The sequence below is a fragment of the Desulfitispora alkaliphila genome, assembly GCF_050433185.1.
GTDB classification, from domain to species: Bacteria; Bacillota; Desulfitisporia; order Desulfitisporales; family Desulfitisporaceae; genus Desulfitispora; species Desulfitispora alkaliphila.
On the sequence record NZ_JBNPXS010000001.1, the window covers coordinates 57,672 to 115,342 of the forward strand.

The following is a 57,671-nucleotide window of genomic DNA, read 5'->3' on the forward strand; positions in this document are numbered from 1 at the left end:
TGAAGGAGTGGATATAAGCCCTTTAGAAAACTATGTGGCAGCGCTGGGGAATGAGCTCCAAATCAAACACACTTTAATCGGTAAAATTATATTTGAGGAAAGGGAGGAAAAGAATCCTTGCTCCCTTTGCGCCAATATGCGTCGAGGGGCTATGTACAATTTTGCCAAGGCACTGGGATGCAACAAGGCTGCCCTTGGCCACCACTTAGATGACGCTGTTGAAACCTTCTTCATGAATATGATTTTCAACGGTAAAATGGGTACTTTTCAACCCAAAACTTATTTAGATCGTAGAGATATTACTTTAATCCGCCCCATGCTAGCATTAGAAGAAGAAACTATAACCAAGGTAGTTGCAAAAAAGGGTATCCCTGTTGTAACAAATCCCTGCCCTGCAAACAAAAAAACTAAGCGCGAGGAAATGAAGCACTTAGTTTCTAGTTTAAGTAAAAGTTACCCAGACATTCGCTACAAATTTTTAACCGCAATCAAAACTGCCGAATTTAGAAACTTCTGGCGTCCAGAAGACTACCGTTAAACGGATATTAATTGCGTCTCTTGTTGCGACGGTGTTGGGGAGCTTTCTTGCTCTTCTTCTGTCTAGGAGGCGCTTCTTCCGTCAGCTTTACAGGGGTAGTATCTAATTCTTTAGTGAGCAACTTCAATGCTGCTGCCAAAAGTGTAACCGAATCGTTTACCTCTAAGAGCTGATCTGCCGCCTCTTTGTATTTGGCAATATCTTTTTCCTGAGCGGTTTTTAATAGATTATCTATTGCCATGCGTTGCTGACCTACCACAGCCTCGTTCACAGTGGGGATTGGCTTTCGCTTCATTCTCCGCTTAGTTACCTGCTCTATGGTCTTTAACTGGTTCAGTTCACGTCTTGTGACAAAAGTGGTGGCCAAACCTGTTTTCCCTGCTCTACCTGTTCGCCCAATTCTATGCACATAGCTCTCAGGGTCTTGGGGAATATCAAAGTTGTATACATGTGTTACTCCAGACACATCTAGCCCTCTAGCGGCTACATCGGTGGCTACTAAAATATCAGTTACACCCTCTTTAAAGTGGCGCAACACAGTATTTCTCCTAGATTGAGTTAAATCTCCGTGAAGTCCCTCTGCAGAGTAGCCTCGCTTGCTTAACGCTTCGTAAAGCTCGTCTACACGCCTTTTGGTTCTTCCGAATACAATAGCCAATTCTGGAGACTGGATATCTAAGAGACGACATAAAACATCGAATTTATCCCGCTCCTGGACCTCAAGATAGTTTTGCTCTATATTTGGAACAGTGACTTCCTTGGGCGTTATTTTAATCAACTTGGGATTCTTCATAAATCTACTAGCCAAATTTTGAATTGGCTTAGGCATGGTAGCTGAAAATAACAACGTCTGTCTATCTTCAGGAACCTCTTTAAGGATATTCTCTATATCCTCTATAAAACCCATATTCAGCATTTCATCAGCTTCATCTAGAACCACATTGGATACTTCTTGCATCTTTATAGTTCTTCTTCGCATGTGATCCATTAAGCGCCCCGGAGTACCCACGATAATTTGAGGGTTTTTCTTAAGAGACTTAATCTGCCTATTTATGTCTTGTCCTCCATAGATGGGTAAAGCTCTAACTCCCACATGACTTCCAATTCTGTTTACCTCTTCTGCAACTTGTACCGCTAGCTCTCTAGTGGGCGTTATTACAAGCCCTCTTTTCCCATTTTCCATACTCAGCTTTTCAATTAAGGGAATTGCAAAAGCTGCTGTTTTACCTGTTCCCGTTTGAGCCTGACCGATAATATTTTCCCCTTCCATAGCTAGGGGGATAGTCTTTTCCTGAATGGGGGTAGCTTCTTCAAAACCCATATCAGCAACAGCTCTAATTACTAGGTGACTTAAACCTAGTTCATAAAATGTTGTCATACTTTCAAAAACTCCTTTCTTAATATGAAATAAGGGCATCTCCGTCAATGGAAATGCCCTTTCTCAATTTATTAACGTCACAAGATTTCCATATCTTTCAATAACTCTTATCATATCATATACAGATATAAAAAGCAAATTTTTCTACTTTTTAAGTTTAGCCAGGGCATCGGCTAGGGCTGTGTTTATAGGTTCCTCTTTTTCTTTTTGTTGTTTTTTTAAGTAGCTGTTTACATCTTTTTTAGAGACTTTTTTGTTCTCGTTGCTTTTCCTCTGGTTAAAAGCTTTAAGCTTTTCCCTAAAGCCGCACTTGCACACGAATATCTGACTTTCACCTTGGCCTCGCAGCTCAAGTTTTTTGCGACACTCAGGACATCTAGCATTTGTAACCTTGGCAATTCCCTTTCTGTGTCCGCACTCTCTGTCCTGACAGATGAGCATTTTACCCTTTTTCCCATTAACTTGGAGCATGTACTTACCGCATTCAGGACATCGGTTGCCGGTGATGTTATCGTGCTTAAATGTCTCTTCACTTTCTTTAATTTCCCTCACCACAGCCTTGGCATAGCTCCTCATTTCATTGACAAATTCAGTTTTACCCAATGATCCTTTGGCGATTGAACTCAATTTATCTTCCCATTGGGCTGTCAATGCAGGGGACTTTAAGTCTTCAGGAACTAAGTCTAGTAATTGCCTTCCCTTAGCTGTTATAAATATATCTTTCCCCTTTTTCTCAATTAAAAAACTATTAAATAACTTTTCTATTATATCGGCTCTAGTAGCTACTGTTCCCAGCCCACCAGCTTCACCTATAGTCTCGATTAATTTTTTACTCTCATTGGCCATATATTTTTTTGGATTTTCCATAGCTGACAGCAGTGTACCTTCATTAAAAGGAGCTGGAGGCTTGGTCTCCCCTTCGGTCTTAGAGAGATTAACTACTTTTAATTGGTCTCCTTGCTTTACTTGGGGCAAAATTTGATCTTCTAGCCCATCCTTTGACTCATCTGCAAAGTCGTTGTCGTAAACTGCTTTCCAGCCCTGCTTGGTAACCACCTTGCCCTTGGCAATAAAAGGTTGTCCGCCTATTTCAGCCCTTACTGTGGTCTGCTGATACTCAAAAGGTGGATACATTACTGCTAAAAAACGCTTCACTACTAAATCGTATATTTTCCGCTCCTTATCACTAAGGGCACTTAAACTGGCAGTCTGTTCTGTGGGAATTATGGCGTGATGATCTGTAACCTTGCTGTCATCCACGAAGGATTTATTGGCTCTGATAGGCTCCTTAAGCAACTTACCCGCTATCTGAGCATATGGTCCCACCTTACAGGCATTGATTCTATCCTTTAAAGTTCCCACTATATCTTGAGTTATATATCTGGCATCTGTACGCGGGTAAGTAAGGACTTTGTGATTTTCGTACAGCCGCTGCATTATACTTAAAGTCTCTTTAGCTGAATAGCCAAACATTTTATTTGCATCTCGCTGCAGCTCTGTTAAGTCATATAGCTTTGGCGCATAACTCTTTTTGTCTACCTTTTCTACTTTCACTACTTCAGCATTTTTGCCCTGAAGGGATTTTAGTACTTGATCCACCTTGTCATTATCAAAAACTTTAGTATCCCCAGTTTTCTTATCTTGCCAGGTTAATTGTAGCTTTTGATCTGCAACTGCCTTTATTCCAAAGTAGGGCTTGGGCTTGAAATTCTTTATTTCCTCTTCCCGCTTGGCTATTATGGCCAAGGTAGGAGTTTGTACCCTTCCACAAGACAGTTGGGCATTATACTTACAAGTCAAAGCTCTTGTAGCGTTCATACCTACAATCCAGTCAGCCTCAGCTCTGGCCACAGCTGAGGCGTATAGATTTTCATATTCCTTTCCATTCTTGAGCCTTTTGAACCCTTCCACAATGGCCTTGTCGGTAACCGACGAAATCCACAGCCTTTTAATAGGCTTTTTTACTTTAGCTTTCTCAATAATCCACCGAGCTACTAACTCTCCTTCTCGTCCTGCATCAGTAGCAATAATTATTTGACTCACGTCATTGCGTAGCATTAACTTTTTTACCGTATTAAATTGCTTTCCCGTCTTACCTATGACTACCAGCTTTAACGGGCTAGGCAGCATGGGCAGCTGCTCTAGCTGCCATGACTTATATTTCTCATCGTAAACTTCCGGATCTGCTAAGGTGACTAAATGGCCCATGGCCCAAGTAACTATGTATTTATCCCCCTCCAGGTAGCTGTTAGTCTTCTTGTCACATTTCAAAACTCTCGCTAAATCCCTGCCCACCGAAGGCTTCTCTGCCAATACTAATGTTTTGCTCATTCCAATTCAACAACCCTTTCATCGATTAGATAATTTCAGCTAGAATTCCCTCTTCATCAATTACATTTGTCAACAACTTGTATGGAATTGGAAATTCTACAATTCCTGCTACCCCTGGTGCTAAAGTAGCCCGCTGAAAAAATACTACTAAAGCTTTTTCTGTTAAGTAAAATTCCTGATCATCATTGATGCGTTGAAATTCTTTAATTGTAGGTATCTCTTCAGCTACTATTTGTCTCTTGATCTCACTGCTTATAATCAACCTGTAGTTGCTCCTATTTCGAAATAAATCTGCAATAGTTCTAGTCTTCCCAGTTTTTAAGCTAAAAGTCAATCCTCTAACTATCGTCCTCGGGTTAGCCTGCATAGCTATAAAAGAAAAATTTTCTAGTCTTATGCTGAGAGCTCTCCTTTTATTTAAGGTAATTTTGTAAGTACCCTCCATCTCAAGTAAATCTTCATTATAGGCTCCGTTTTCCTGCATCAGATGCTGCACTTGCCTTTTTATTGTATTATTTATTTCCTCAGGTACCCCCTTGTACTTAATTGCCTCCCTTAACGGAAATAAATTTTCTACCCTGGGGTATCGTACATTAATAGGGGGTTCTACTATGCTTTCCTCCACTATGTTTGCCCTAAGATCTTTGTAGACCATACTAATTCAACCCCTCATATCTAAATTTTAAATAATTATTACTATACTTTATTCATTAGATTTAGGATTGTCACAATTAATAGCGGGTATAATAGCTATGAGGTGATAGTATGACAAGAAAAATCGCATCAGTTACAGTTCTATTGTTTCTAACTATCCTCCTATCAGGCTGTCCTTTCCAGGGGGCCACAGAAGAGGAACCTATTCAGCAGGAAGCAGAAGCTCCCGATGCAATAGACTACATAGAAGAGTCTGCACTAGAGATAATGGCCCATGCAGATGTAATCTACTTATTAACTGAAGGGGATGAACTCCTTGCCAAGGTCCTACAAAGAGAAATGACCGCCGAAAATGACGGTCAAGGCGACGATGATAACGGTGATGAGCAGGAGTCAGAGGACTCCCCTAGCCCTGAAGAAATATGGATTACTATAGATGAAGCAATCGCATCCATTCATGAACAATGGGATGATCTAAAGCATCAACTTATCGAAGAAAATATTTCCCCAGGGGAACTTAAGCCCTTTGAAGAAACTTTAGATAACTTAACCCTGTTAAGCGCCCAGCGCAAGTATTTTGAAACACTTATTGCCGCAAACCAACTGACAGAATACTTGCCAAGATTTATGCTGCCTTTTGCAGAAGACGTGACAGCAACCGCTTACAAATTAAAATTTCACATCCGCAACGTAATACTCACAGCGGCAAATGGCGATTACTCCGAGGCTCAGAGCAGTGTAGATTTTCTTAAAGATCAAAGTCAAACCTTATTTGACGATTTAGAGGAAGAGGATGCCCAAGAAACAGCTAGAGAGCTAGAGACTTCCATAGACAATTTAGAAACTGCTCTAGATAAGCAGTCCCTAGAGCTAATCAAAGTTAAAGCTACTGTAGCCATGGGCAACGTAGTGAACGCATTAGATGAACTAGAGTAGCATCAGTCTTTCCAGCTCTAATGGCTCTATATATTTACCATCTTTATAGGCACGCATGTTTCCACCAGATATCTCGTCGATAAGAACAATTTGGCCCTTTATCCTTCCAAATTCAAGCTTAATATCGTAAAGTTCAATTCCCTTCTTCGCCAGTTCTTCTTTAATAACACTGGCGATTTTTTGTGTTAAATCCTTAAGCACTTCGTATTCGTCCCGGGATAGAATATTAAGCATTGCCAATGCATCAGCACTGATAGGTGGGTCTTGACGTTCATCATCTTTAAGAGTTACTTCCACAAAAGCATCTAGTGGTTGTCCTTCTTCCGCATACTTTCCATAGCGACGCAAAAAGCTCCCCACAGCTCTGTAGCGACAGATAACCTCTAAACCCTCCCCAAAAAAGGTTGCTGGCCGTACTGTCATTGTTGCATCTTCAATATTGGCATCAATATAGTGAGTTGGGATCCCCTTCTCCTGTAGAGCTTCGAAAAACATCTTTGTTAGCTTTAAGCCTGCTTTACCCGCTCCTTCAATAGTTAAACCCACTGTATTAGCACCTGGATCAAAAACTCCATCTTCTCCTGTTACATCGTCTTTAAACTTTAGCATATAGTTGCCATCTGCTAACTCATAAACATTTTTAGTTTTTCCTTCATAAATTAACTTCATTGTGATGCTCCTTTATATAAAAATTTATTTATTAACTTATATAATTTCTTTTTTAAGGATTTATATCCTTTATTTTTTTACTCTAGTTCTCTAATTAGTAACTTTTTTTTGCAGGAATTTCAGGATTTGTGTCTAATAATATAAGTGTAGGATAGTAGGGAAGTATCTTTTTTGACATAAGCAGACAGGCAGCATACGGTAGGACGGCGAGGTTAATTAAGAAGATTATTCATTTTTTTGAATACACTTTTTTTGTTTTTTAAAACGCCCGAATCTGTTGGGCGTTTTTTTATTTGCAATTGAGGAGGAGTTATTTATGCTGAAAAAGCAACTTGAAAATATAGTAGGCAGCCAATACGTATTTGATTCTTTTGAAGACCTCTACTGCTACACCTACGACGCATCTTTTTGTAAAACTGATCTAACAGAGATGCCTGCAGTTGTAGTTTATCCTGGCAACACTAAAGAGGTCTCTGAAATTATGAAGCTTGCCAATGAAAATAAGATTACTGTGATCCCAAGAGGGGCCGGAACTAATGTTAGCGGCGGCACCACATCAGTGAGCCAGTGCATCATCCTAGTTCTCACGCGTATGGATCAAATTTTAGAGATAGATAAGGAAAATATGACTGCTGTGTTAGAACCAGGAGTCATTACTGGTAAATTCCAACAAGAGGTGCAAAAGAAAGGACTTTTCTACCCGCCGGACCCTGCAAGCCTGGGCTTTTCCACCATAGGAGGTAATGTGGCCGAATGCGCCGGGGGACCTAGGGGCGTTAAGTACGGAGTTACCCGAGATTATATCTTAAGCCTAGAAACAGTGCTTCCCACGGGAGAGATAATTACTACGGGTAGTAGCACTATGAAAAACGTAACCGGTTACAACCTAACTCAGCTCTTTACCGGATCTGAGGGGACCCTTGGGGTTATCACTAAGATAACTGTTAAACTAATTCCTCTCCCTGCAGCAAAGAAAACAATGCTTACTGTCTATGACTCTGTAGAAAAAGCTTCCTTGAGTGTATCAAAAATAATGGCATCAGGTATTATACCTACTACCTTGGAATTTTTGGATAGCGTGTACATCAAGAACATTGAGGAGTATGCCAAAGTGGGCTTCCCCTTAGATGCGGAGGCAGTATTATTAATAGAAGTTGACGGAGAACCAGAAGCTCTGGATAAACAGATTGATACAATTGCAACAATTTGTAACCAAGAAGGTGCAGGTCAAGTGCGAATTGCTCAGACACCAGAAGAAGCGGAAGAACTATGGAATGCTCGCAGAGCAGCCTTTGCTTCTGTGGCCAGAATAAAGCCAACTATTATTGGAGAAGACTGTACGGTTCCCCGAACCAAGATCCCACAAATGGTATCTAAAATAAGGGAAATTGCGACCGCCAACCAAGTACTCATCGCTATTGTGGGACATGCAGGGGATGGAAACCTACACGCCACCTTTTTGTGCGATGAACGAGATGATGAAGAAATGGTTCGAGTAGAAAAAGCTATCCAAGAAGTCTTCATAGCTGCCTTAGATCTAAACGGAGTTCTATCTGGAGAGCACGGTATCGGTAGGTTAAAGGCAAAATTCTTAAAACAACAACTAGGAGAAGATGGGTATGCGCTTATGCAAACCATAAAAAGAGCATTAGACCCAAATAACATTCTAAATCCTGGTGTAATGTTCGGAGAGTGATTAAATGACAACAATAGATTACAGCCAAATAGTGAAGTGCATCCGCTGTGGTGCATGTCAGAGTGTCTGCCCCATCTTCGATGAAAAACTGGCCGAATCCACAGTAGCCCGAGGCAAGGTCCGATTAATCGGTGGCTTAGCCAAGGGCGAAGTAGAACCTAGTGATCGCTTAGAAGAGCTATTATCTTTTTGCCTTTCCTGCAAGGCCTGTGTCAAGAGCTGCCCCAGCGGTGTGGCAACGGATCAACTTGTAGAGACTGCTCGAGCTCATCTGGTCAGTCACAGGGGTTTGAGCCCATTGAAGAAGTTTATTTTCCGCACCTTAATGCGAAACAACTGGCTTTTTGACTTTTCTTTAAAAACTGGTAGTATCTTTCAAGGCGTAGCCTTGCGCACAAGCCCCACAGGGCAGGGAAAACTACCCCGAATTCCCCTGGGATTAGACAAGCGGCGCTTAGTTAAGCCCCTGGCAAAAAAGACCCTGCGCAGTAGCTATCCTGAGATTGTAGGGAAAGAGCACAAGAAAATTGTAGCCTTTTATACTGGGTGCATGATTAATTATATGGCTCCTAATTATGGTAAGGCCGTAATAGAATGTCTTTTGAAAAATGGCTGCAGGGTTATAATCCCCAAAAACCAACAGTGCTGTGGAACTCCAGCCAGGGCTAATGGAGATAAGGAAACAGCAGACCTGTTAGCTCAGGCTAACGAATATGCTTTCAAGGACCTCTCAGTTGATACTATTATAACAGGCTGTGCTTCCTGTGGTTTAACTTTAAAAGAACAAACAAACCTGGCAGCTACAAAAGAGATTGTGGATTTCACTGAGTTTATTGTTCGGCATGACAATTGGAAGCAAGATTTAGGTCTCGTGGATGCCATGGTAACATATCACGACCCCTGTCATCTAAAGCGAGGTCAAGGAGTAGATGCTTCCCCTCGAGAAATACTCAAGGCAATCCCTGGATTAGAGTATCGGGAATTACAAAATGCTGACCGCTGTTGTGGCGCTGCTGGATCATTTAGTTTACGTCATTATGATTTGTCTAAAAAAATCAATGACAAAAAAGCAGCTAATATTGTGGCTACCCAAGCTGATTGGGTGGCAAGTGCATGTGGTTCCTGCTTAATGCATATTGAGGACGGTTTAGCCAGAAACAACAGTAATATAAAAGGGTTCCATATTGCAGAGGTATTGGCCCAGTCCTATAAAAATTATGGCAAAGGGGTGGTTTAATATGTACTCAATGGCTTGGGGCAAGACAGAAGTTAAGTTTAAGCTACCTGAAGAGGCTAGAGTTACAACAATTGAAGCAAATCACAGCCAACCAATAGCAAATTTTGAGGACGCTGTAAGGCACGTGTTGAGAAAACCCACTGGTAGTCCTGCTTTAAGGGACATAGTAGCTCCTGGGGATACGGTAGCTATTGTAACCAGTGACATAACACGCCTATCCTATCGCACCGATGCATATTTGCCTATTATCATAGATGAGCTCAATCAGGCTGGAGTCGAGGATCAAGACATTACCATTGTTATGTCTACTGGAACTCATCGTTCTCAATCTCCAGAGGAGCACAAGCTAGTTGTAGGCGAAGCTGTTTACAAGCGAGTTAAGGTTGTGGACCACTGGTGCAAATCAGAAGACCTGGTCTATGTGGGCGAAACCAGCTACGGTACCGAGGTAACCTCTGACCCATATGTGTATAATGCGGATAAGGTGATTTTGACCGGAGGAATTAGTTATCACCTGTTAGCCGGCTTTGGTGGTGGCCGCAAGGGGATAGCCCCAGGAGTTTGCGGTTACAAGGGCATTCAGCAAAACCACAGTCTGGCTCTAAAGGATGCAGACGATAGTGGTTTAAACCCTAATGTGGGTACCGGTATGGTAAAAGAAAATCCAGTTTCTCTGGATATGGTAGAAGCGGCTAGAATGATTGGAGCTGATTTTCTAGTAAATGTAGTTTTGAACGAAAATAAAGAGTTTATTGGCATCGTTGCGGGAGATATGGAATTTGCCTTTGAAGAGGGCTGTAAGATTGTGGAGAATACATTCGGCATACCCATTAGTAACCAATCGGATTTGGTTATCACTAGCTGCGGCGGCTATCCTAAGGATATTCAATTGTACCAATCGGTAAAAGCATTAGACAATGCGGCCTATGCCGTTAAACCCGGAGGCGTGATTATTCTTTTGAGTCAGTGCTCTGATGGAGTGGGAAGCGATGACTTTGCTAATTGGTTTCAGTATCCCCAATTGGAGAGCATGAAAAAGGCTTTAAATGCCCAGTTTACAATGCCCGGTTTTGTGGCTTTGCGCGCAGCTAGCATTATGAACAGTGCTAAGGTGATTTTGATAAGCGATTTACCTGATAAGGTGGTACAAGGTGTTAACATGCATCCGGCTAAAACTGTAGAAGAAGCTCTTCAGCTAGCCACAGATTTGACCGGTTCACCTGTTTCCATAACACTAATGCCCCATGGAACTTTGACATTTCCTATTTTAACTTAAAGAAACGAGGCGATTTATAAAATGAACTTACCTTTAGCTATCGTTATAGTTTACATCGTTGTCCTTTTTGCAGTATCTTGGTACTCTTCTAAAAAAGCCAAGGAAGGTGGAACCTTGGGATACTTTTTAGCAGGAAGGGGTTTTCCCTTTTATGTAGTTGCAGCCATGATTGCTGGTTTGGCCATCGGCGGTGCTTCCACCGTAGGTGTAGCTGAAAACGCTTACGGTGCAGGCCTTTCTGCTGGAATGTACACAGCAGCCTGGGCCGTAGGAGCCCTGATGGTGGGCTTGATGGTCTCTGTTAAATTCAGAGAAATGAATATCACCACTATCCCAGAAATGCTGGAAAACTACTACGATTTATCAGGACGAATAATAGGCGTGGTAGGGCAGTTGATTATTCAAATCGTGATCACATCTCTACAGTATGTAGCAGGGGGAGCTATTTTGGCAGCACTGCTGCCCGATGTGTTTACTGTAGCTTCTGGTACTCTCTTTAGTGCAGTAGTATTTATTGCTATTACTTTAATTGGCGGTTACTGGGGTGCAGGGTTGACAAATATAGTAAATGTAATAGTCATCTACATTGGAGTTGTTGTAGGTTCTATTATGAGCTTAAATCAGGCGGGTGGCTTCAGTGGTTTGAGCCAGAGTCTGCCCGAGGGAGGACATTGGTTTGACCCTATTTCCGGTATTGGCTTTGCAGTAGTCCTAGCATGGTTTGTTGTTCTCATAACCCAAACATACTCTACTCAAGCTATAGTGCAGATTTCCTTTGCGGCAAAAGACGGTAAAAATGCTAGGCTGGGTTTCATTGTTGGAGCAATAATAATCCTGCCCATTGGCTTTTTATCAGCCATCTTTGGAATTGTGGCAGCGGCACAACACCCCGGCATTGAAGCCACTATGGCCTTACCAACAGTGGTTATGCAGCTAACTCCTTTGGTTGCCGGACTTACCTTAGCAGGGTTGTGGGCTGCTGATGTATCTACTGCTTCAGCTCTACTTTTGGGGAGCTCTAACCTAGTTGTTCAAGATATCTGGAAGAGATTTATCAACCCCAACATGACTCAGAAACAAGAAGCACTAGTTTCTAGAATGACAGTTTTAGTAATCAGTATCTTTACTTATATATTGGCGGCTAATGTAATCGGCATTATTCAAACTCTTTTAATTGGCCTAACCCTCACTACCGCTTATACTATAGTTATTTTATTCAGCATCTTTGCACCAAAAATATGCAAAAGAGGTTGTGCTTTCTGGACTATTTTAGTGGGGATCATCTTCTTAGCTGTGTGGGTATTAGTGCCAGCAGTCCAAATTGTACCTCACCCAGTCTTCCTAGCTTGGCCTATCTGCTTAATCACATTCCTAATTGTGGCTGCAGTGGATAAGAGACCTGCTACAATTTAAAAATTAAAAGAAGCTGTTGCACATGAACTAATAGGTTCATCTGCAACAGCTTCTTTTTTAAAATTCACAAGATTTTACTGTTCGAGGAAAAGGAGTGACATCTCTAATATTGCTTACACCTGTCATGTACATTACTGCTCTCTCAAAACCCAGACCAAAGCCAGCATGTTTTACTCCTCCGTATTTTCTCAAGTCAAGGTACCACCAGAGCTCTTCTTTATCTATGTTGAACTCATCCATCCTGCGCTCAAGTACCTCAAGTCGCTCTTCCCGTTGACTACCTCCTATGATTTCGCCAACTCCTGGCACTAGTAAATCCATTGCCGCAACAGTTTTCTCATCATCATTCATTCTCATGTAGAAAGCCTTAATATCCTTGGGGTAGTTTATTACAAATACAGGTTTCTTGTACACCTTTTCAGTTAAATATCTCTCGTGCTCAGTTTGCAAATCACTTCCCCACTCTACAGGGTACTCAAATTTATCCTTTGCTTTTTGTAAAATCTCAATAGCCTCCGTATAGCTTACTTGAGCAAATTCCGCACTTGCAATGTTTTCTAATTTTTTCTTTAGGCCTCTTTCTACAAACTTATCAAAGAACTCCATCTCTTCTCTTGCATTCTCTAGTACATAGGCAATAATGTACTTCATCATTTCCTCCGCAAGCCTCATGTCATCATTTAAGTCTGCAAAGGCTATTTCCGGCTCTATCATCCAAAACTCCGCTGCATGACGAGATGTATTTGAATTCTCAGCCCTAAAGGTGGGCCCGAAGGTGTATACGTCGCGAAAGGCCAGGGCGAAAACTTCAGCCTCTAGCTGTCCACTAACTGTCAAGTTTGCTTTTTTGCCAAAAAAATCTTCAGAGTAATTAACTTTTCCCTCTTCTGTAAGAGGAGGATTTTTTGGATCCAATGTAGTTACCCTAAACATTTCACCTGCACCTTCTGCGTCACTGGCAGTTATTATTGGCGAATGCACATAAACAAAGCCCTTGTCTTGAAAGAACTTGTGAATAGCATAGGAGATTAGAGATCGAACTCTAAACACTGCTGTAAATAGGTTGGTTCTAGGTCGCAGATGAGCTACTTGCCTTAAAAACTCTTTACTATGTCTCTTAGGCTGAATTGGAAAGTCTTCCGGCGACTCCCCTTCTACAGTAACTTCTTTTGCCTTAATTTCAAAGGGTTGCTTAGCATCTGGAGTGAGTATTAGTACTCCTTTGATACTAATGGCAGTACCTGCTCCAAGCCGGGCAACTTCATCAAAGTCGGATAGTTGATCTTTCTCATAAACTATCTGGATCGTGTTAAAGTGGGTTCCATCATTTAGCGCTATAAAACCAAAAGATTTCTGATCTCTGTTACTCCTTATCCAACCTTGAACCTGTACCTCTTTATTCTCATACCTTTTAGTATCACGTACTAATTGTCTTACTACAGCTTTTTCCATAGCATATCAATTCTCCTTGTCATATTTGGTTAGTTATAAGTTTACTATATTTTACTATAATTATACAAGCTTAGTTGTTCATTGTCAGAAGAAACGCCCCACGACAATATTTGACAACTTTTGCGCGGCTTTAGAGGAAATAGTACGGCTAATAGAGAAAATTTAATAAACACCTCTGAAAGGGAGTATCACAGTTGAGAAAATATATTGCTAAAATCACAATCATAACTGTAATATGCATTTCTATTCTTATAATAGATTGTGCTTTTAGCCCTTTAGATGCCAGTGAACAACCAGAAGCAGTGAACGGCTTGCTAGACTTAAGAGATTGGGATTGGGAGCAAGATGGCATTATAACTTTGGACGGTAAATGGGAGTTTTATTGGCAAGAGCTCTTAACCCCTAAAGACTTTCCTATTAGAGATTTGTCAGTAAATAAATCTTTTATACCGGTGCCCAGAACCTGGAATAACTATGCCGTCAATGCCGAAGCACTGTCTGGAGAAGGATATGCTACTTATCGATTGTTAGTTCATACATCAGATGAGCAGATTATAGGATTAAAAATACCTAGAATCTTTACTTCTTACAACCTCTGGGCTAATGGCAAACTAATAGCTTCTAACGGAGAAGTGGGAAAGGATAGTGACCATTCCACTCCCCAGTATTTACCTAAAGTAAAATATATACATCCTGAAGCCGATACAGTAGAGCTAATTGTACAGGTAGCTAATTTTTATCATCGCAGTGGAGGAATCTTGGAGAGCTTGAGTATGGGATCTGGTGAGCAAATTAATCAGCTGCGCTCCCGCAATCTAGCTAATGAACTCTTTCTCTTTGGCAGCTTATTTATCATAGGAGCCTACCATTTATGTCTTTTCATATTCAGGAGTAAAGATAGATCTTTTCTTTATTTTGGTATTTATACTATTCTTATTGCTTTGCGAACTGTTTTAGTTGGCGAAATATACTTTATTAATCTGTTTCCCAATTTCTCATGGGAATTAGCCCATAAAATTCAGACCTTAGCATACTACATGGGAATACCTCTAATTTTTATGTTTTTGAAATCTATTTATCCTAAAGATATTTCTAAACGGTTTCTTGTTTTTGTCCAAGCTGTTGGCCTAAGCTTTTCTCTTTTAGTTTTGTTGACACCAGCAAAATTTTTCACTCAGTTCAATTCAATCTATCAAATATTTACACTACTAACGATCCCTTACTTTATTTATTTCATTTTTTCTATATGTAGGTGCCATATTAGATGGCACGGTGCCAGATCCAAAACAACAGGAGGAATATTTACAACGGGTTATAGATAAAGTTACTAGTTTGAATTATATGGTAGAGCAACTTATGGACTTATCAAACTTAGAGTCTCGTCAGTTAAAATTCAATATTACGTCCGTCCCTCTAATTGAATTTGTCAAAAGTATAGAAGAAAAATATATTTTAGATTTTAAAACAGCTGATATAGTATTTCATTCTAATTGCAATGGTGAATGGATCGATAAAATAGATTCTCCTGTACCGTTAACAGTGCCTATAGATATAAAGCAATTGGATCGTGTTTTTGCAAACTTACTAAGCAACGCCCTTTCTTATACACCTAAGGGAGGAAAAATTGAACTTAACTTTAATTTGAGCCAGGACAACAAAAATCTCATGGTAGAGGTAGCAGACACAGGTACTGGTATACCTGAAGAAGATCAGACTCATATTTTTGAGCGTTTCTATAAGGTTGCAAAAGCTCGTCAAGCTAGTCACAAAAGCAATGGCTTAGGTTTGGCTATTGCAAAAGAAATCGTGGAATATCACGGTGGTCAGATATGGGTTAAAAGCCAGCTAGGCATAGGCAGCAGTTTTTTCTTCACTCTGCCTGTTCAGATTAATGAAGATATAAGGAGAGGTGAAACCGTTGGCAGGTGAAAAAATATTAATTGTAGACGACGACGCAGATATTAGGGAAATACTTACTCTCTATTTAGAAAAGGAAAACTATAAGGTGGTTTCAGCCGAGGAGGGTCACCAAGCAGTTTCTCTAGCTCTTTTGGCTAACCCTAATTTGATTATTTTGGACATAATGTTACCGGGACTTGACGGAGTTGAGGTCTGTCAGGAAGTGCGAAAAAAGTTAAATACCCCTATCATATTTTTAAGCTGCAAAGCTACACCTATAGAGAAATCTATTGGCTTAGCTGCAGGCGGCGACGACTATATGGGGAAGCCCTTTGAAGCGGTAGAGTTGCTAGCACGGGTTAAAGCTCAATTGCGCAGAAATCGAGTTTTGCACAGTTCTACTAGCTCTAATAAAGTATTAAATTACCCGAACTTATCTATCGATTTAAGCAGCCATCGTGTAATTGCATACGAACAAGAGGTAGTTTTGTCTCCTAGGGAATTTCAGCTCTTAGTTCTATTGGCACAAAACCCAAACAAATTGTTTAGTAGTGAAAACCTGTTTCAGATATTATGGGGCTCAGAAAGCTTTGGTGACCACAGAACTGTAATGGTTCATATAAGCAACATTCGAAAAAAAATTGAACTGGATCCCTCAAAACCTGTATATATTCATACAGTTAAGGGTGCTGGCTATAAGTTTAGCGTTTCACAATTATAGTGCTTAGCCAAGTAGTTAGACTCGCTGGTCTACTAATATGCCAACAGCATCTTGAATCTGCGCTATTATGTCCAACATTCTTTCAGATGGGATTTCCTTAATAAGAGACTGTTCCTGGCGATCAAGTACTTTTACCATCACACGGTTGGTTTCTTCATGTATAGAGTACTCTAATTTTATATCATTGTATTTTAACTTTTTGTTGACAAAATTAATTTTTCCTTCTAGTTGTTTAAAAGGAGTTTCTTGAATGTGGTTTTTGACTTGTTTTATATGATTATTAGCAGCAAGTATTCGATCTTGCCTTAGAGAATTTATAGTAGAACTGCTATAAGAACTTTCTACTCCAGAACATATTCTCATTATGGAACCTCCCTACTCTTATGTTTTTGCCTATTATACTATACATTTTAACTAGCTAAGTTAAAGTTAACTTAAAGTTAATATTAATTTTTGTTGAAATATGTAATAATGTCTAGGGGACGGTTCTTCAATACTTCGAAGGACCGTCCCTTGACAACAGCATACTACTTCCAGCTTCTGTATTCACTTATAGGAAATACTCTTGCCAAGTACACCTGATCTATTCTCACATTGCCGTATTTAGAAGAGTTTTTACCACCTACATTAAAGTACTCTTCATTATAGTCTATTCCACCAGTGCTTCCCTGGCTAGACCAATACCTGAGGCCAATAATTCTGTTGTCTTCCTTGATCCAATTCAGGAACACTGCTGTGTGACCCGTATTGTTTTCTCGACTGATATCTATGAAATCCCCTGGTCTAGCATCCTCCAGTCTATGTATTTGCTTGCCTACACCATATCTCTCCACTGCAGTTGCTATGTTATTGCTATGCTTAGGCCCTGAAGCTGCATACCACATTAAAGCAAATTGGAACAGCTCGTCCCTGTTCATGCCGTTAAAATCATCAATTTGAATACCTAATTTACGATTTCGCTCTTGCATTGCTTTGAAAAAGACTTCAAATGTAATTCCCGAGCAATGAGTCGCTCGATTACCGCTGGGGTGAGCTCGCAACAACACCTGACCTTGATAGTGCAATGTTGTGGATACTCCGTTATAGTTTTGATAGTCGTTATTTAATATGTATGGATAATTTCCCGGACCGATTTGATAAGTTTTTATAATATCTAATACATATTGGTTTAAATCCTGACCGACTCCTGTATCTACTCTACTATTATTAGCTTCTTTTGAACCTCTTTCTACTTTTGGTTCTTCTTCAGTTTCAGTACTTTCATTTTTTTTATTTTCTTTAACTTCTTCTTTAACTTCCTCTTTAACTTCTTCTTTTTTTACTTCATTTTTAACTGGTACGCTTTCCTCTTCTAACTGATGGCTTTCGTACTGATTTTCCTCTTGACCACCACTTCCAGCCGCATGTACCACATATGTAATGAAAAATCCTACAACAAGAATTCCAATAACTAATGCTATCAGTCCCATCATCTTTCGCGAATTATTATTTTCCATTTTCTTCTCCTTTTACAATAGTTATTTTAGAATGATTCTATATTAATAATAATACTTAAAAAGAGCTCAAATGGTAGTGGTAATATTACCTAATTAATTTTATTTGTAAAATTCCAGGATTTTTTTGCTATTTTTTAAAATCTAAAAGGGATATACGATTTCTCGAAGAATTTAATATGCAATTAAGAAAATTCGAACAAAGAGGTGTTGAACGGTGCATATTTTAGCCCTAGTACAAGGTGTTTACGGAGAGCGAATAGTATCGCATATTCAAAACAACTTGCCTCAAAGTTGGCGAATTCAGTCCTTCACAGTTCCATCCATTAGTTTAGCTGTAGTTGACGACCCGGATGAGTTTTTACCGCAAAATATGGATAAGGCAGACCTAATCCTACATTTAGCAGAAGCTCAGCAAGCAGCACAGTTACTGACTGCTGTGGTCGAAAAAACTGGAGCTAAAGCAGTTATTGCTTCTATTGATAACGGGGCTTGGATTCCGCTAGGCCTTAGAAACCAACTCAAGCGCGAATTGGAGAAAGAAATGGTTGATATTGTTTTCCCAGAGCCCTTTTGCTCCCTCACTGAGTCAACTGCGGGTTTTGGCGATAGCTTCATGGAGTACTCCAGTGAAACCGCCTCTCAGTTTGCCCGCTATTTTGGGAAACCAGTTTTAGATGTACAATTAGATTCTAAAACAAATAAAATAACGGGAGCAAAAATAAAGAGGGGAGCACCCTGCGGATCTACTCAGTATACGGTTAATCGCATGAAAGGTTATACTCCTGAAAATGTTACACCTCATGCAGGATTAATGTGTTTGCATTATCCTTGTCTGGCATCTATGGAATTTATAAACACTAGTGAAGGCGTGGACACTATTATGCATCTATCTGGCAAGGTTTTTAATGAAGCGGTTGAACGTTCCCTAACAGCACAGGGGTTGATTGATTAGAAAGGGGCGGTTTCTCCTGACAACATTCAGGAGAAACCGCCCCTTGACATCTTGCTTGTCTTATTTGAAGAGCATATTGGCAATAATACCCCCTAGATATATACCCACAATACCTAACACACCTGCCAACGCTGGCGGTGCAGGTAACGGTAAATGTAACAGCTTAAAAATTACTCCTAGGATTATTCCTGCAATCAGGCTCATAATTAATTGTGACATCATGTCCTCCAAATTGTATTTTTTATTATTATTAGAAGCTTTTTATGGATTAATTCATATTATTTATATACCTCTTTAGCTATCTTAATTCCGGCTTGTCCATCAGCAGCGTAAAAGTCAGCGCCAATCGTCTGAGCGTATTGAGGCGTAAGTACAGCTCCTCCTACCATTATCTTGCAATTTGGCATCTTTTTTTTCAGAGCTTTTATTGTTATCTCCATGTTTCGCACAGTTGTAGTCATCAGTGCACTCAAACCTATTAGTTTCACATCGTGCTCCATTGCTTTTTCCACAATGGTCTCTATTGGTACATCTTTACCCAAGTCAATTACATTGAATCCGTAGTTCTCAAGGAGCATCTTAGCAATATTCTTACCTATGTCGTGAATGTCTCCTTGAACTGTGGCCAATAAAATCTTCTCTTTGTTAGAACTATTCAAATCTTGAAGCGCCTTCATTTTTATTACTTCTAAACCCTTTTTCACCGCTTCTGCTGAACGTAATAGCTGGGGTAAAAAGAGCTCCTTCCTTTCATAACTCTGCCCAATCTTATCAAGAGTGGGGATAAAGTAGTTATCAATAATATGGAGGGGCTTGTGATCAACTAGCATTTTTATAACCCTTTCTTCTACTTCTCCCTGCCTACCTTCTATGATTAGCTCATCCAAACCCTTCTCTCCTTGGACTTTGGCTTCTTGGTTATGCTGTGAAATATTTTGAGTAATTTTTTTTATAAATTCTTCAGCCTCTTGATCCTGGTTGTTAAGTACTTTAAATGCAGCAATAGTATCCATCATCTCTTTTGATAGTGGGTCAATAATAGGGGCATTTAAACCTGCCCCCAGGGTAGCTGCTAAAAAAGTGCGGTTAATAAGCTCTCTGTTAGGCAATCCAAAAGAAACATTGCTCACACCTAAAGCAGTTTTTAGTCCCAGTTCCCTTTTAACTAAAGCCACGGCCTTAATTGTCTCTTCTACCATCTTTTGTTGAGCAGAAGCAGTCATGACCAGGCAGTCTATAATCAAGTCTTCTTTGGCAATACCATAGGATTCAGCCCCCTTTAAGATTTTCTCAGCAATGGCCAGTCGTTCTTCCGCTGTCTCGGGAATTCCCTTTTCATCTAAGGTGAGGCCAATTAAAGCTGCACCGTACTTTTTAGCTATTGGGAAAATCTTTTCCATCCATTCTTTCTTGCCATTGACCGAGTTTATTATGGGCTTACCATTGTATACCCGTACTGCAGCCTCAATAGCTTCTGGGTTAGAGCTGTCAATCTGAAGGGGTGTATCCACTACCCCTTGAATCTCCTTAACTATCTTCTCTAACATTTCACACTCATCTACTTCAGGAAGGCCCACATTGACATCGAGAATATCTGCCCCTGCCTTTGTCTGGTCAATAGCCTCTGCCAAAATGAAATCTAGCTGGTTGTTTCTCAGAGCTTCCTTCATTCGCTTTTTACCAGTAGGGTTAATCCGCTCACCAATTACTGCCACTTGATTTATAGTAGCTGTTTTAGTTGCTGAGGCTACACATGTCACTGGCTTTACTCGCCTTTCAGCTGGTATCGCTCTAGTGATTACTTTTTTAACCTCTTCTATGTGCTGAGGCGTTGTTCCACAACAACCGCCGATTAATTGCACACCTAGCTTGACCAACTCCTGGGCATAAGCGCCAAATTCCTGTGATCCCACTGGGAATACTGTCTCATCTCCCTCTAGCTTTGGCAGCCCAGCATTTGATTGCACTATCACTGGCACTTTGGCATATTGTAAGACAGTTTTGACTAGGGGGAGCATCTCCTCGGGTCCTAGTGAGCAATTAATACCCAGGCAATCTACTCCTAATCCTTGAAGTACAATCGTTGCAGTCTGAGGGTCTGTTCCCACAAAGGTTCTTCCATCTTCTTGAAATGTCATAGTACAAATTACAGGTAGAGAGCTATTCTCTTTGGCCGCTAATACTGCCGCTTTAGCCTCATACAGGTCGGAAATTGTCTCGATTAAAATCAAATCGGCTCCCGCTTCCCTTCCCGCTATAACTTGTCTCTTAAAAATCTCATACGCCTGCTGAAAGCTAACTTCACCCAAGGGTTCTAACATTTTACCGATAGGCCCTATGTCCAAAGCAACCCATTTGGCATTTGAGCTTTTAGCCAGTGCTACTCCCTTTTTTATAACTTCTTCTACACTGTAGGAGCAATCCTGTAGCTTCAATTGATTTGCCTGAAAGGTGTTCGTTGTAACTATATCTGCACCTGCAGCTACATAACTTTTGTGAATCTGAGCAATTTTTTCTGAGTGTTCTAAGTTGTACAACTCAGGTAATTCTCCTGGTTCTAAACCCGCCTCTTGTAACATTGTCCCCATGGCACCATCAAAAACTAAAAATTGTTTATCTTTAAAGAGCTCCACAAGTTCCTTCCTCCTTTCGGTAACTGCAGTAGTTGTAAGCTGTACAGTCTACACATTTCTTTTTTTTAACTGCTAAAGGTTTTTCTGATAACCCTATTATAGCTGTCACTGACTTTCTAGGTGTTAACAGATGACTACTAGTGATGGCAAGGCCAATTTTTTGATATGCCTTTAGCTCCTTTAATATCTGCCCCTGTAGCTCTAGGGGCAAATCTCCATAACCAGGACTGTAGCGAGAAGTTAGGTGGGACCCCTTTACAACCTTCTTAATCTCTTGCTCTACCTGATTGCACAAAGCTTCGATAGCCTCGGTTGCACATGCATCTAAGATGGCTGCCCTGGTCATATCAGTCAGTTGGTACTGCCTAATTTTCCGGTCAACCTCCGCACCAAGGGTTGCCGCTAAAACTACACATTTCTCTACTTGAGCCAAGTATTCTCTAATAGAATTCCCCTCAAGATTGATGTTACTATCTGTTAGAGTTACTTCTTCCCGCCCCTTTTCTAACTTATAGATACCATAATGATACCGAGGCTTGGAAATCAGCTTTATCTCTTCAATACAGCTTTGAATTACTAGCTCTAGATTATAGTCAATGGTCTGACCTTTATAACCCAGATAACGCAGCACCTCATCTCGATTAATTTCCATTGGGTCACCTCTCTTCCCTCTAGATTGCCTGACTTAAATTTTTAAGTTTACCCACTATTGCTCTGGCAATTTGAGGTTGATTCATAGTGTAAATATGGACTCCATCTACCCCATTGCTTACTAGCTCCTCCGCCTGCTCTGCTGCATATTCAATTCCCCATTTTTTCAAGGATTCAGGATTGTTCTCGTATTTTACCAAGAGCTTAATTACCTTAGCAGGTAGGGAAGCGCCACACATATAAATCATCTTTTCAACTTGCTGCTTACTTAAAATAGGCATTATTCCAGCGGATAGTTTGCAATCTATTCCAGCCCTGTCTAGCTTTTCTTTAAATCTATAGAAAAGCTGGTTATCAAAAAACAGCTGAGTAATTAAGAAGTCTGCTCCTACATTTACTTTTTGCTTTAGATATTCTAAATCCCGCTGCACATCACTGCATTCAATGTGGCCTTCAGGATAAGCAGCAGCCCCCACACAAAAACTTCCTTTTGCTTTTATCTCTTCTATAAGGTCTACTGCATAATTATATCTAGCTTGTCCTCGCTGGTTATAATTTTTAGGGTAATCACCTCTCAGTGCTAGTACATTATATAGATTATTTTGCTTTAGCTTTTCTAAGGTGCTCTTGATTTCTTCCTCTGTACTAGTGATACAAGTGAGGTGAGCTAAGGCTTCAATCTCGTATTTTCTTTTGATAAGTGAAGCAATATCAATTGTGCTCTTGCTACCTGAGCCTCCGGCTCCATAGGTGACACTAATAAAATCAGGTCTTAAATGAGCTAGTTCATCGATAGTTTTGTAGATTGTATCAATATCCCCATCTTTCTTTGGCGGAAATACCTCAAATGAGATAACAGTTTTTTTTTGCTCGAAAATGTCTCCAATATGCATTGATGTCAGCTCCTTATTGATTGTCTGTTTAATTAAACATAAAAAGCCCCTTCTTTTCGTAAGAAGAGGCGTCTTAAAGGCATAAAGCCATACTTGAAAAACTCTCTTCCTATCTCTCAGCTAAAAATAGCTGCAGGAATTGGCACATTTTCAGCTAATGCTGACTGTTGCCGGGCTTCATCGGGCCAGTCCCTCCACCACTCTTGATAAGAAATTTATTATTTATATTTAATTTTATTTATGATAACATTATTTGTTGGTGTTGTAAAGGCTAATCCAAGTGTCTGCGCTGTTGAATTATGAATTTCCTGCAAAAGCTCCGGGTTCTCCATCAGTGACTTCCCATAAGAAGGAATCATTTCTTTGATTTTCGCTTCCCACTCTTCCATGTTTTGTGGAAAACACTTTTTGAGTACCTCAAGCATAACGTGAACCACAATAGAAGCACCTGGAGAAGCTCCTAGTAATGCTGCAGCTGATCCATCTTCAGCAGTAATCACTTCCGTACCAAATTGAAGTGTTCCTTTGCCACCTGCCTCAGTATCCTTGATAACTTGCACACGCTGGCCGGCTACTACTAGATCCCAATCTTCGCTTTTGGCGTTAGGGATAAATTCACGTAATTGTTCCATTCGCTGTTCTTTGGATAACATAACTTGCTGAATAAGGTATTTTGTCAACGCCATCTCTTTTGCGCCTGCTGCCAACATAGTTAAGACATTATCCGGTTTTACGGAAGTTAATAAATCAAATATTGAACCCTGTTTTAAGAACTTTGGTGAGAAGCCCGCAAATGGCCCAAACAGCAGCTCCTTTTTATTGTCAATAAATCTGATATCAAGGTGGGGGACAGACATTGGCGGAGCACCAACCTTAGCTTTACCGTATACCTTTGCATAGTGCCGTTCTACAACAGATGGATTATTACATGCCATAAATATTCCGCTTACCGGAAAGCCTCCAATATGTTTCCCTTCAGGAATACCGGACTTTTGCAGTAAATGTAGGCTTCCTCCCCCGCCTCCAATAAAGACGAATTTTGCAGTATGCCGTTCCACAGTACCGCTGTGGAGATTCTGCACTTTCAACTCCCACAATCCGTCACTGGTGCGTTTAATATCCTTAACATTATGCTTATATCTAATGTCAGCATCTTTTCTGTCCAAATGGTCAAATAACATCCGTGCTAAAGCACCAAAATTCACATCAGTTCCATATTCGGTTTTCGTTGCAGCTATTGGTCCATTAGACTTACGCCCCTCCATCATAAGTGGAAACCATTCTTTTAGGTCTTCTGGGTCATCAGAAAATTCCATCCCGTGAAACAAAGGGTTATTTGCCAGGGCTTCAAAACGCTTTTTTAAAAACGCTACATTCTGATCTCCTTGTACAAAGCTCATATGAGGTAGTCCCATGATAAAGTCCTGAGGATTACTTATCAGGTTTCTATTTACAAGATAAGACCAAAACTGCATTGAAACCTGAAATTGCTCATTGATTGTTATAGCTTTGTTAATATCTATAGATCCGTCCGGCTGTTGAGCAGTGTAGTTAAGCTCACATAGCGCCGCATGTCCCGTTCCCGCATTATTCCATTCGTTAGAGCTCTCCCCTCCTGCTTTCTCCAACTTCTCAAACACTGTAATTTCCCATCGGGGTACTAATTCTTTCAAAAGTGTCCCTAAAGTGGCACTCATTATGCCTGCACCAATCAAAACAACGTCTGCTCTACTTGTTTTATTACTCATTTTTACCGTCCTTATACCTTAATATTTGCAGAAAGGATGCAAGTGCAACTAGTCATACACCTTTTCTAATTAATTATATATTAATATATTTTATCAGAATTTTGCATAGATTAAAACAATTATTTTGTATAAACATTTAAGAACCACTATGTATGTTATACCAAAAATACAAGTTTCTCTTAAGAAGTCAAAATATCTTCTAAAAATTCATCAGAAACTTTATATTCTTTTGGTCTTTGAGTTACTAATTTAACAAATCCATCTCCTTCTAAGTTACTCATTATTTGATTTACTTTATATCTCGATTTATTAGAGAATTTCATCAACTGCGTTACAGCAAAATTGGTTTCTTCATTAACAAATACACTTAAATATGTCATTTTCCTTAATACATCTGATTCTTCCATTCGTTCTTTCCAGATATCACCTTTAAAGTATTTATGAATTCTTTCTATTTTGGACAAATTTATTTCTAAATCTTCAATAATTCCTTCTTGTCCTGATAAAAGTAATTCTAACATATCGATCAAATAAAAGGTCACCTCTCCTCTATTTAAAGGATAAGGTATTTCTTCAAGAGCTTTATAATACTTTGATTTGTTCTTATTTATTGCATAAGAAAAAGTTATTGCAGAGTATCTCTCCAAATATCTAGATAAATAACTACAAACTAATAAACGCCCTGTTCTTCCATTGCCGTCATAGAAAGGATGTATATATTCATAATAGTAATGTCCAACCATATAGCGATATAATTCTGGATACTGTTCATCATTGAGAAAATTAATTAATGCGTTTAATAATTCAATAATTTCCACTTCAGAACTTACTCCTATATGAGTTGTGTTTGATCCATCATTTATCTCTACGTATCCTTTTCTAAATAGTTCACCGTCAGGTTCATCTGCCTTATCTATCTCATCTGAGACTAAATCATCAAAGAGTTTTCTAAAATCTGATATTTCCGTAAAAGGTTTAATTTGCTCAATATACAGATATGTTTTCATTAATCCTTTAAAACGTTTTTGTTTTTTTTCAGATTTCATTACGTCGCCTAATACATCTTTCAATTCTTTTTTTGTACTACGTATACCCTCTATTTCATTATTACTTTGTGCTTCGTTTACAATTAGTTTATGGAAATATGGCTCTACAACGAATTTGGGAAGCTTACTAATAAGTGTAGATATTTTTGAACTATTAATTAACACTTTGTTATTTAAAGTCATTAATTGGTGGGTATTCACATAAAATAATCGGTAGATTTCATTAGTTATTTGTCCTTTTCTAAAACCTTTTATACTTAAATTTGTTATATAACTACCGTAACTGCTGTTTCTTTTTTCTACCTCATTTTTATAATAATCATTCCCCTTTTTGTAAAAAACTTTAGATAATTTTTCATATTCCATGTTTATCACCTGCCTTATTTAAAATTATGCCCGTTTTTTAATTTATATACTCAATTATATTTTATTAAACGTAAAAAATGAAGCTAATTTTAAATTAAATTTTCGTGATTTTTAAAAATAAACGGCCTGAGATCACAACATATATTTGTTGTGATCAGGCCGTTTATTATTTGTTTTAACCTTTTTTAAAAAACCTATTTACTTATGATACGGCTCTCCCCGACTAATCCTAAACGCCCGATACACCTGCTCCAGCAGTATCAATCTCATCAGTTGATGGGGAAAGGTCATCGGTGAAAAGGATAACCGCAGTTGGGCTCGCTCTAGCACCTGATCTGACAACCCAAGAGAGCCTCCAATAATAAAGATAACTTGACTTTTCCCGGTCACAGCCAAGTTGTCTAGCTTTGCAGCTACTTGTTCTGAGGTGAGCATCTGTCCCTGAACATCTAAGGCTATTACAAAGCTGTCCTGCTTTAGCTTTGCCATAACCCTCTCTCCCTCTCGCCTCTTTATCTGCTCCATTTCCGCCTCACTGGCTTTATCTGGCGTCGGTTCATCACTTATCTCAAAGATATTTAATTTGCAATAGCTACTAAGCCTCTTACTATATTCTTTGATCCCCTGTAGCAAGTATTTCTCCTTTAGCTTACCAACTGCAATCACTGTTACCTTCATTATCCTTATCAGCACCTTGACATTTTTTCTCTATTTCCTCTTTTAATTTCTCCCAAAAGTTTTCAGCCGGAACAGGTTTTCCAAAGTAGTATCCCTGCATTTCCTCACAATTATGTTCACGCAGAAAATCTAATTGCTCTTTGGTCTCCACCCCTTCCGCCACAACTCCAAACTTTAAACTCTTACCCAATACTATTACTGTAGATGCTATTGCAGCATTATTCTCATCAGATGTTATATCGTTTACAAAGGATTTATCTATTTTTAGCTTATTTATTGGGAACCGCTTCAGGTAACTTAAAGAAGAATAGCCTGTTCCAAAGTCATCAATAGATAGGTCTATCCCCATTTCATTAAGCTTTCTAAGCATTTTGTAGGTGTAATCTACATTTTGCATAGCTATACTTTCAGTAATTTCAAGCTCTAACCACCGGGGTTCTAAACCAGTCTGCTCCAGCACATCGGCCACTACTCGCAGAAAATCCTGCAACTGAAACTGACGTGCTGAAATATTAACTGCCATGCGCACAGGCTTATGTCCTGCTTCCTGCCATGCTTTATTTTGAGCACATGCAGCGCGAAGAACCCATTCCCCTATGGGCACAATTAATCCAGTCTCCTCAGCAATGGTAATAAATCTCCCCGGTGAGACTAATCCCCAATCAGGATGATTCCACCTAATAAGAGCTTCCATACCAATTATTTGTCCATTTGTAACATTAATTCGAGGCTGGTAATAAACCTCAAACTCCTCCTGCTCTATAGCTCGCCTCAAGCTATTCTCCATTTCTAGCCTTTCGAATGCCTTTTCATTTAGGGCATATGTGTATAGCTGGTAATTGTTTCTGCCGCTTTCCTTCGCCCGATACATGGCTGCGTCTGCATTTTTCAATATATTAGTTACATTAACCCCGTCATCAGGATAAATAGCTATCCCGATACTGGCCGTTAGATATAGTTGGTTTCCATCTATTTCCATAGGTTGTTTAACCGCCTTGAGTATCTTTTCTGCTACTTTGGCCACATCTTCCGATCTATTAACGCTTGTTACTAGTACAGTAAACTCATCTCCTCCCAAACGAGCTACTGTATCGTCAGTGCGTACACAGTCTACAATTCTGTCGGCGATAGTTTGTAGCAATTTATCTCCTATTGCATGACCTAAGGTATCATTGATAATTTTGAACCTATCTAAATCTAAGAATAGTACTCCTACTTTTGTTCCATTTCTCTTAGCGTGATTAATTTCAACCTGTAACCGATCCTTTAAAAGTGTTCTATTTGGAAGGTTGGTAAGGGCATCATGAAAAGCCTGATGCCATAGTCGGTCCTCATAGTGCTTCCGCTCAGTTATGTCTCTAGAAACAAAAACAATGCGAGTTTCACCTTGGGCAGTCTTATAAGCCTTCCCCGTACTTTCAAACAGCCTCACTTCTCCATTTTTATGAATAAACCTGGCGACAATCTGCTCAGCTTCCCCATACAGGTACTTTTTCAAGCCAGTTGCCACTATAGGCAAGTCTTCCGGATGTATGATAACGTGATATTTTATTCCCAGCAAGTCTGTTACATCATAGCCCAAAACCTCTTTATAGTTAGGGCTAGTGTAAATAAACTCACCGTTAATTCCAATCTCACTAATTAAGTCGTATGTGTTCTCAGTTAGTGTTCTGTAGCGTTCTCTGCTCTCTAACATATCCTTTTGGTATTGGCGTCGCTTGCTTATATCCCTAAATATAATTGTAAATATAAGCTGTTTGCCTAGGTAGCAATCACTAATGGAAAGTTCAATGGGAAAGGTTTCTCCATTTTTCTTTTTCCCCAAAACATCTGTCTCGTTAAAGTTAGTTTGACTAAGCTCTTTCATGTCCTCGGTGGTAATATCCTGCTGACAATATATTTTCGGTATTATCTTATTTATGTATCCACCAATAATTTCACTGCTCCTATACTGAAATATCCTTTCCGCCGAGGGGTTAATACTTAGAATTCTTCCCTGATCATCAATTGTAATAATCCCATCCAAAGCATTATTTATTATTGTATTTGAAAAAACCTCACTTTTATCCAGTGTTTGCTCTGTTATTCTAGCCTTTAGGATTCTTCCCACTCTCTTTTTTAAAACAGCATAATTAATAGGCTTTGTAAGGTAATCTATTGCCCCCGCGTCAAAGGCATCCTCAACAGTCTTTTCATCGGCTAAGCTAGTTATCATAATAACTGGAATGTGCTGAGTGCTGGAGTTTTCGTTTATCCTCTTACACGCTGTAATTCCTGTCAACTCAGGCATAACACAATCCATCAGTATTATATCGGGCATTTCACTAATGCTAATCTCAATAGCTTCTTTGCCATTTTCCGCCTCTAATACCTGATAACCCTCTTCCAGCATTATGGAAACAAGCGTCATTCGTATATATTTGGAATCGTCTACAACTAGTACCACTGGTTTTTCATCTGAAGTTAATAATCCGCTCATATTATCTCCCTCTTTTCAGCCTTTAACCTATTTAACTACTTTTTCTTCGGCATTTGAGGTCATTTTCCCTGCTTGTTCGATTTTTTTAAAATACATGTATAGTTTAGAAGCCTTTTATGAAAAATATATATAAGTTTGCTTTGATTTTAGATTAGGAGGTGAGCCCTGTAGATACAGGGATTAATTATGACGAGCAATGGAAAAAAACCTACTGTAGCTTATTTTTGTATGGAATATGGTCTCAATAGGGAGTTGCCAATTTACTCAGGGGGACTGGGTATCTTAGCCGGCGACTTCCTAAAAGCGGCTAAAGATGAAAATGCGCCAGTTATCGGTATTGGTATCCTATGGAAGCAAGATTACACGCAACAGTACATTGGTGATGATAGGCGTCCCTTTGACGTTTATCCCAATTTTGATTACAGCTTTCTAAAGGATACGGGCGTCTCGGTTCAGCTCAATGTACGAGGCGAGGAGGTTACATGCAAAGTACACATGGTAGATCAGTACGGTAATGCTCCACTATATTTACTAGATACTAACTTCCCCGGTAGCTCCCACGGTTGGATGACCAGCAAGTTATACGGAGGTGTGGAACAAGACCGGGTAGCTGCAGAGATGATTTTAGGTATTGGAGGCATCAAGGCCCTCCGTGCAATGAACATAGATATCGACCAGTACCACTTTAATGAAGGCCATGCTGTATTCGCAGGCATTGAACTTATTCGTGAAAAAATGCAGGAACAGCACATGTCCTTTGAAGACGCCATGACAGAAACTAAGCGTCAAGTAGCCTTTACTACTCATACACCTGTTGAAGCTGGCAACGAAGTTCACGATCACGGTTTGCTAGAATATATGGGTGCTTATAATGGCTTAAACAGAGATCAAATGACCCGTATTGGTGGCGATCCCTTTGGTATGACTGTAGCAGCACTGCGCCTATCTCACACTGCCAATGCTGTTTCCCAACTCCACGGGGATACCGCTCGCCAAATGTGGAAGGATGTAAGTGATGCGGCTCCAATTATCTCTATCACTAATGGGGTACACGGCGGAACTTGGCAGAGCCCTTCTATTCGCAACGCCTATAAACAAGGTCGAGACTTATGGCAGCCCCATATGGACCTTAAGGAAAAATTAGTCCGATATATTAAAGAAAAGACTGGGAAACAGTTTAAAAAAGAGAATTTAATAGTGGGATTTGCCCGCCGAGCTGCAGCATATAAGCGAAGCGGCCTCATTTTCAGCAAACCAGAAGTAATAGAGCCCTTGCTTCAGGAAGGAAAACTACAACTAGTATTTTCCGGCAAGGCTCATCCTAAGGACGAGCCGGGAAAAGATATTATTCAAAATATCATGCGCATGAGTGAAAAGTATCCAGACAGTATTGTATTTCTAGAAAACTACGATATGTATATCGGAGAGCTGCTAGTTCAAGGTGTGGATGTATGGCTTAACAACCCACGTCGTCCTATGGAGGCAAGTGGAACTTCTGGAATGAAAGCAGCAATGAACGGCGTTCTCAACGTAAGTGTTATTGACGGTTGGGTTCCCGAAGGAGTTGAACACAGAAGTAGCGGTTGGCTTATCGATAAAATGCTAACTGAAATGGATCAAGGGGATAACGAAGATGTTCAAGACATAAAAGCCCTGTACCGAGTACTATTGGACGAAGTGATACCCACCTATTACAACAACAGGACAAAGTGGTTAGAAATGATGCACTCAAGTATAACCATGTCAAAAGATCAGTTTTCATCAGCCCGCATGCTAAAACAGTATTTCTCGGAGATGTATGAGAAGAATTTTGAAGATGATGCTCCCCAAATGATGGCAGGAGCAGAACAACAAAACTATTCTCAGCAAAACCAGTACGATCAATACCCACAACAATAATAAAAGAGGTAGAGGATTTAAATCCTCTACCTCTTTTATTATGATCTCCATCTTAGTCAGCTGGTCTCTCTCCTAATTCAACTGTCACTTTCAAGGACTCACCCTTGCGTATTAGACCAACTGTAAGTTCATCCCCTGGCTTTCTCTTGTCCATCTGTGCCTTAAGGTCATCAAAACTAGTGAGCTTATTGTCATCTATAGCTACAATTATATCCTCTGCTCTAATTCCAGCCCTTTGCGCAGGCCCACCTGGCTCAACCTCAGTAATAAATATTCCTTTGGGCAAATCATACCATTGAGACTGCTGCTCTGTAATCTCTTGACCCACTATGCCTATATAAGGTCTACTTACATAACCCTGCTCTATCAGTTCATCTATAATTGGCTTAGCGCTACTAATTGGAATTGCAAAGCCCATTCCTTCCACTTGCGCTGTAGCAATTTTAGCACTGTTAATGCCTATAACTTCACCGCTTCTGTTTACTAATGCACCACCACTATTGCCAGGATTTATAGCAGCATCGGTTTGAATTAAATTAAATCTCAGATCTTGAATTTCCAGCTCTCGATCCAATGCACTTATTACTCCCGATGTAACCGACCTTGCAAAGTTAGGTCCTAAAGGGTTTCCAATAGCAACGGCTAATTCACCCACTTTTACCTCATGGGAGTTACCAAATCGAGCTACAGGCAAGTTATCCGCGTCTATCTTTAAGACTGCTAAGTCAGTACTGCGATCTGCTCCAATTACTTCAGCAGGATAGCTTCGTTCTTCGTCTATGGTTACAATTACTTCTCTAGCACCTTCTATTACGTGATAATTAGTAACTACATAACCTTCTTGGTCGAAGATAACTCCCGAACCATTACCTGCTCTAGGACTGCCAAAAAAACCTCTCACTTCCTGTACATTAGTGATCCCCACAACTGCAGGGCCCACCTTTTCAGCAATTTCCACCACTGGCCACTGCCCCTCTGGAGGCTGGGATGGTATTACTGGCGGTAGTACCTGGCCCCTGTCTTCCACCTCAGGGGGCGATAGCTGATTTGCAAAATAGGGTATATTAAATACTAAAAAGAGCGCTATAAGGCTTCCTGCTATTGCTCCAAGCAACATCAGCATAAAGCTTCCCCAGCGGGATCTGCCAGGTTTGTGATAGTAACTATCATTAAAGTGACTCATCTTCTACACCCCTTCTATTTTAACTTAGTATACTACCTATTGCATTTATTTAAACTGCTTTGAGCCCTTCCAGAGAAATAGTTTCTACTAGAGGATGAGGTTCCTCTCTGGGAGCCACTGTAACCTGTAACTCCAACCCCACTTGGACTCCTGATTTTTCTAAAATATCCTCTACTGTTTTTCTAGCTAAATAAGGTCTGTTGTTTTCTTGACTTAAGTGCCCTAGCACTACCTGTTGAGTATTACCACTGAGCCATTTATGCAATGCTGCACCTATTTCACTGTTTTCTAAGTGCCCCTTGCCTCCACGCACTCTTCTCTTTAGGCTTTCCGGATACGGCCCATGCTGAAGTAGATCTAAGTCGTGATTGGCCTCAACTAAAAGCAAATCACAATCGTTCATATGCTCATTCATGCCACTAGTAATGCAACCGGTATCTGTGGCCATACCTACTTTTTCACTGCTACTATATACCGCCAAGCCAATTGGATCTACCGCGTCGTGAGAGGTCTTAAAGGCCTCAACTTTTAGCTGACCTATTTCCTCCCCACTATGGGGCTCTATATATCTTTTGTTTTCTTGTACTATCTGCCCTACCTGGTCTTCAAGTTGCTCCCAGGTTTTTTCTGTTGCATACACAGGTAAATCTAACTTGCGAGATAGGATACCTACCCCTGCAATATGATCTCGGTGCTCATGGGTTACTACTATTCCATCTAGCTCCTTTGGATCTACCTTAACACTCTCTAATGCTTCAATAGTTTTCTTGCCACTCAAACCACAGTCTACTAGTATTCCCCCATTTTTAGTTCCAATGAACGTGGCATTTCCAGAACTGCCACTGCTTAAGGTTGTCAATCTCATATTGCGCTTTCACTCCAGTTTCTGTCATATCACATTTTTTGTATTTTTGCACCTAAGCCAACAAATTTTTCGACTATATTTTCGTAACCTCGCTCCAAACATTTAACATTGGTTAGCTCTGTAATGCCCTCAGCCTTTAACCCTGCCAATAACAGGGCAGCGCCTCCCCGCAAGTCCCAACACTTTACTTGAGCTCCTCGCAGCTGTGTCTTGCCTATGACAAAAGCTGATCTTCCCTCTAGTTTAATATTAGCGCCCATACGCCTCAGTTCACTAGCTACTTTAAATCTATTTTCAAATACATTTTCAATAACTGTACTGCTTCCCTCTATTCCCGTGAGCAAAACTAGCATTGGGGATTGTAAGTCGGTGGGAAAGCCCGGGTGTGGCATGGTCTTTATATCTACAGCCTTGCGGCATCCTGACCCTTGAACCTCTATCCAACTATCTCCCATCTCAACTCCTGCCCCTATCTCCTCTAGCTTTGCAGCTACCGCATGAAGGTGTTCTGGAATTATTCCGTTTACCCTGACACACCCTTTTGTCACAGCGGCTGCTATCATATAGGTCCCCGCTTCAATCCTATCGGGAATACAGCTATACCTTACTCCCCGCAACTGCTGTTTCCCATTAATGCGGATATAGTCCGTTCCCGCACCCCTCACTTTAGCACCCAGTGAATTTAAAAAGTTAGCTAAATCTATTATTTCAGGCTCTTTAGCTGCATTCTCAATAATAGTAGTCCCTTCTGCCCCTAAAGCCGCCAGCATAATGTTTTCAGTAGCACCTACACTGGGGAAGTCCAGATATATTTTGCTTCCAGTTAGTTTTCCTGAAGCTGTAATATAGCCCTGGTCAAGCTCAACCTTGGCCCCCATTTGCTTAATCCCTTTAATATGCAAATCCATAGGCCTAGTGCCAATATTGCATCCTCCAGGTACAGGTATCTCTGCCCGACCGCATTTTGCTAATAGGGCTCCCAAAAGTAAGCTCGATGCTCGCAATTCCTTTGCAAGCTCAAAGGGAACTCTTTCATTGCACATAGGACTGGCTTCTATCCTAACTGTGTTATCTTCAACCCATTCTACCTGAGCTCCTAGTTCTTTTAAAATTTTGATTTGGTAATATACATCCCTAATTCGGGGCACATTTTCTAATATAACTACTTCATCAGAAATTACGCTAGCTGCCAAGAGCGCCAGAGCGGAGTTTTTTGCGCCACTTACTTTGACACTTCCCTTAAGAACAGCTTCCCCTTGAACAAATAACCTGTCCACACTCTCCCCCCCCTTTAGAGCCCAGTGGGCTTATCCAGATTCATCTACTACTATATTCAAGCCTTTAAGACTATATTCCTGCCACAACAACAAAAGCTTTGCCACATTTTTTGCGACAAAGCCTGTGTGATTAAGCCTTATATAGATTGGCCTCTGCCAATTAATACCCTTCCCTGTAAGGGCTGTAGTTGAATTCTTAACTCATCTTCGCTAATGCTAAAATCAGCACCTTGACCTAATATATCCTCATAGGCGTGGAAATCACTTTCCTCCAATTTTAAAGTAATCTCATGATGCTCATGAGGACTCCTGTTAAAAGCCACCAGGGCACTTCCTGTTTCTCGCTTTTGTCCAAAGACATCCACGCCATTTGAAATAGTTCTAAGGTAGGCGTATACATCTCCCTGGGCATATACAGGCTTCCACTCTCCAGTTTTAAACAGGTCATGACTATTTCTCAACCCTATTATCTGCTTGTACCAATTTAAGAGCTCTGTATTTTCTCGGCCCCAAGGGTATGTGCCTCGACAGTAGGGATCATCTCCTCCCTCCATGCCAACTTCATCTCCATAATAAACGCAGGGCACTCCTGGGAAAGTCATCTGAAATAGAGCCAACAGCTTTAGGCGCTGCATCCCCTGTTCTCCACCTAAAACAGTTAGAATCCTCTCCACATCATGGCTTCCTAGAATATTCATAGCAGCATAAAAATTATGCTTCGGGTAATTCTCGTACAAGCTCATCAGCTGCTGATTAGTTTCTTCTGCATTCCAATGTCCTAGAGCAAAGTTGATTAAGGAGTGGCGGAAGGGATAATTCATAACTGAGTCCAGTTCGTCCCCGTGGAAGTACTCTCGTCTGCTACCATAACTGGACTTATTAGACGCATCTTCCCATACCTCTCCAATGATTACCGCATCTGGATCGGCACTTTTAACTGCTTTGTTTAACTTCTTTACAAACTCACCTGGAAGCTCATCCACCACGTCCAGCCTCCAGCCTTTGGCACCTCGGTTCATCCAGGTATTAATCACACTATTTTCGTTTTCGATAATAAATCTTTGATAGGATGGCTCCAGCTCATTTACATTGGGAAGAGTCTCTACACCCCACCACGCTTCATACTCATTGGGAAAATTGGTGAAGCGGTACCAGGAATAGTAAGGAGAATCTTGAGATTGGTAGGCACCTAGCTCTGAATAGTTACCATCTCTGTTAAAATAGATACTATCGCTTCCCGTATGACTGAAAACCCCATCTAAGATTATGTGAATTCCCAACTCTTTAGCAACCCTACAGAGGGTTTCAAAGGTTTCATTATCTCCAAACATAGAATCCACGTTCAAGTAATCAGCAGTATCGTATTTGTGGTTACTAGGTGCTTCAAATATAGGGTTTAAGTAAATTACACTAATTCCCAATTCCTTTAAATATGGTAACTTCTTAATAACACCAAGTAAATTCCCACCAAAGAAATTCCAGCGTTCTATGTCACCGCGGTGGTCTTTTAAATATAAAGGGGTGTCGTCCCAACGCCCGTGAATAAGGCTCTTTGCTTTAGGATTTAATACTTTCCCGTCCTGGCAACCATTATAAAAGCGGTCTACAAAAATCTGATACATCACCCCGTCCTTAAACCAGCCTGGCGTGGATGCATTGGGTTTATAAACTGTAATTTGGTAGGCAGGTGGTGGAGATTCAGCCATCTGTCCCACTCCTCCTAAATGGCGCCAATTATTACCCCAATAGTGGGTATGCCCATGGCTACTTACTTGAAAGTAGTACCATAATAGCCCAGGGTTCTCTGCTGTAACCTTTGCTTCATAGGCCCTACTCACTCCATTAACATTTATATCTACCAGTTCCATGGGATGCCCTACGGGTTCGGTTCCATCCTTCCAGCAGAATAAAGTTACCTTTTCCGGAGGACTGTTCAAGTCTACCAAGAGTCTAAGAGTCACCTCTGTACCTGCTGGCACAGCCCCGAAAGGCTGTCTATATAGTTCACTATAGGAGTTGTGGTAAATATATTTTTCATTCATTCTATCACCTACTTTATTATCTGATAAACATCTCTATATTCCCGAGCTGATCTATTCCAACTGTAATCAAGACCCATAGCTTTTATCCTCAGCTGTTGCCACTGATCGTTTTTTTGATATAGAGAAATAGCTCTTTTGAGGGTATAGAGCATATCATGGGCATTGTAATTAGTAAAAGAAAACCCATTTCCCTCCCCAGTCTTCTCATTATAGGATGTAACTGTATCTTTCAGACCACCAGTTTCCCTAACTAGAGGTAATGTCCCGTAACGCAGGGCTATCATCTGCCCGAGCCCACAGGGCTCAAAGAGAGAAGGCATGAGAAAAATATCTGCTCCCGCATAAATCTGATGTGCTAGTTTCTCATCATACAAGATTTTTGCAGCAAACTTATGGCTGTATTCTTGAGCGGCCTCAGAAAACAGCTTCTCGTAGTGTTCGTCCCCACAACCTAAAACCACAAACTGCAAGGGTAGCTCCATTATGTCATGAAGAACGCACTCTACTAAGTCAAGTCCCTTTTGACTGACTAACCTAGTCACTAAAGCAACTACCGGTATTCGCTCATCAATGGGGAGGTTCATTAGATGCTGCATTTTTTTCTTATTTACAGTTTTTCCCCTCATGTTATCCCTGTCAAAGGGGTGTTCAATTCGAGGATCTAGCTCAGGGTTGTAAATCTGATAATCGATACCGTTAATAATCCCATGTAAGTCGTCCTTCCGTTTTTGTAAAAGCCCATCTAACCTTTCTCCATAATAGGGCTGTTGAATTTCTTGCGCATAGGTTTTGCTAACTGTTGTTATTATATCTGAATATACAATTCCGGCTTTCATAAAACTAACCTCTCCGTGAAACTCAACTCCTTCGAACCAGTAGTAACTATCATCCAATCCCAACAAATCTCCTAGGATACTTTTTGGAAAGGTACCCTGATACCGCAAGTTATGAATGGTAAAGACTGTCTTGATATTACGATAAAAGTCTACTTCCCCGTAGTGAGCTTGAAGTAAGGTGCTTACCATACCCGTATGCCAATCATGACAGTGGATAACATCTGGTTGAAAGTCTATTTGGGGCAACATCTCTAATACAGCTCTACAAAAAAATGAGAATCGCTCCCCGTCATCTGGGTACCCATATATCCCAGGGCGCTGAAAATATTGTTGATTATCTAAAAAATATGTTGGCACTCCCCTATGCTCTAGCTCTTCCACTCCACAGTATTGGTTACGCCAACCCAAGGGCACTGTAAATTGAGTTAGATTCTGCATCTTTTCTTGATACTCTATTGGGATATCTTGATATTTGGGCATCACTACGCGTACCTCTAAGTCAATAGCCCTCAGCTCGTGAGGTAGGGAACCAACTACGTCGGCCAGACCACCTGTTTTAACAAAGGGTACTCCTTCTGCAGCTACAAAAAGAACCTTCACTCATCTTTCACCTCCTTGCTTCTAAACAACTTTATTTTTCGCTACTACTACAGGATTACTGGCTTCTCCCTTCAATTGCTTCCCAGATGTAATAGTGACAGCTTTATCCAAAATAGCCTTTTCAAGGACTACATTTTTTTCGATAACCCCCTTGGGCATTAGTATACTGTCCTTAACATGAACTCCTGGCTCTATGCGTACACCTCTGAAGAGAATACAGTTTTCTACCTTGCCCTGGATCAGACAACCACTGGCCACTAAAGAGTTATGGGCCTCTCCTTGGCCAAAATATTTGGCTGGAGGTTCCACTTTCACCTTAGTGTGAATGGGCCCATTTTCAAAGAACAGCTCTCTTCTAATATGGGGCTTTAAAATATCCATATTTGCCCCATAGTAGCTGGCCATATTGTCAATCCATGCAGTATAGCCTTTTACTTCATGGGAACTTATGTGGAGTTCAGAGGTATTTCTGGCTAATCCATCTCTAACTAGACAGGTATTACCTTGAGCTTCACAACCCTCTATAAACTGTAGGAGTAAATCCTTTGGCAAAATATAGACCCCCGTACCTCTAACATAATCAGGAGCCGGTTTAACTCTAGTAACTTGCACTTCTTCTACCCTGCCTGTGGAGCTTAATTTATAATAGGGATTTCTCATATGAGAAGTAGTTTCGCCTGTACTATTAGCCCACAGCACTGTAACATCGGCACCACTTTCTCGGTGTTGAGTAACGGCCTCTTCCAGCTTATGACTAAAAATAGCATTTGTTTCAGCTACCAACACTAGCTTCTTGGGGTCTTTTCTCAAGTAGTCCACATGGGGAGAGAGCTTTTCTAAGCTACCTCGATGCAGACCGAAGGGGTATTTGAGACAGTCAGGAGGAAAGATTGCCAGCCCACCCCAACGGCGGTGCAAATCCCAATCTTTAGCGTAGCGCAAGTGATCCATTAAAGAATGGCAATTACTCTCTGTAAATACACCTACAGAATCTATTCCTGAGTTGACCATTTGAGATAGGGTAAAGTCAATCATCCTATACCTGCCCCCGAAGGGCAGCGCTGCCAAAGAGCGCTGAGCTGTCAGTATTTCTAACTCTCCTTCTCCCCGGATTACATCTATAATACCCAAGACATCCTTCATACACTACTCTCCTTCCTATTACCCACAGCAATGCTATAGTTCATCTGTTACCACTGAGTTTTCTGCAACTGTTCTATTTTCCCCCACTACTGTAATGGGTGCATGAGAGTTCTCCCCATTGCCAATTCGGCTATTTGCTCTTACAGTGGAACCACTACCCACAATAGCTCGCTTGATTATGACATTTTCACCGATTTTCACATTGGGCATAATAATTGAGTTTTCTATTACTGCTCCTTTTCCCACAGTAACTGATTGGGAAATTACCGAATTACTCACTGTTCCGTACACTTCACACCCTTCGTTTAGCAATGAGTGTTCTACCTTTCCCGAAGGTGCTACGTAGTGGGGCGGCTCATCCAAATTAACAGAATATATGGGCCAGTTGGAATCGTACAAGTGTAACTGGGGTTCATCTGCCAGTAAATCCATATTTGCTTCCCACAAACTCTCTATGGTGCCCACATCCTTCCAATATCCGGAGAATGGATAGGCAAACATCTTACTCCCCGCAGCTAACATCTTTGGAATTACATCTTTGCCAAAGTCCTTGCTTGAATCTTTGTCTGCTTCATCTTCTTCCAGGTATTTCTTCAACACAGGCCAATTGAATACGTAAATCCCCATGGATGCAAGGTTATTTTTAGGTTTTTCCGGTTTTTCCTGGAACTCTACTATGCGGTACTGATCATCCGTATCCATTATGCCAAAGCGACTGGCCTCTTCCCAGGGAACTTCTAAAACTGCAATGGTAGCGTCAGCTCCCTTTTCTTTGTGAAACTCAATCATCTTGCTGTAGTCCATTTTGTATACGTGATCTCCTGAGAGTATCAGGACATAGTCGGGATTGTACTGTTCTATATAATCTATATTCTGATAAATGGCATTAGCTGTCCCCTTATACCATTCACCCCCATACTTTTTGATGTAGGGAGGAAGTACCCTAACACCGCCATTCTTCCTATCTAAGTTCCAATGTCCTCCTATTCCGATAGTACAATTCAGTAGTAGTGGGCTATACTGAGTCAGTACACCCACATTCTCAATATGAGAATTGGTACAATTACTGAGCGAAAAATCTATGATTCTAAACTTTCCACCAAAGGGAACTGCTGGCTTGGCCAGGTTTTCTGTAAGAACTCCCAGTCTACTCCCCTGTCCTCCTGCCAATATCATGGCAACAGTATCGGTCTTAAGCAAAGCTAACACCTCTCTGTCAAGATTCTACTTTTTTTAAGTAAATGGTGGCCAAGGGCGGTACTGTTATCTCTAAAGAGTGAGGTTGTCCGTGCCACTGGGCATCTTGGGCAATAATACCACCTCTATTTTCCTGTCCTGAGCCTCCATACGCCTGGTTATCACTGTTGAAAATCTCTCTATATTCCCCTGGCTGAGGAACTCCTACTCGATATCCTCCGTGCACCTCCGGGGTAAAATTGCATACAACTATCATCACATCATCCACGCTATTTCCTCGCCGCATAAAGCTAATTATGCTTTGACTATAGTCATGGGGGTCAATCCACTCAAACCCCCGCCAATCGTGGTCTAATTCCCAAAGAGTGGATTCTTTTCGATAAAACCAGTTGAGCTCACGCACAAAGTGATGCATCTTCTGGTGCTTATCATAATCTAATAAATGCCAGTCTAGACTACTATCGTATTTCCACTCTATAAACTGACCAAATTCGCCTCCCATAAATAATAATTTCTTGCCCGGATGGGCCATCATGTAACCATAGAAGGCTCGCAGGTTTGCAAACTTTTGCCAATAGTCTCCCGGCATTTTATCCAAAAGCGATTTCTTCCCGTGGACAACCTCATCGTGAGATAAAGGCAAAATGTAGTTCTCAGAAAAGGCATACATAAAAGAAAAAGTTATTTGATTGTGATGCCACTTCCGGTAAATAGGATCCTTTTCCATATAGGAAAGCATGTCATTCATCCAACCCATATTCCACTTATAGTTGAAACCAAGCCCTCCCATATATGTAGGCTTACTCACCAGAGGCCACGCAGTAGACTCTTCTGCAACCATAAGTGCTTGCGGTTGTCTAGCAAAAACTGCTTCATTTAGTTTCTTAAAAAAAGCTATCCCTTCCAGGCTTTCATTCCCCCCATGACTGTTGGGAATCCACTGCCCTTGTCGCTTGCCATAGTCTAAATAAAGCATACTAGCCACCGCATCTACTCTTATTCCATCGAAGTGGAAGACCTCAAGCCAATATAGGGCATTTGATACTAAAAAGCTTTGAACCTGGGTTTTACCTAAGTCAAAATTTCTTGTCCCCCAATCGGCGTTCTCACTTTTCATGGGATTTAGGTTTTCGTAAAGTGGCTTCCCATCAAATTCAAATAAGCCGTGACCGTCTCTGGCAAAGTGACCGGGAATCCAATCCAGTATTACTCCTATACCCCGTTGGTGACAGCGGTCTACTAAATACATCAAATCCCGTGGCTCTCCATACCTACTTGTAGGCGCAAAATATCCCGTCACTTGATATCCCCAGGAGCCATCAAAGGGATACTCTGTTATGGGTAGCAGTTCTATATGGGTATAACCCATCTCTACCACATAATCTACCAACTCATCTGCTAACTCCCTGTATGTAAGAACCCGATTATCCTCTTTTCGCTTCCATGACCCCAAATGGACTTCGTAAATGACCATGGGCTCATTATAACTTGTTCCAAAAGCCTTTTGCCGTTGCCAATCCTGGTCATTCCATTGATAGGACTCCAAGTCATAAACTACTGAAGCAGATTTAGGTGGTGCTTCTGCATAAAAACCACATGGGTCTGCTTTTTGTATTTTTCCTCCCCACCAGGTGGTTATTTCATACTTGTAAATATCTCCTTCCCCTAAGCCGGGAATAAATGTATGCCATATTCCCCCTTCAACTCTAGTCATACCATGCTCTTTTCCATCCCACCGGTTAAAGTCCCCTACCACTTTCACTTCTCGAGCATGAGGGGCCCAAACAGCAAATCGGACTCCTAAAGTGTCCCTCTCTTTTGTCAGATGAGCTCCCAACATTCTGTAACATTGAAAATTAGTTCCTTGATGGTACAAATAAACATCGTATTCGCTAGGCGCACACTTCAAAATTGGTACCTCCATTTATTTTTTCTGCAGTATGCTTAGTATTGTCTTTTTGTTCAATTTTTATTGAAAAAATAAAAACACAGCTTTTGACAGCTGTGCCATTAATTTTCATGCTTAACTTGACTATATACTTCCTTTACTCCTCGGACCTGACTGGCCAACTCTAAGGCCTTTTGCTCTTCCTTCTCAGTGGCATGCCCTAATAGGGATACAGTCCCATCATGAGTTTCTGCGCCAAATTGCTCCAACTGCTGCTCTTGTAGTTTGTCTAAAACCCCCGCTGTAATTTCTTGATCTGACACATGGCCTTCCACTGCCAATGTGATGGCATTCTCAACTTTATGGGCACCTACCACTTCTTGAGCAATGCACTCTGCCTTATTTTTTTCCTCTAACCAATCCACTACTCCTTGCAGTGTTAGCACTCCACTACTGTAAGAGATATTGATATCTAATCCCCTAGTATCCATACCTCGTTCTAAAGCCTGATGCACCTTCTCTACTATATTTTCTTGCTCCACAAATAATCGCCTCCAAAGTATTTTACCTTAGTATCCTACCTTCAAGGCTTTCTCATACACATAAAAAAATTAAATATGTCGCAACGCTTCTACTGGATCTAATTGAGTTGCCCTCATTGCAGGGTAGACACTAGCCATAAGTCCAACTGCCATGGTCAATATTATTGTCCAGAAACCCACAATGGGATTAATATGGGTTGCACCAGTTATTCCCGTTACTAATGGCACTGCCACAGCTGAAATCCCTAGTCCTGCCAGAAACCCACCAAAGCCAGCTAGAATACTGATTATGGTCGCTTCGAAAAATATAATCTTGGCAATGTGAATTTTCCTATAACCCATAGCCCTCAATACACCAATCTCTCCAGTTCGCTCTCGCACTGAAGCTAAAATGGAGGTACCCATAATCATAGCTCCAATACTCATTACCACAGCAGTCAACCCTGATGCAAACTGTCCAAATCGCTGTAATAGCTCTGCCCTACCTTGAGTTGCATCCTGTACTAATGCCGTTTCTATTCCTGCATGAATATCTTCAAATTCTCTCAATAGCTCAGGTCCTCGCTCCCAGGGAACCATTACTTCTATTAAACTAATTTTACCTAAGTTTTGGGTAAGTTGTTGTAAGTCTTCCAATTGAAAATAGGCTAATCTATCTTCCTCTGTCCCAGTTTCCTCCAACACACCTACCACTTTAAATTTTTCTGCTTCCACTGTAACTAGCTGCCCCACTTCTACTCCAAGCTGCTCTTTCAGTTGGAAACCCAATAACAACTCTCCAGATTGGAGGTTGGAAACACCACTATCTATCTTCCAATTAGGCTTTAACTCCAGTTCACTAACTAAATCTATTCCTACCCCCAACATTTGATTAGCTTCTGTTCCGTTGACAGCTGCAACCAATTTAGGGGCAGTTGTAATTACTTGTTCCCTCTGAGCTAAGTTTCCTACAATTTCTTGATCAATTAGTTGTTCACCACTGCTCACCTTTTCCCCAGTGGTAATGCCACCATAGGAGATGGAAAAACCCTCTCGTTTGGGGAAAATTACAATAGTTGCTCCCCTCTGCTGAAACTGCTCCTCTAGGTCCCTCTCTATAGTAGCGGTAATTGTAAACAGAGTAACCGCCGTAGCAGCTCCTATTAAAACCCCTAGCATTGTAAAGGCCATTCTCACGCTTCTAACCTTTATATTCTTTAATGCAATAGTCCATAGTTTCATAGTTAACCCTCGCCCTTTTCTATGGCACCATCTCTGATATGAATAGCCCGTTTTGTATAGTCCAGGTTTTCTTTATTATGGGTAACCATCACAATGGTTAAACCCTCCCTGTTTAGCTCTTGAAACAACTCCATAATTTCCTTACTGGTGTTACTGTCTAAGGAACCAGTGGGCTCATCTGCCAGAACCAGTGGTGGCTGATTGACAATTGCCCTAGCAATGGCAACACGCTCCTGTTCCCCTCCGGAAAGTTGGTTTGGGAGTCGATGGGTCTTGTCCGCCAATCCAACTTTATCCAAAGCCTGTTTTGCCAAGGCTAGTTGCTCTTCTCCAGGCTTATCAGTAATCGCCAGGGGCAGCATTACATTTTCCACAGCAGTTAAATATGGTATTAATTGGAACTGCTGAAATACAAAGCCCATATAGGTAGCCCTGAAATCAGCTCTCCTTTCAGTACTCAACTTGTAAACATCTATCTGATCTATTTTTAATATACCTTTGGTTGGGGGGTTCAGTGCTCCTAAGATTGTTAGCAGTGTACTCTTCCCTGATCCAGAAGGTCCCATAAGGGCCACAAATTCCCCAGAAGCAATCTCTAAGTCAACGCCTTTGAGGGCGTCAACATTCTCTCCCCCACTCTGGTATTGTTTCGTTATACTCTCGCAAATTATTAAGCTTTCATCCCTCATTTTTAACCCTCCTAAATGGCTCGCAAAGCCTCTACTGGATCTAACTGAGACGCTCTAATAGCTGGATAAATAGCAGCTAACAGGCTCAGTACTATGGCCCCTATAACACTCAGGCCTCCTGTAATAAAGTCAACTCCTACCGCCAGTTCAATCCCAGCTATGTTAGGTGCCAGCCAATTGGCAGCAACAGTCCCCAGCAAAAAGCCAAGAATACCGCCTATAGCCCCTAACATCAGGGCTTCAGTAAGTACAATTTCAGCAATATGTTTTTTTCTATATCCCAATGCCCTAAAGACACCGATTTCTCCAACCCTTTGGTTTACAGAAGACATAGCTGTTAACCCAACCACCATTGCTCCAGTAATAACCACTACTATAGCAATTAGCGTTGCAAAATTAGTGAATCTATCCACCACTTCTTCCCGGGCTTTTACTGCTTCTCCCACTGCTGATGCCCTAGCTTCAGGAATTATCTCGTTAATATCGGCTACTATTTCTTCAATGGGGCAGGTAGTACAATAAGCCGCCACTTCTACTAAGGACAACTTATTTTCCAAACCGGACAGATTCTGAGCCCTTAATAACTGCATAAAAATGAGGCCATCCTCTTCGTTTCCCTGGGTCTCTAACACTGCTGTAACCTCAAATTCTTCACCACTTATGGTTAATTGATCCCCCGGAGATAAGTCAAACTGGTTTGCCACATTAGCACCCAACATAACATCACCAACTCCTCGGGGCAAAGTCCCCTGAAACTCCCACCAAGGCTTTAATCTAAGTTCCTGGGGAAAATCAACACCCATAATTGTTGCCCTTTCTTCCCCCAATGCTGGCAAAGATACCAGTAGCTTTGGTGCAACTGTGGCTATATTTTCGCTATTGGGAATTGTATTTATGTCCATTACGTGGTCATTTTCTAGATAAGGGGAGCTACCTCCCGTACCTGCCACAGACACGCCGCCATAAGTGACTGACATATGCTCTGTAGCTGGTACTACTAATACGTTAGCACCTATTTCATCAAATCGATCTGCTAGCTCCACATTTATTGCTCTTGCGCTGGAGTACAGAGACATAATGGTTCCTATGGCCAAGGTGATGCTCAGGATTGTAAATAGGGCCTTTCCTTTACGCCTCTTTAAATTTTTAAAGACAATGCTGTCAAGTCGCACTTATTATCCCTCCGCACCACTGAGAGATCTTGGTGTCCATGAACGAATATCATCCTCGCTTATAGCAATCTTTCCATCTGCCACTTGGTAATCAATCTCTTCAGGTGCATAATCTGTACAGGCTCCTACAATCCCCTCCATACTGGCTAAGTCCCAGCGAGTGTTGCAGCTATCGCATACTAATTCACTGCCATTAATGTGAAAGCTTTGGGAGCGACAGGGCTCACAATAAGAGATAGAGACTACTAACCTACCTGAAGGCGCTATATGAGCCATGAGGGGCAATGTCACTCCTTCATGTTGGTATTGAGTATAGATAAATTTATTTTCTTCAACCTGGTTCAGCTGAATTAAAGCCTGCCCAGCTTCTACTTCTAAATCAACTTGCGCCTGAGGTACTATCTGGTCACTGTAATCCACTTCACTTCCCAGATTAAAGTCTCCCCCTTCCCACCTGTTACCTACAGCTGTATCTGTGCTGTTGTTAATCAGGGCAAAGGCTGACAATCCAAAAAGAACCACAAAAATAACTACTCCTATCACTACTCTGTTCATACCCTTATTTCCCTTTTGTCTATCCATAAACTCTTGCTTTTTATCTCCCACTTTATTACCCCCTATTTTGGTATTTATGCTCTAGAATAATTATATTAAAAATATTTATCCACCACAATTACCTTTACCAAAGTTACTCAATTGATCACATTTTCTTCACATAAAATCTAAATAAAAAGGCTCACTACAATATTTAATGCAGTGAGCCAGTTCTCTTTAACTAGCAATTCTCTCCTCTTTTTCCAGTTCGGTTGCTAACCATTGTTGGAATAAAGCTAGGTACTCTTCCATTGTATGACCCATGACAATGGAAGAGGTATCATCAAAGCTTCTCCCTTTTCTCAGTTCTGTTAATAAAAGCTCCATCTTCTCCTCACCGTACTGGAGATAAAAGAATTCTACCAAAGCCAAAGACTGACTGTAGGCCAAGGCTTGATTGTCTAGATTGTCAAACTCTGCGTCCATTCTAGCCAGGGGGTACAATTCTTGATCTAAGGAACCTTCAGGGCTATCAAATTGAAACCCAGTAATCTCCCGCTCCCAATATTGGGCCAACCCCTCGGTAAACCACCTAGGATAATTTCCTCTAGTCTTGTAGTCTACAACTAAGTGCACATACTCATGCACTACTGGTCCAGCATATTTAAACCTTTCCGCCACCGCTTCTGGTTCATCCTCTTCAATCCACGCTTGAGGAGAAAGAATTTTTATGGCTCCGGCCCAGTAAACACCCATGGCACTCACATCACTATCCCAACCAAAACTGCGGTTTAAGGATTCCCTATCTGGATAGATTACTATGGGTATATCTACCTGTGGAGAGTAGTTAAGCGCTTCATTAACCTTTTCATGAGCTTCCTCTCCTACTGACAGAACTAGTGGTACTGCCCCCTGGTCTTCTGGGCGGTAGTATACAGTAAAGTTATCCCGAGTCTTTACTTCCCAGTTATCTCTATTAAATTTCAGCTGCATTTGGACTGCTGTTTTTATGCCCTGGTAGGCAATCATTTTTGGTATTTTTGCATAGGTAGCCAATAGACCAAAGGTCAAGCTAACAATCACCAATAAAATTAGTGTCTTTTGAAGCATAACTCTCCCCTCCCCCCTATATAACTGTAGTTCATTATACTACAGACTAGGGGGGAGAGTGACTAGTAATTGGTGTCATCTCAGGCTATTGTTAGCAATACAAATCCCCATAAAAGTGCTACTACGCCCAAGGCTACCCTACTTTTAGCAGAGAACAGTTTTACTCCTCTTCCATATTGAAATATTTGGAGTAGAACAGCTAATAATAATAAGCCGGTACAGTTAAATATGCCCAGTATAAATAACAGAAAACAGGCAGTTAACAGACCCCCATTGGAAATAGCTGTGGTCAACAACACTAATACAACGGGATTCTGGTACAAAAAGGGTGCGAAACCAAATAACCCTCCCATTAGCACAGCTTTTATCAAGCTCTTATTCAACCACTTAGACTGCCCCTGTTTGGTGTGAAATCCAATTACTCTTATTGGTAATATCAGGGATCCAAAAGCCTTAATCATGGCAATTACCCCCATAAGACTTGCTCCAAATAGGATAAAGGTAATCCCTAGGCCTTTGCCCCAGAGGGCAGCAGCTGATGCTCCTAGGCTAGTTCCCATGCTCCACAAGGGACTGGTCCCCAGTATAAAGGCAAAGCCTAGTGTGAAGCTTAGAGCAACTGGAATTATATTTGTTTGCTTTTTTCCTTTGTTGTTTTCCCCTCCTGTTATTAATAGGAAAGTGAACAATTTAGCAATAGTAAGCATATTAACTGAAAGAATTATCCCAGCCACTGCAGTAAACACCGTAACCACTATAAAGGAAGTGTCTCCAACTAACATAAAGTAAAACAGATCTACCAAGGGTTCCCCTCCATTTTACATTCTCACAAAAGTATATAGGGTCACGTCCTGATTTAGACCATGAAAAAAGCACTCCCTATTTAACCGGGAATGCTCTTATGTACTATTCAGGATTTGGCGCCTCTGTTGGACAAACTTCTGCACAATTACCACAGTCTATGCATTTGTCTGGATCAATGTGATGCTTATCCCCTTCCTCAGTAATTGCATCAGTTGGACACTCGGGAGGGCAGGCCCCACAGTTAATACAGTCATCATTTATTATATATGTCATAACTAATTTCACCTCCTAACCCAGGTAAATTTTTTACCTTTAGTTATAATTACCCCCTTTTCAGAGGCTTATTCATATCTATTTAACCGTCCTCTGTAAAAGTCCTAGTTCTTCTTCTAATTTCTTCTGTCTTTTACCCAAAGAAAGGGTGTATCCAAAAATCAAAACCCAAATAACTGTGTATGCCCCAAATAAGTATTCCATGGCCCTAACCTCCTAATTATATTTTTCTCTCAGTTTACTTTTTAGATCATCTACCTTTTGTCTTAAATGCATGATAGCCATGCTTCTCCCCAAAAGGTAAAAGTAAAGCAGAGTAAAGGTAGCAACGGATACCAGCATGGTGTTCAGCATAGATGGAGGCAGGCCTACTCGATCAGCTTCAATAACTACCGGATGTAGCGTTGTCTGCCACCAGTGAATTGACATGAACACAATGGGCACATTGATAAAGCCAATAATACCAAACACCGCCGAGAGTACTCCCTTCTTTTCCTCTTCAACAGCACTACTTCTAATCAGTATGTAGGCTAAATATATAAACCACAGAATAAGGGTAGTGGTCAATCTAGGTTCCCAATTCCACCAGGTATTCCAAGCAGATCTGGCCCAAATCGGGCCCGTAACTAGCACTATTGTAGTAAAGAGCACTCCGATTTCTGCAGATGCTGCGGCCAAAATATCCCACTTAAAGTGGCGCGTTCGCAAGTACATAATACTGGCCACACATACAACGAAGAAGGCGAAAAAACCTACCCATGCAGAGGCAACGTGGAAGTAAAATATTTTTTGTGACACTCCTAAAGTCCTATCCGCGGGCACCCATATAAAAACCATGTAGATTGCTATAGTCATGGCCACTAGAGTCAACCATCCCAATATTGTAACTAGCTTATCCGATTTCATGCCTCTTACACCTCCAGTATATAGTCAAAGAGCACAAAGGGAACTACTAAGAAGATTATGTCATATGCGGCCAATAGCATAATCCATGAGCGCAATTCCACATTGGAAGTTCCGCCTAAAATAACCGATGTACTCTCTACAGCAGCTATAATCACAGGTACAACTATAGGGAACATGATAATAGGCAACAATATTTCACTAGTTTTTGTATTAGCTGCAAGGGCTGCTAAAAAAGTTCCCACAGCTATAAAACCTACTGTCCCCAAAAAAAGCACCAAAAGCAATAGCATAATAGACCCTTCAATCCTGTAGTCAAACAGGATAAAAAACAAGGGAAGAGATATTAACTCTACCAAGGCTACCACAACAAAGTTTGATATGACCTTTCCAAAGTAAATAACGCTTCTATCCGCCGGTATAAGCATTAATCCCATCAAAGCGTCATTGCTTTTTTCCAACGTAAAAGACCTGTTAAAGCCCAATACAGATGCAAAAACAAAAGCCACCCAGATCACTCCTGGGAAGACTTCTGCGGTAGTTTCCCTGGTAGGGTTAAAGGCAAAGCTGAATATAACAATTACTAGTAACGCAAAAATCAGCATGGAGCTGAGCATTTCCTTCGTCCTAAACTCTGAGGTCAAATCTTTCCAAACCATGGTCTTAACTTGTCTAAAAAAATTCACCATTGACCACCTACCTGTTCCAGGTAGATTTTTTTAAACTGATCTCCACTCAATGAATCAGGTTCTTCCTGGTATACTATAGACCCGTTTACCAAGATAACAACTTTATCACTTAGCTCCAAACCTTGTTCATAGTTGTGGGTAATCATAAAAATAGTGCGTTCTTCCCCATGAAGGCTGTATAAGACTTTATTTAGTATACCTATGGCGTGCTGATCTAAACCAGTATATGGTTCATCTAAGAACAGCACTTGGGGATTATGTATAATTGCCCTGGCTATACTTAGCCGCTGTTGCATTCCCCGAGAGAAGGTCCCCACCGGGTCGGCCATTACATACTCTAGACCTACCTCTTCTATCACTTCATAAATGCGCTGGCGCAAATTGGAGACGTTATACATTTCTCCATAAAAGCGAAGATTTTCGTATGCTGTAAGGCGGTCGTAGAGAAAAGTATTGTGGGAAATAACCCCTATCTTCTGTCGCATTTGGGCTATGTTGTCCTCTACAGCCGTTCCCCCAATGTATAATTTGCCCGAGCTGGGTTTTGACAATAGCGATAGTACTTTAAGTAGAGTAGTCTTTCCAGCACCATTAGGGCCTAATACAGTTACAAATTGCCCTGGTTCTAGATTTAAGTCAATCCCCTTAAGGATTTCCCTACTCCCAATTTTTTTAGATATACCCTCAGCTCTAATCATCGGTTCACCCCTAGCGGCCCATTTGCTTCAACTGAATTTTTACTTCTTTTAACTTTTCTTTATAGGCCTTAGTTAGCTTCTCTAATCTATCATCATCAATCTCTCCGGCCTGATGTTGCCTTTTTAGATCTGCCAGCTTTCGAAGCAAAATCTGCTGCTTTGCTTCCAATTGTTTCACTTGATCTGTGTTGCCTTCATCTTGGTTAGTCTTATCTGACTTCTTAGTGTATTTAACCGTAAAATATACTGCTGCTCCGATTATAGCAACTAATACCAGCAAAAATAAGTGGGGCTCTACACCACTAAAGGGTGACATCCGCCAAAACCTTAGATGGGCTTCACTGTGAAAACCATCAGAACTATAACCCCGTTCTAGGGCACCAGTAGACTCAGCCTCTTCACGAGAAATAATAGACATAAATCTCTCTCCAGGAGCTGGTTCTTCCCATGAATACTGGTTGACTACTATTTCACCCATTGTTAACAGGCCACCATGCACTAAGTTCTCATCGGTCATGGTTAAGCCCTCAGTAAGTAAAAAGTGAATGCTTTCCGTAGGGTAGTAAATTTCCTTGTCCAGAACATAGTTTTGGTTATGGGGTTTTAGAATGTAGGTGAAGTCTAGGTTTATTTCCCCAGGCTCTATGGGTACCAATAAAGCCAACCCATCTCCTGTAGCCTCAAAGTCATCCTCAGTTTCCACACCTGCATTAAAAACCAGTGTTGTGTAACTAAAGGGAAGGGAGATCCTCAGAGTTTCTGGATTTTCTTCTGTAGGCTCTATTTCTTCCCCTGAGTTTTGAATTGTGATAATTTCTCTAACTTCAAGTCCTTCTCCCACTTCTCTAATTAATAAGTGGTGTACCTCAATTTCAATCTGCTCTTCAGCGCTTGCCTGAGCCCCCATCACTGCCAACAGGAGCAATAAAGCGCTGAAGATTATGGTCATTAATTTTCTGGTAGCTCTCATCACTTCTCCTTATCCCCTTCAAGCATTTTTGCCACTTCGGCTTCTATTTCCGCATCTATTTCTGCTTCCAACTGGCCTAAGTCCACTTGGATTTCAGGTTTTTCGTCAGTTTCCTCTTTCATAAGGGCTAAGGCCTGGGTTTTGTACTTGTCCTTTAGGGCCGAATAATCTCCTTCTGAAAGTTTATTTGTCTGGTAGTCGAACTCTATTTCATTGAGGATAGAGAATATGGCCTCCCGCTTTTTCTCGGGAGTCTCTTCATTCTCTATCTCACTTTCCCTGCGCCCGTAATCTGGACTTTGATTATTCATTAAAGGCATCCCAACCATTAAACCACTGGCAGCAATTAACACTACTCCTAATAGTATAGCAAAAATATCCACCTATTTCACCTCACTTTGTTCAGTTAACGCTTTTGTATATTTGGGCCCCAGTTCGCTACCCCTTCCCGGCCAAAGGGCAAAGAGGGTCCCTAAAACTAATACATATCCACCAATCCACAACCATTGCACCAAAGGATTTACGTGTACGGTTAAAGCCGTAGTTCCATCTTGATCCCAGCCTGCTAAGATTATATACAGGTCCTCTCGCAATGTTCCCTTGATAGCTACCTCTGTTCTAGGCTGATGCCACGTGGGATAAAAGATTTTCTCAGGCTGTAAGTTGGTATAATAGCTACCGTTGCGATAAACATCAATATCGGCAAAAACTACTTCGTTGGCTCCCTCTCTACGGGAGGACAGTTTATTGAAATTCAGAGTATAGTCGGCTATTTCAATTTGCTCACCAGCTCTTACGCTTCTAGTTGTCTCTACATTGTAAAAATTTGAGCCAATTATCCCAATAGCCATGAAGATAATTCCCATGTGGATTATATAACCACCGTAGCGGCGCCTGTTTTTCAAGCTAAGCCTTATCAAGGCTAGCAAGTGATTTTCTCCCGTAATTTTGCGTCGCACTTTTGTGCCCCGATAAAATTCTTGAGCATGGGTTAACAACACAAAAGCGCAGACTATATAACTCAAAAGTGCTGCTAAGTTTTGAATTCCATAGAAGAACAGGCCTATACCAATCACCAAACTTGTTACCATGGGCAGCAAGAAGTTATTACGTAAATTTTCAAGGGTAGATTTTTGCCACGCTATTAGTGGACAAATTCCCATCACTAACAGCATTGCCAGCAGTATGGGGCCGTTGACCTGATTGAAAAAGGGCTCCCCTACTGTAATCTTTACCCCTGTTGCTGCTTCGGAAACCACTGGGAAAATAGTTCCCCAAAATACGGCAAAGGCACTCCCAACCAACAAGAGATTATTTATTAAGAAGCTACTTTCCTTAGACACTACAGACTGAAACTCCGATTCCTGCTTTAAGACATCCGTTCTGTTTAGCACATTGTAAATGGCCCCTAATAGCATTAGTAACAAGAAAAATAAGAAGAATACACCAATATTCGAATCTGCAAAGGAGTGTACCGATGAAAGGACACCACTTCGAACTAAGAACGTTCCGAATAAGGTTAGACAATATGTGGTGATAATTAAGCCCACATTCCAAATCTTAAGCATATCCTTCCGTTCCTGAATCATTACCGAGTGAAGGAAGGCTGTTCCAGTTAGCCACGGCATGAAGGAGGCATTTTCCACTGGGTCCCAGGCCCAATAGCCGCCCCAGCCCAATTCCACATATGCCCATTGACCGCCGTACAAGTTCCCCAAGGTTAAGAACAACCAGGCAAACACCGTCCATCTTCTAGTAACTTTAATCCAGGCATCATCCACTCTTCTCAAATATAATGCCGCCATAGCATAGGCAAAGGGTACTGCAAAACCCACATAACCCAAAAACAGAGTCAACGGATGAAAAACCATTCCCGGGTGCTGCAGCATAGGGTTTAGTCCATTACCTTCTGCAGGGGGATTAGGTATTCTTGTAAAGGGATTGTCTACAAAGTTGAGCATGAAAAAGAAGAACACCACATTTAACATAAGAATGCTAACAACATAAGGTGTCATTTTAGCAAGATGATGTTTCTTTGAATAGGCAACAACCGCTGCATAGATGGTTAAAATCAGTTGCCACAGCAATAATGAGCCCGAGTTCCCAGCCCAAAAAGCCGCAAGTTTGTAAAACAAGGGTAAATCGGTGCTAGTATACCGCGCTACATATTGAACTGAAAAGTCACTTGTGTATAGTGAATAAAATAAAATTGCAGAAGCAGACCCTGTTAATAAAGCAACAGCTCCCACTCCCCCTTTTGCACTTTCTAAGAGCTTATTATTTTTAGTATTTGCTCCAATGAGGTATGCCACAATTACATAAATACTTATAGCTAGCGCTATCATTAAAGCTATTGATCCTATTTCTGGAAGCATTATCTTTCCTCCTTATTTATCAGTTCCTTGTTCTCGCACATCTTCTTCATAGCTGCTGGGACATCTAGTCTGCACAGATTCTGCTATAAATAGCTCTTCACTATCGTGGTATCTGCCCTGAAGGATTACTTCTACCCCTTCGTAAAAGTTGTCAGGCTGGATCCCATGGTGAAGAACATTTAGCTTTCTTTCCCCATCGGTAACTTGAAAGGTCAGTTCAACTTTTTCCGCGCTCCAATTTACAGATCCAGGAACTAGGTCTGCCTCAATTCGCAATAATCTGTCTTCATAATTGGCATCAGCTGCCAGAACTTGTTGTACTGTCACCATATTGCCCGAAGTAGAGGAAATACCCATAACCATTAATGTTCCAATTGTTATGATTATAATAGCAGCTGCAATTATGAGTTTTGTTTTAGCTTTCATCCCATTACCTCCTATTTTTACCTATTTCGTTTATTATTAGTTGATAAGTCTCTTCACTTATCTTGTCTTCTAGCAATAATTTCCTTATTTTTCCCATAATCTCAGCTTCTACCTCTTCGTTGGATTTTATACTACTATCTCTATACTCACTGGAAAAATCAGCGGAAATCTCACCATCCTGCTCTTCCTTATTGGTTCTGGTTGCATAAAAGATGAAGAAAGATAGCATTGAAGCAAAACCTATTAACATCACTAATGCGGTAGAACTATGACTTCTAAAAGCAGGACTGTCTGCTAGGGTGCTTTGACCATCGTCTATAATTGCTGTGGCCCTGACTATCGAGGGCTCTTCCTTTTCTCGATAGTACTGCACAGAAACTGTCTCTACCTGGTTGATATCTAGCTTATTTTTAGTTTTGCGATAAACATTAAATCCACCCGGATCAGTCCCCAGTGCTTCTAACTCAGGTATAGTAACAAAGTTATAACTATCATAGGGACTTTTAATATCCCAAGTGAGCTTCTCGGTTTTATAAGAGGCTATATAATCAAACTGAAACTCCCTCTCTTGCTGTTCCCCTAAGGGCTTACAGTAAAACTCCAAGGTAAAAGAATGGGTTTTCCCAGGTAATAGTTCATTGGATAGTTGCCATGATATTACATTTTTGTCCTCTCGCTCACTAATCTCATAAGGTACATACAACTTTCCAGCTTCAGTTTCTGCAACTACCTGAACTTGTGTAACCTGATTTGGTATATTTAATTTTATCCTGCCCTCGTAAGGCTCACTCCCTATGTTTTTCAATTCTCCACTGTAGATTGCCAGGACAGCTGGTTTATCGTATTCAGGCCAGAGGCTTATTACTAGCTCCTCTAACTCCAACAGCTTCTGACCAGTAGCATTAGCAGTCGGAACCCATATTAGCAACGATAGAATAGCACAGATAATCAGCACCGGATAGTTGGTACGCTGCCATCGCCTCATCAAAATCCTCCCCAAAGATTTATAAGTACTCACTTTAAATTGTGCCACCTAATTATTACACATCTATGAACTAAATGTGATTTATTTGTGAAAAAGACTCTGCCTGAGGGCAGAGTCTTTTATTAACCTACTACATCAAATCCCTGTTCTTCAATTTTTTCTTTAATAACACTCAGTTCTACTTGCTCCGGGTCATAATTCACTGTAGCTATCTTAGCTTCTAAGTCTACTACTGCGTTTTCTACTCCAGCTGTTTTGGCAAGGGCACCTTCAATTGCCGCTTTACAATGACCACAGCTCATGCCTTCAACCTTCACCTTGACTTCTACTGCCATAAAAAACACCTCCACTATTTGATAAATTTATTTATCACTTCCATCAATTCGTCTATAGCCTGGTCACCCCGGTCATCTTTGACAGCCTTGGCAACACAACCTTTAGTGTGATTTTCTAAGATGGACAATCCCACTTTGTTAACACCAGATCTTATGGCTGCCAGTTGTATCAGCAGGTCTACACAGTAGCGATCGTCATCAATCATTTTCTGCACGCCGCGAACTTGTCCTTCTATTTTTTTGAGGCGAAGCAACAGGTCCTTTTTAGTTTGTTCATCCTGCATACCCATACCCCCTATAGCTAATATGTTTAGTATAATTTCAGCCTGGATGATTGTCAAGTTTATCGAGGGGAAGGTTTGACAAACCCTCGGCAATTGGAAGCTAAAAAAATAACTGCCCCAAATAGAGCAGTTATTATATGTGTGGTCCATATTTTCATACAATTAAAAGGCAAAAACTCCAACAAGTGAAGAGCCAACTAGTCCCGCGATAATTAGCAAAGCTAACACCATAAAAAACTTTCTAGTAGCAGCATTTTTTCTACGCAAGTGACGCATTACCATGATATAATCCCTCCCTTGTGGAAACTAAAACCTACTTCCTATAAATTATAACATCTCCTACAAGGAATTTCAATTGTCACCATATTCCAAAAGAGACTACCCGTTTAACTCCGCTAGATAATGCTCTGCGGCCATAGCTGCTGTAGCTCCATCTCCCACAGCAGTTGATACCTGGCGCAAGTAAGTCTCTCGCACATCACCTGCTGCAAAAACTCCAGGCACAGAGGTTTTTAGATACGAGTGAGTAGTTATGTACCCTAGGCTGGTCAATTCAATTGCACCTTCTAGGAACTCAGTATTGGGCACTGTCCCCACAAAGACAAAGACACCGTCAAGCTTTTCCTCTCGCTTTTCCTCAGTCTTTTTATTGTGCAGGATTGCATGGGTTACAGCGCTTTCACCTTTTATTTCTTCCACAACTGTATCAAATATGAGCTTTATCTTGGGGTTCTTAAAGGCCCGTTCCTGAAGAATTTTTGTGGCTCGCAATTCATCTCTTCGATGAATCAGCAAAACTTCTGAAGCAAATTTAGTTAAGAAGATGGCCTCTTCCACTGCTGAATCTCCACCGCCTACTACTGCTACTTTTTTGTCCTTAAAAAAAGCACCATCGCAGGTGGCACAGTAGGAAACACCTCTTCCAGTAAACTTTTCTTCACCTAAAACAGCAAGCTTGCGAGCTTGTGCTCCAGTAGCTACAATTACAGTACTAGCTTCTATTTCTCCATTATTAGTTGTAAGTTTTTTCACTGTACCGGAAAAATCCACCGAAGTTACCTCTTCAGTTTTAAATTCTGCCCCTACTTTAGTTGCCTGCTCCATAAACTTCTGCATCAACTCTGGTCCACTTATGCCCTGAGGAAAACCGGGATAGTTTTCAATCCACTCTGTAAGCGCCGCCTGTCCCCCCGGCATTGTTTTTTCTAAAACCAATGTCTTCATACCAGCCCTTGCCGTATATAAAGCTGCTGTAAGTCCTGCTGGCCCTCCTCCTAAGATAACTACATCATACACTCCTGTCGACCACCTTTCTTATATTTTGAAAAAGCGAAGAGCTAATAGTATTAGCTTCTTCGCTTTTAATTACTTTTATTTATGTTATGGTAGATAATTTATTGGATTTTGAGCTCTTCCATTTACCCTCACTTCAAAATGCACATGAGGCCCTGTACTTCTACCAGTGCTGCCCACTCTGCCGATCACTTGACCTCTAGAAACTCTATCACCCACCGAAACTAAATTGGCTGAGTTATGGGCATATCGAGTACTAACCCCATCACCATGATCTATTTCAATCATATAACCAT

The 57,671-nt window shown here is 40.9% G+C and carries 55 protein-coding genes and 1 riboswitch (2 of these 56 cut by a window edge); of the genes, 11 read left to right on the forward strand and 44 right to left on the reverse strand.

Annotated elements, in window-relative coordinates; all coding sequences use genetic code 11:
* Nucleotides 1–538: the 3' portion of a tRNA 2-thiocytidine biosynthesis TtcA family protein gene (locus GGQ84_RS00320; RefSeq protein ID WP_429157711.1), read on the forward strand. The gene continues 215 nt to the left of window position 1, outside the view; only the last 538 of its 753 coding nucleotides appear in the window; the start codon falls outside the window, past its left edge; it ends in the stop codon at nucleotides 536–538.
* A 7-nt stretch (nucleotides 539–545) separates the two neighbouring features.
* On the opposite strand, the gene cshA is transcribed toward GGQ84_RS00320, so the two are convergent.
* The 3 genes from cshA to GGQ84_RS00335 form a co-directional block, all read right to left on the reverse strand.
* Nucleotides 546–1,916 carry a degradosome RNA helicase CshA gene (cshA, locus tag GGQ84_RS00325; protein ID WP_429157712.1) on the reverse strand — a complete coding sequence of 457 codons (1,371 nt, stop codon included), beginning with the start codon at nucleotides 1,914–1,916 and terminating at the stop codon, nucleotides 546–548.
* A gap of 144 nt (nucleotides 1,917–2,060) precedes the next feature.
* Nucleotides 2,061–4,247: a DNA topoisomerase III gene (locus GGQ84_RS00330; protein ID WP_429157713.1), complete on the reverse strand. Its 2,187-nt coding sequence runs from the start codon at nucleotides 4,245–4,247 to the stop codon at nucleotides 2,061–2,063.
* Nucleotides 4,248–4,272: 25 nt separating this feature from the next.
* The gene (locus tag GGQ84_RS00335; RefSeq protein WP_429157714.1) at nucleotides 4,273–4,902 is read right to left on the reverse strand and encodes an RsiV family protein; all 630 of its coding nucleotides are present in this window, start codon (nucleotides 4,900–4,902) and stop codon (nucleotides 4,273–4,275) included.
* A gap of 110 nt (nucleotides 4,903–5,012) precedes the next feature.
* On the opposite strand from GGQ84_RS00335, the gene GGQ84_RS00340 reads away from it, so the two are divergent.
* Entirely contained in the window at nucleotides 5,013–5,837 is an 825-nt protein-coding gene (locus GGQ84_RS00340; protein ID WP_429157716.1) for a hypothetical protein, read from the forward strand.
* Here GGQ84_RS00340 and GGQ84_RS00345 read toward each other — a convergent pair.
* A complete protein-coding gene (locus GGQ84_RS00345; RefSeq protein ID WP_429157717.1) occupies nucleotides 5,829–6,506 on the reverse strand; it encodes a phosphoribosylaminoimidazolesuccinocarboxamide synthase in 678 nt (225 codons plus the stop codon). The genes GGQ84_RS00340 and GGQ84_RS00345 overlap by 9 nt on opposite strands.
* Nucleotides 6,507–6,822: 316 nt before the next feature.
* Here GGQ84_RS00345 and GGQ84_RS00350 point away from each other — a divergent pair, with 316 nt between their 5' ends.
* The 4 genes from GGQ84_RS00350 to GGQ84_RS00365 are packed head-to-tail and all read left to right on the forward strand — an operon-like array spanning nucleotide 6,823 to nucleotide 12,128.
* A complete protein-coding gene (locus GGQ84_RS00350) occupies nucleotides 6,823–8,202 on the forward strand; it encodes an FAD-binding oxidoreductase (protein ID WP_429157719.1) in 1,380 nt (459 codons plus the stop codon).
* Between the two features lie 4 nt (nucleotides 8,203–8,206).
* Nucleotides 8,207–9,439 (forward strand): (Fe-S)-binding protein, encoded by a 1,233-nt coding sequence (locus tag GGQ84_RS00355; protein WP_429157721.1) that lies wholly within the window; start codon nucleotides 8,207–8,209, stop codon nucleotides 9,437–9,439.
* 1 nt (nucleotide 9,440) lies between these two features.
* The gene (gene larAH10, locus GGQ84_RS00360) at nucleotides 9,441–10,715 is read left to right on the forward strand and encodes an NPN-dependent 2-hydroxyacid racemase, LarAH10 family (protein ID WP_429157723.1); all 1,275 of its coding nucleotides are present in this window, start codon (nucleotides 9,441–9,443) and stop codon (nucleotides 10,713–10,715) included.
* Between the two features lie 21 nt (nucleotides 10,716–10,736).
* Nucleotides 10,737–12,128 (forward strand): sodium:solute symporter family protein, encoded by a 1,392-nt coding sequence (locus tag GGQ84_RS00365; RefSeq protein WP_429157724.1) that lies wholly within the window; start codon nucleotides 10,737–10,739, stop codon nucleotides 12,126–12,128.
* Nucleotides 12,129–12,185: 57 nt separating this feature from the next.
* Here the strand turns inward: GGQ84_RS00365 and asnS are convergent, their stop codons facing one another.
* Complete coding sequence (asnS, locus tag GGQ84_RS00370) at nucleotides 12,186–13,580, reverse strand: asparagine--tRNA ligase (protein WP_429157726.1); 1,395 nt, start codon at nucleotides 13,578–13,580, stop codon at nucleotides 12,186–12,188.
* 194 nt (nucleotides 13,581–13,774) lie between these two features.
* Here asnS and GGQ84_RS00375 point away from each other — a divergent pair, with 194 nt between their 5' ends.
* From GGQ84_RS00375 to GGQ84_RS00385, 3 genes are read left to right on the forward strand one after another with little or no spacing between them, the layout of a single operon-like run.
* Nucleotides 13,775–14,902: a 7TM-DISM domain-containing protein gene (locus GGQ84_RS00375; RefSeq protein WP_429157728.1), complete on the forward strand. Its 1,128-nt coding sequence runs from the start codon at nucleotides 13,775–13,777 to the stop codon at nucleotides 14,900–14,902.
* Complete coding sequence (locus GGQ84_RS00380) at nucleotides 14,853–15,509, forward strand: sensor histidine kinase (RefSeq protein ID WP_429157730.1); 657 nt, start codon at nucleotides 14,853–14,855, stop codon at nucleotides 15,507–15,509. Before GGQ84_RS00375 ends, GGQ84_RS00380 begins: the two co-directional genes overlap by 50 nt.
* On the forward strand, nucleotides 15,490–16,200 hold the full coding sequence (locus GGQ84_RS00385) for a response regulator transcription factor (protein ID WP_429157732.1): 711 nt from the start codon (nucleotides 15,490–15,492) through the stop codon (nucleotides 16,198–16,200). The genes GGQ84_RS00380 and GGQ84_RS00385 overlap by 20 nt, the downstream gene beginning before the upstream one ends.
* 15 nt (nucleotides 16,201–16,215) lie before the next feature.
* Here the strand turns inward: GGQ84_RS00385 and GGQ84_RS00390 are convergent, their stop codons facing one another.
* Together GGQ84_RS00390 and GGQ84_RS00395 are read right to left on the reverse strand one after the other, a co-directional pair.
* Complete coding sequence (locus GGQ84_RS00390) at nucleotides 16,216–16,563, reverse strand: flagellar protein FlaG (RefSeq protein ID WP_429157734.1); 348 nt, start codon at nucleotides 16,561–16,563, stop codon at nucleotides 16,216–16,218.
* A gap of 164 nt (nucleotides 16,564–16,727) precedes the next feature.
* Nucleotides 16,728–17,696 carry a hypothetical protein gene (locus GGQ84_RS00395; RefSeq protein WP_429157735.1) on the reverse strand — a complete coding sequence of 323 codons (969 nt, stop codon included), beginning with the start codon at nucleotides 17,694–17,696 and terminating at the stop codon, nucleotides 16,728–16,730.
* A gap of 214 nt (nucleotides 17,697–17,910) precedes the next feature.
* On the opposite strand from GGQ84_RS00395, the gene GGQ84_RS00400 reads away from it, so the two are divergent.
* A complete protein-coding gene (locus GGQ84_RS00400) occupies nucleotides 17,911–18,648 on the forward strand; it encodes a DUF166 domain-containing protein (protein WP_429157737.1) in 738 nt (245 codons plus the stop codon).
* A 60-nt stretch (nucleotides 18,649–18,708) separates the two neighbouring features.
* Here the strand turns inward: GGQ84_RS00400 and GGQ84_RS00405 are convergent, their stop codons facing one another.
* From GGQ84_RS00405 to GGQ84_RS00440, 8 genes are all read right to left on the reverse strand, one after another.
* Nucleotides 18,709–18,867 (reverse strand): XapX domain-containing protein, encoded by a 159-nt coding sequence (locus GGQ84_RS00405; protein ID WP_429157739.1) that lies wholly within the window; start codon nucleotides 18,865–18,867, stop codon nucleotides 18,709–18,711.
* Between the two features lie 59 nt (nucleotides 18,868–18,926).
* Complete coding sequence (locus GGQ84_RS00410; RefSeq protein WP_429157740.1) at nucleotides 18,927–21,281, reverse strand: homocysteine S-methyltransferase family protein; 2,355 nt, start codon at nucleotides 21,279–21,281, stop codon at nucleotides 18,927–18,929.
* Nucleotides 21,268–21,933, reverse strand: coding sequence for a vitamin B12 dependent-methionine synthase activation domain-containing protein (locus tag GGQ84_RS00415; protein WP_429157742.1), 666 nt, complete (start codon nucleotides 21,931–21,933; stop codon nucleotides 21,268–21,270). The genes GGQ84_RS00410 and GGQ84_RS00415 overlap by 14 nt, the downstream gene beginning before the upstream one ends.
* Before the next feature lie 19 nt (nucleotides 21,934–21,952).
* Complete coding sequence (gene metF, locus GGQ84_RS00420) at nucleotides 21,953–22,825, reverse strand: methylenetetrahydrofolate reductase [NAD(P)H] (protein ID WP_429157743.1); 873 nt, start codon at nucleotides 22,823–22,825, stop codon at nucleotides 21,953–21,955.
* 106 nt (nucleotides 22,826–22,931) lie between these two features.
* A riboswitch (SAM riboswitch) is annotated at nucleotides 22,932–23,038 on the reverse strand.
* A 5-nt stretch (nucleotides 23,039–23,043) separates the two neighbouring features.
* Complete coding sequence (locus GGQ84_RS00425; protein WP_429157745.1) at nucleotides 23,044–24,573, reverse strand: malate:quinone oxidoreductase; 1,530 nt, start codon at nucleotides 24,571–24,573, stop codon at nucleotides 23,044–23,046.
* Between the two features lie 179 nt (nucleotides 24,574–24,752).
* The gene (locus GGQ84_RS00430; RefSeq protein ID WP_429157747.1) at nucleotides 24,753–25,985 is read right to left on the reverse strand and encodes a Fic family protein; all 1,233 of its coding nucleotides are present in this window, start codon (nucleotides 25,983–25,985) and stop codon (nucleotides 24,753–24,755) included.
* A 198-nt stretch (nucleotides 25,986–26,183) separates the two neighbouring features.
* Nucleotides 26,184–26,663 (reverse strand): 23S rRNA (pseudouridine(1915)-N(3))-methyltransferase RlmH, encoded by a 480-nt coding sequence (gene rlmH, locus GGQ84_RS00435; protein ID WP_429157749.1) that lies wholly within the window; start codon nucleotides 26,661–26,663, stop codon nucleotides 26,184–26,186.
* On the reverse strand, nucleotides 26,635–29,142 hold the full coding sequence (locus GGQ84_RS00440) for an EAL domain-containing protein (protein ID WP_429157751.1): 2,508 nt from the start codon (nucleotides 29,140–29,142) through the stop codon (nucleotides 26,635–26,637). The genes rlmH and GGQ84_RS00440 overlap by 29 nt, the downstream gene beginning before the upstream one ends.
* 186 nt (nucleotides 29,143–29,328) lie before the next feature.
* Here GGQ84_RS00440 and glgP point away from each other — a divergent pair, with 186 nt between their 5' ends.
* Entirely contained in the window at nucleotides 29,329–31,041 is a 1,713-nt protein-coding gene (glgP, locus tag GGQ84_RS00445) for an alpha-glucan family phosphorylase (protein WP_429157753.1), read from the forward strand.
* A 52-nt stretch (nucleotides 31,042–31,093) separates the two neighbouring features.
* Here the strand turns inward: glgP and GGQ84_RS00450 are convergent, their stop codons facing one another.
* The 29 genes from GGQ84_RS00450 to GGQ84_RS00590 all read right to left on the reverse strand — a co-directional run.
* Nucleotides 31,094–32,224, reverse strand: coding sequence for a S1C family serine protease (locus tag GGQ84_RS00450; protein WP_429157755.1), 1,131 nt, complete (start codon nucleotides 32,222–32,224; stop codon nucleotides 31,094–31,096).
* A 49-nt stretch (nucleotides 32,225–32,273) separates the two neighbouring features.
* Nucleotides 32,274–33,089, reverse strand: coding sequence for an MBL fold metallo-hydrolase (locus tag GGQ84_RS00455; RefSeq protein ID WP_429157757.1), 816 nt, complete (start codon nucleotides 33,087–33,089; stop codon nucleotides 32,274–32,276).
* 29 nt (nucleotides 33,090–33,118) lie between these two features.
* Nucleotides 33,119–34,366, reverse strand: coding sequence for a UDP-N-acetylglucosamine 1-carboxyvinyltransferase (gene murA / locus GGQ84_RS00460; RefSeq protein WP_429157759.1), 1,248 nt, complete (start codon nucleotides 34,364–34,366; stop codon nucleotides 33,119–33,121).
* 137 nt (nucleotides 34,367–34,503) lie between these two features.
* Nucleotides 34,504–36,408 carry a glycoside hydrolase family 13 protein gene (locus tag GGQ84_RS00465; protein WP_429157761.1) on the reverse strand — a complete coding sequence of 635 codons (1,905 nt, stop codon included), beginning with the start codon at nucleotides 36,406–36,408 and terminating at the stop codon, nucleotides 34,504–34,506.
* Nucleotides 36,409–36,416: 8 nt separating this feature from the next.
* A complete protein-coding gene (gene glgA, locus GGQ84_RS00470) occupies nucleotides 36,417–37,844 on the reverse strand; it encodes a glycogen synthase GlgA (RefSeq protein ID WP_429157763.1) in 1,428 nt (475 codons plus the stop codon).
* A gap of 21 nt (nucleotides 37,845–37,865) precedes the next feature.
* Nucleotides 37,866–38,987, reverse strand: a complete 1,122-nt coding sequence (gene glgD / locus GGQ84_RS00475) for a glucose-1-phosphate adenylyltransferase subunit GlgD (protein WP_429157764.1) — start codon at nucleotides 38,985–38,987, stop codon at nucleotides 37,866–37,868.
* A gap of 33 nt (nucleotides 38,988–39,020) precedes the next feature.
* Entirely contained in the window at nucleotides 39,021–40,163 is a 1,143-nt protein-coding gene (locus tag GGQ84_RS00480) for a glucose-1-phosphate adenylyltransferase (RefSeq protein WP_429157899.1), read from the reverse strand.
* A 40-nt stretch (nucleotides 40,164–40,203) separates the two neighbouring features.
* Nucleotides 40,204–42,108: a 1,4-alpha-glucan branching protein GlgB gene (glgB, locus tag GGQ84_RS00485; protein WP_429157766.1), complete on the reverse strand. Its 1,905-nt coding sequence runs from the start codon at nucleotides 42,106–42,108 to the stop codon at nucleotides 40,204–40,206.
* 86 nt (nucleotides 42,109–42,194) lie between these two features.
* A complete protein-coding gene (locus GGQ84_RS00490; RefSeq protein WP_429157768.1) occupies nucleotides 42,195–42,614 on the reverse strand; it encodes a BON domain-containing protein in 420 nt (139 codons plus the stop codon).
* Between the two features lie 69 nt (nucleotides 42,615–42,683).
* Nucleotides 42,684–43,835, reverse strand: a complete 1,152-nt coding sequence (locus GGQ84_RS00495; protein WP_429157770.1) for an ABC transporter permease — start codon at nucleotides 43,833–43,835, stop codon at nucleotides 42,684–42,686.
* A gap of 2 nt (nucleotides 43,836–43,837) precedes the next feature.
* Nucleotides 43,838–44,524 carry an ABC transporter ATP-binding protein gene (locus GGQ84_RS00500; RefSeq protein WP_429157772.1) on the reverse strand — a complete coding sequence of 229 codons (687 nt, stop codon included), beginning with the start codon at nucleotides 44,522–44,524 and terminating at the stop codon, nucleotides 43,838–43,840.
* 11 nt (nucleotides 44,525–44,535) lie between these two features.
* On the reverse strand, nucleotides 44,536–45,696 hold the full coding sequence (locus GGQ84_RS00505) for an ABC transporter permease (RefSeq protein WP_429157774.1): 1,161 nt from the start codon (nucleotides 45,694–45,696) through the stop codon (nucleotides 44,536–44,538).
* Between the two features lie 3 nt (nucleotides 45,697–45,699).
* Entirely contained in the window at nucleotides 45,700–46,302 is a 603-nt protein-coding gene (locus GGQ84_RS00510; RefSeq protein WP_429157776.1) for a Fe-S-containing protein, read from the reverse strand.
* A gap of 165 nt (nucleotides 46,303–46,467) precedes the next feature.
* Nucleotides 46,468–47,340 carry a peptidase MA family metallohydrolase gene (locus tag GGQ84_RS00515; protein WP_429157778.1) on the reverse strand — a complete coding sequence of 291 codons (873 nt, stop codon included), beginning with the start codon at nucleotides 47,338–47,340 and terminating at the stop codon, nucleotides 46,468–46,470.
* Nucleotides 47,341–47,420: 80 nt separating this feature from the next.
* A complete protein-coding gene (locus GGQ84_RS00520; RefSeq protein WP_429157780.1) occupies nucleotides 47,421–48,143 on the reverse strand; it encodes a hypothetical protein in 723 nt (240 codons plus the stop codon).
* Between the two features lie 103 nt (nucleotides 48,144–48,246).
* Nucleotides 48,247–48,417, reverse strand: coding sequence for a DUF362 domain-containing protein (locus GGQ84_RS00525; RefSeq protein WP_429157782.1), 171 nt, complete (start codon nucleotides 48,415–48,417; stop codon nucleotides 48,247–48,249).
* Nucleotides 48,418–48,495: 78 nt separating this feature from the next.
* On the reverse strand, nucleotides 48,496–48,621 hold the full coding sequence (locus GGQ84_RS00530; protein ID WP_429157784.1) for a CcmD family protein: 126 nt from the start codon (nucleotides 48,619–48,621) through the stop codon (nucleotides 48,496–48,498).
* Between the two features lie 12 nt (nucleotides 48,622–48,633).
* Complete coding sequence (locus GGQ84_RS00535; protein ID WP_429157786.1) at nucleotides 48,634–49,323, reverse strand: cytochrome c biogenesis protein; 690 nt, start codon at nucleotides 49,321–49,323, stop codon at nucleotides 48,634–48,636.
* Nucleotides 49,324–49,328: 5 nt separating this feature from the next.
* Nucleotides 49,329–50,009: a heme exporter protein CcmB gene (locus tag GGQ84_RS00540; protein ID WP_429157788.1), complete on the reverse strand. Its 681-nt coding sequence runs from the start codon at nucleotides 50,007–50,009 to the stop codon at nucleotides 49,329–49,331.
* The gene (locus GGQ84_RS00545) at nucleotides 50,003–50,707 is read right to left on the reverse strand and encodes an ABC transporter ATP-binding protein (RefSeq protein ID WP_429157790.1); all 705 of its coding nucleotides are present in this window, start codon (nucleotides 50,705–50,707) and stop codon (nucleotides 50,003–50,005) included. The genes GGQ84_RS00540 and GGQ84_RS00545 overlap by 7 nt, the downstream gene beginning before the upstream one ends.
* A gap of 10 nt (nucleotides 50,708–50,717) precedes the next feature.
* Nucleotides 50,718–51,680, reverse strand: coding sequence for a hypothetical protein (locus tag GGQ84_RS00550; protein WP_429157792.1), 963 nt, complete (start codon nucleotides 51,678–51,680; stop codon nucleotides 50,718–50,720).
* The gene (locus tag GGQ84_RS00555) at nucleotides 51,677–52,060 is read right to left on the reverse strand and encodes a hypothetical protein (RefSeq protein ID WP_429157794.1); all 384 of its coding nucleotides are present in this window, start codon (nucleotides 52,058–52,060) and stop codon (nucleotides 51,677–51,679) included. Before GGQ84_RS00555 ends, GGQ84_RS00550 begins: the two co-directional genes overlap by 4 nt.
* Nucleotides 52,061–54,052, reverse strand: a complete 1,992-nt coding sequence (locus GGQ84_RS00560) for a heme lyase CcmF/NrfE family subunit (protein ID WP_429157796.1) — start codon at nucleotides 54,050–54,052, stop codon at nucleotides 52,061–52,063.
* A gap of 12 nt (nucleotides 54,053–54,064) precedes the next feature.
* Complete coding sequence (locus GGQ84_RS00565) at nucleotides 54,065–54,478, reverse strand: cytochrome c maturation protein CcmE (RefSeq protein WP_429157798.1); 414 nt, start codon at nucleotides 54,476–54,478, stop codon at nucleotides 54,065–54,067.
* Nucleotides 54,479–54,482: 4 nt separating this feature from the next.
* Nucleotides 54,483–55,463, reverse strand: a complete 981-nt coding sequence (locus GGQ84_RS00570) for a hypothetical protein (RefSeq protein WP_429157800.1) — start codon at nucleotides 55,461–55,463, stop codon at nucleotides 54,483–54,485.
* Nucleotides 55,464–55,585: 122 nt separating this feature from the next.
* Complete coding sequence (locus GGQ84_RS00575; protein ID WP_429157802.1) at nucleotides 55,586–55,798, reverse strand: cation transporter; 213 nt, start codon at nucleotides 55,796–55,798, stop codon at nucleotides 55,586–55,588.
* A 14-nt stretch (nucleotides 55,799–55,812) separates the two neighbouring features.
* Nucleotides 55,813–56,082, reverse strand: coding sequence for a metal-sensitive transcriptional regulator (locus GGQ84_RS00580; protein WP_429157804.1), 270 nt, complete (start codon nucleotides 56,080–56,082; stop codon nucleotides 55,813–55,815).
* A 378-nt stretch (nucleotides 56,083–56,460) separates the two neighbouring features.
* Nucleotides 56,461–57,378 (reverse strand): thioredoxin-disulfide reductase, encoded by a 918-nt coding sequence (gene trxB / locus GGQ84_RS00585; RefSeq protein WP_429157806.1) that lies wholly within the window; start codon nucleotides 57,376–57,378, stop codon nucleotides 56,461–56,463.
* Between the two features lie 84 nt (nucleotides 57,379–57,462).
* A protein-coding gene (locus GGQ84_RS00590) for a peptidoglycan DD-metalloendopeptidase family protein (RefSeq protein WP_429157808.1) crosses the window boundary here: on the reverse strand, nucleotides 57,463–57,671 show its end. It continues 1,165 nt past the right edge of the window; the window shows 209 of its 1,374 coding nt (coding positions 1,166–1,374); its start codon lies beyond the right edge, outside the window — the gene reads right to left on this strand; the stop codon is at nucleotides 57,463–57,465.

What these genes read in the sequence shown, in the direction of transcription:
- GGQ84_RS00390 (WP_429157734.1), bottom strand. Translation starts at nt 16,563, where the DNA reads ATGAGAATATGTTCTGGAGTAGAAAGTTCTTATAGCAGTTCTACTATA.
- GGQ84_RS00480 (WP_429157899.1), bottom strand. Translation starts at nt 40,163, where the DNA reads ATGATATTGGCAGGAGGACAGGGGAGTAGACTGGGAGTTCTTACAGAA.
- cshA (WP_429157712.1), bottom strand. Translation starts at nt 1,916, where the DNA reads ATGACAACATTTTATGAACTAGGTTTAAGTCACCTAGTAATTAGAGCT.
- glgB (WP_429157766.1), bottom strand. Translation starts at nt 42,108, where the DNA reads ATGGAGGTACCAATTTTGAAGTGTGCGCCTAGCGAATACGATGTTTAT.
- GGQ84_RS00335 (WP_429157714.1), bottom strand. Translation starts at nt 4,902, where the DNA reads ATGGTCTACAAAGATCTTAGGGCAAACATAGTGGAGGAAAGCATAGTA.
- GGQ84_RS00330 (WP_429157713.1), bottom strand. Translation starts at nt 4,247, where the DNA reads ATGAGCAAAACATTAGTATTGGCAGAGAAGCCTTCGGTGGGCAGGGAT.
- GGQ84_RS00535 (WP_429157786.1), bottom strand. Translation starts at nt 49,323, where the DNA reads ATGAAATCGGATAAGCTAGTTACAATATTGGGATGGTTGACTCTAGTG.
- GGQ84_RS00530 (WP_429157784.1), bottom strand. Translation starts at nt 48,621, where the DNA reads ATGGAATACTTATTTGGGGCATACACAGTTATTTGGGTTTTGATTTTT.
- rlmH (WP_429157749.1), bottom strand. Translation starts at nt 26,663, where the DNA reads ATGAAGGTAACAGTGATTGCAGTTGGTAAGCTAAAGGAGAAATACTTG.
- GGQ84_RS00440 (WP_429157751.1), bottom strand. Translation starts at nt 29,142, where the DNA reads ATGAGCGGATTATTAACTTCAGATGAAAAACCAGTGGTACTAGTTGTA.
- GGQ84_RS00495 (WP_429157770.1), bottom strand. Translation starts at nt 43,835, where the DNA reads ATGAAACTATGGACTATTGCATTAAAGAATATAAAGGTTAGAAGCGTG.
- GGQ84_RS00580 (WP_429157804.1), bottom strand. Translation starts at nt 56,082, where the DNA reads ATGCAGGATGAACAAACTAAAAAGGACCTGTTGCTTCGCCTCAAAAAA.
- GGQ84_RS00415 (WP_429157742.1), bottom strand. Translation starts at nt 21,933, where the DNA reads ATGGAAATTAATCGAGATGAGGTGCTGCGTTATCTGGGTTATAAAGGT.
- GGQ84_RS00365 (WP_429157724.1), top strand. Translation starts at nt 10,737, where the DNA reads ATGAACTTACCTTTAGCTATCGTTATAGTTTACATCGTTGTCCTTTTT.
- GGQ84_RS00565 (WP_429157798.1), bottom strand. Translation starts at nt 54,478, where the DNA reads ATGAAAGCTAAAACAAAACTCATAATTGCAGCTGCTATTATAATCATA.
- GGQ84_RS00465 (WP_429157761.1), bottom strand. Translation starts at nt 36,408, where the DNA reads ATGAATGAAAAATATATTTACCACAACTCCTATAGTGAACTATATAGA.
- glgD (WP_429157764.1), bottom strand. Translation starts at nt 38,987, where the DNA reads ATGAAGGATGTCTTGGGTATTATAGATGTAATCCGGGGAGAAGGAGAG.
- GGQ84_RS00455 (WP_429157757.1), bottom strand. Translation starts at nt 33,089, where the DNA reads ATGAGATTGACAACCTTAAGCAGTGGCAGTTCTGGAAATGCCACGTTC.
- metF (WP_429157743.1), bottom strand. Translation starts at nt 22,825, where the DNA reads ATGCATATTGGAGACATTTTCGAGCAAAAAAAAACTGTTATCTCATTT.
- GGQ84_RS00350 (WP_429157719.1), top strand. Translation starts at nt 6,823, where the DNA reads ATGCTGAAAAAGCAACTTGAAAATATAGTAGGCAGCCAATACGTATTT.
- GGQ84_RS00395 (WP_429157735.1), bottom strand. Translation starts at nt 17,696, where the DNA reads ATGGAAAATAATAATTCGCGAAAGATGATGGGACTGATAGCATTAGTT.
- GGQ84_RS00355 (WP_429157721.1), top strand. Translation starts at nt 8,207, where the DNA reads ATGACAACAATAGATTACAGCCAAATAGTGAAGTGCATCCGCTGTGGT.
- GGQ84_RS00560 (WP_429157796.1), bottom strand. Translation starts at nt 54,052, where the DNA reads ATGCTTCCAGAAATAGGATCAATAGCTTTAATGATAGCGCTAGCTATA.
- GGQ84_RS00525 (WP_429157782.1), bottom strand. Translation starts at nt 48,417, where the DNA reads ATGACATATATAATAAATGATGACTGTATTAACTGTGGGGCCTGCCCT.
- GGQ84_RS00345 (WP_429157717.1), bottom strand. Translation starts at nt 6,506, where the DNA reads ATGAAGTTAATTTATGAAGGAAAAACTAAAAATGTTTATGAGTTAGCA.
- GGQ84_RS00405 (WP_429157739.1), bottom strand. Translation starts at nt 18,867, where the DNA reads ATGTCACAATTAATTATGAGCCTGATTGCAGGAATAATCCTAGGAGTA.
- GGQ84_RS00570 (WP_429157800.1), bottom strand. Translation starts at nt 55,463, where the DNA reads ATGAGGCGATGGCAGCGTACCAACTATCCGGTGCTGATTATCTGTGCT.
- GGQ84_RS00545 (WP_429157790.1), bottom strand. Translation starts at nt 50,707, where the DNA reads ATGATTAGAGCTGAGGGTATATCTAAAAAAATTGGGAGTAGGGAAATC.
- GGQ84_RS00540 (WP_429157788.1), bottom strand. Translation starts at nt 50,009, where the DNA reads ATGGTGAATTTTTTTAGACAAGTTAAGACCATGGTTTGGAAAGATTTG.
- GGQ84_RS00340 (WP_429157716.1), top strand. Translation starts at nt 5,013, where the DNA reads ATGACAAGAAAAATCGCATCAGTTACAGTTCTATTGTTTCTAACTATC.
- larAH10 (WP_429157723.1), top strand. Translation starts at nt 9,441, where the DNA reads ATGTACTCAATGGCTTGGGGCAAGACAGAAGTTAAGTTTAAGCTACCT.
- GGQ84_RS00450 (WP_429157755.1), bottom strand. Translation starts at nt 32,224, where the DNA reads ATGAGTCACTTTAATGATAGTTACTATCACAAACCTGGCAGATCCCGC.
- GGQ84_RS00575 (WP_429157802.1), bottom strand. Translation starts at nt 55,798, where the DNA reads ATGGCAGTAGAAGTCAAGGTGAAGGTTGAAGGCATGAGCTGTGGTCAT.
- GGQ84_RS00515 (WP_429157778.1), bottom strand. Translation starts at nt 47,340, where the DNA reads ATGCTTCAAAAGACACTAATTTTATTGGTGATTGTTAGCTTGACCTTT.
- glgP (WP_429157753.1), top strand. Translation starts at nt 29,329, where the DNA reads ATGACGAGCAATGGAAAAAAACCTACTGTAGCTTATTTTTGTATGGAA.
- GGQ84_RS00500 (WP_429157772.1), bottom strand. Translation starts at nt 44,524, where the DNA reads ATGAGGGATGAAAGCTTAATAATTTGCGAGAGTATAACGAAACAATAC.
- GGQ84_RS00430 (WP_429157747.1), bottom strand. Translation starts at nt 25,985, where the DNA reads ATGGAATATGAAAAATTATCTAAAGTTTTTTACAAAAAGGGGAATGAT.
- asnS (WP_429157726.1), bottom strand. Translation starts at nt 13,580, where the DNA reads ATGGAAAAAGCTGTAGTAAGACAATTAGTACGTGATACTAAAAGGTAT.
- GGQ84_RS00425 (WP_429157745.1), bottom strand. Translation starts at nt 24,573, where the DNA reads ATGAGTAATAAAACAAGTAGAGCAGACGTTGTTTTGATTGGTGCAGGC.